The following is a 56438-nucleotide window of genomic DNA, read 5'->3' as shown; positions in this document are numbered from 1 at the left end:
TCCTTTCCGGGGATGGTTGAGCTGGTGTTTTGCTGATTCTGGTGTGGGGCAGAGCGCGTCGTCTCTACCGTGCGGGTAGAGGAGGCGGTGCCAGATGGGTTCGTTGTTCGGGGAACTCGAGGAACGGCAGTCAGCGGTGCGAGCCCGGGTGGCCGAACTCGAGGAACGGATCGCTGCGTTGACGGCTCAGCTGGAGGCAGAGCGGTTGCGGCTGGAGCGGTTGACGGTGACGCGCGAGACTCTGGACGAACTCGCGGCCGAGGGGGTGGCCGTTGACGCCGTCGTACCGAACCCGGCCGAGCGGGAGCCGGTCAACGAGGGCCAGGTCGTGGGCGTACAGACGGTGATGGCTTGGAAGAGTGCGCCTGCCGAAAACCCCATCCGTGCAGTTCAAGCGGCATGTTGGTATTCGTGGAGGATTCCGCCGAGGCGGGCTCTTCGGCGGACGTCGAGGTGGGTGATCTGTGTGCGGGTGAGTGGTTCGGGGGTGGCGCACAGGGGTGCTGCCTGATCCATCGCTTGGTGGGGCCGGTGGAGGTTGTAGTGCAGCTCGAACTGGCGGAGCGTGTGGCGCAGATGGCGCTCGTTCCAGACGAGGGTGCGGTCCAGCAGTTCGTGGCGGCAGGTCTGGACCCAACGCTCCGTGATGGCGTTCGTGCGCGGGATTCGTATGCCGGTGCGCACGACCTGGATGCCGACCTCGCTCAGGATGTCATCGAAGAGAGCGGGGTACCTCGCGTCCCGGTCCCGGACCAGGTACGCGTGGGTGGCGTTGGCCTCCGTCAGGTCCATGGCTAGATTTCGGGCGGCTTGGCTGACCCAGGCCGCGGTGGGGTGGGCGGTGGTGCCGAGGATGCGGACGCGGCGAGTGGCGTGTTCGATGACGGCGAGGATGTACTGGCGCCTTCCGGTCAGGGTGACGGTCTCAATGAAATCGCAGGCCAGGAGCGCATCAGCCTGGGAGCGCAGGAAGTCGGCCCAGGTGGTGGCGGCTCGGTCGGGCGTGGGGTCGATGCCTTCGGAGGTGAGGATTTCCCAGACGCTGGAGGCGGCGATCTGGATGCCGAGGGTGGCGAGTTCGGTGCACCCGGCGGTAGCCCCAGGCCGGGTTCTCCCGGACCAGGCGCAGGATCAGCACGCGTCGATAGCGGATAACCCTGGGCGTTAGCCGGGTGCGGAGTAGACCAGCGCGGCGGTGGGCGCCCCGCGCGAAGCGGGACGCCCACCTCTCAGTGGCTCAGGCCCTCAGGCCCTCAGGCCCGTGCGGGCTCCCCAACGAAATACAGGTAGCCGAAGGAGGCGATCGCGAACTCGGCCGCCGCGATGAGCTTCCGCACCGTGCCGTTCTTCTCCCGCTCCGGGAGTGCGTTCAACTCCGCTACGAACCGCTTGAGTTGAAGCTCGTTGAACATGGTGTCGCCGTGGCGGTTCACGGCGCGCAGGATGCTTCCCTCCGGGGCCGCCTCGCACAAGGCCAGGAACGTCTCCTTGTGGTCCTCGTAGGTCTTGGCCATCCGGCTGTGCACTTGGCTTTCCACGTAGATGACTAGGGGCATGCGGTACGTCTTCCTCCAGCGTGTCTTTCGGGGGCGGTCCGGTAGTCGGTCCGGTCAGTCCCCGGCGATGAACACGTAGCCGTGCAAGGCCGCCGCCCGCCGTGCCATGTCGGCGACCTGCCGGATCGTGTCCGTCTTCCGCTCCTCGGGGATCTGGCCCAACTCCCTGGCGAACTGCTCCAGTTGCAGTTCGTTGAACATGGTGTCGCCGACGTAGAAGACGCCGCTCATGACGCTCCCCTCCGGAGCCGCGTGGCATGCCGAGAGGAAACTCTCGTCCAGATCGTCGCTGACGTGCGCCACGCGCTCGTGCGCCCCAGTCTCCAGGTAAATGCTGACTGCCACGGGCTTTCCCCTACTCGACTGGCTTCGTGATCGGATACATGCTTCGTACGCTGCCGTACTTGTCCTGCACGAGCTTGAACCACGATGTGGGCTGGCTGCCGGTCACCTGGGAGGTGACTCCGATCAGCGTGCCCGCATTGACGTTGCGTTCATAGAACCCCTTACCGTTCGGACCGACAGCCTTGGACCGGTAGGACTTCTCAACCAGATCGTCAAGATCGGTGTCGGCGTCGAAAACGCCCTTGCTGGGCACGATGTCCGCGCCTCCCTCAACATGCCTGCCCCGTACGTAGTCCTCCCCATAGTCGTCCAGCATGGGGAAGGGCAGGCAGTCGTCGGCCGCGCTGCGCATCACGACCGCGCTGCGGGCGCGGCAGGCCTTCAGGGCCTCCTTCGCCCGCTTCCCGATACCGGAGATCACGTCGGACGAGAGACCGGATGCCTTGACGGCTTTCCAGGCGCCGGACGTCTTGCTCCCCGCCTTGAGTGCCGTGTCGAGGGAGCGGATGGCCTGGACGGCGTCTTCGATCTTCTTGCCGGGGATGAAGTTGGCGGCTGCCCAACCGCATCCGCTGACACTGCCGTGGTAGCAGTCGACGAAGTCCTGGACGAGGATGTCCCAGGCGAGCCTGGCGATCACCTTGACGATGTCCTGGGCGATCTCCAGCTTGGTGAAGTAGCGGGTGACGTCCTTCTTCAGGCCCTTGAAGGTCTGCGAGGCGAGATAGACCGTGTCGCGCTTGGGGCAGCTGGACTCGCTCGCGGCGACATCGGGGTTGGCGCACAGGTAGAAATCGACGTCGGCGTCGAAGGTGAGGGTGAAGGTCACCGTGCAGCCGGAGAGGCCGATGTCGATGACGCAGTCGTTCTTCGGCTTCGGGTCGCCGGTGAGCCTGATGCCGTCGACGACGTAGAAAGTGCCGCCGATTCCCGTGCCTGCTCCGACGGATACCTGCTTGTTGGCCTCCGCCCGCTCGGCCCGGTCCGCGGCGTCCTGCGCGTCGTCGGCGTACTTCTTCGCGTCCTTGGCGTACTGCTCGGCCTCGGTCGCGGCCTCGTCGGCGCGGTCGGCTGCGGCGCGTGCGTCCTTGGCGTCCTGTTCGGCCGCGTCCGCCGCGTCCCGGGCCGCTTGCGCGTCGAGGGCGGCTTCGTCGGCGGAGTCGCGGGCGTCCTTGGCATACCCTTCGGCCCGGCCTGCCGCCTTGTCGGCCGCCTCGGCGTCCTCGGTGGCCTGCCTGCCGTACTCGATCGTGCGGGCCAGGGACTGCGCGGCTTTCGTGGCGGCCTTGGCGGCGTCCGCCGAGTAGCCGAGGGCTTCCTTGGCGTAGCCGCGCGCGGTGGCCGCGTATCCGGCGGCGTTGGCGGCGTGCTGGTAGGCCGCCTTCGTGTCGTCCTGTGCCTTGTCGGCGATGGCCTTGGCGGCCTTGGCCTCCTCATCGGCGTTCTTGGCGTGGGCGTCGGCGACGGCCTGTTGCTGTTCGGCGATCGTCTTCGAGCCCTGCCCCGTCAGCACCACCAGGGAAGCGGCGCTGTCGGTGTCGATGTAGGGCGAGCCGATCTGGATCGCGTCGTTGGCCGGACGGGCCACCTGCAGGGCGGCGTTTCCGGCATCGATGGCGGCCCCGGCGGTGACGTGCGCGTGCCCGGCGGCCTTCACTGATGCGGCGAGGGCCTTGATGGCCTGCTTGTTCGCCTCGTCCGCGTGGGATTTGGCGGTCTTGGCGAGCTGTTCGGCCTTGTCGGCCTCCTTCACGGCCTGGTCGGCCTCGTAGGCGGCGTCCTTGGACGCCTGGATGGCGTTGGCTGCGGAGCTGGTGGCTTTCCTGACGGCGGCGTCGGCCTTGAGCTTCGCCGCCTCCGCGTCGTCCGCGTGCGCGCGGGCCCGCTTGGCCGCGGCCTCGGAGCGGGTGGCTGCGGCGTCCGCTTCGGCCGCCGCACGGGTGGCGGCATCGGCCTCGGAGCGCGCGTTCTTCGCCGCGGTCTCTGCCTCGGTGGCGTGCTTGTCCGCCTTGTCGGCCGCCGCGCGGGCGTCGTCGGCCGCCTCTCCCGCGTCCAGCGACTGGGCGTGGGCGTCCTTGGCGTCGGCCTTGGCGCGGGCGCTGTCGGCCTTCTGCTCGGCGTCCCACGCGTCATCGCGCAGGTCGCGCGCCTTGTCGCTGGACTTCTTGGCGTCGTTTCTCTTCGACTCGGCGGTGCCTTCGGCGCTTTCGGCGTCCTCCTTGGCCTTCTTCGCGGTGGCTGCGTGGCCCTGCGCCTTGGTCTTGTGCTCCTTGGCCTCGGCCTGTTTGGCGGCGGCGGTCTCCTTCTCCGCCATGGCCGTCTTCTCCTCGGCCTCGGCGGCGAGCCGCTTGGCGTGCGCGTCCGCCGCGGCGGCCTTCGCGTCCGCTTCGGCCTTCTGGGTCTCGGCGAGCTTGGCCTCGGCGGTCTCCTTGTCCTCCTTGGCGTTGTCCCGGTGGACCTTCGCCGCGTCCCGAGCGGCCTTGGCCTGCACCTCCGCGGTATGCGCGGCTTCCTTGCGGAACTCCGCCTTGGTCTGCGCCGTCTGGGCCACCGCGCGCTGGGCGATGGTCTGGCTGTCGCCGCCCGAGGCCCGGGTGGCCGCCTCGGCCGTCTCGCCGGCCTTGACCATGGCCTCGAGCGCGGCGGCTGCTCCGTGGGTGACCTGGGCCTTCTGCTGCCCGACCAGCAATCCACGGCCACGCGGAGCACCGTTGTCGTCCGCGACCTGGTAAGCGGCCTGTTCGGCGGTGTCGGAACTGGTGGCGGCCTTCTTCGCCTTGGCGGCCTGCGCCTTGAGGACGTCGAACTGCTGCTTGGCCTGGATCCGCGCCTTCGCCACACCCGCGGCGGCCTGGGTGAACTGGGCCTTCGGCGGCACGGTCCCGGTGTGACCGGAGGGCTTGATGTCGAACTGCTGCGGTCCTGAGCCATTGCACGCGTACAGCTGCGAGTTGTAGCCGTTGTCGTACTTGTGCAGGTCCAGGCACTTGCCCGTGCCGACGTTCTTCAGCGCCGTGGTGGCGCTCAGGTTGTACTCCCACGTCTGCGCCGGGCTGCTGTTGCACGTCCAGATCTGGATGATCGTGCCGTTGGCGGGATTGTTGTTCTCGACGTCGAGGCACTTGCTGGAGTTGGCGTTCTGCAGGTGCAGCCCGGCATCGTCGCCGTAGACCAGCCACTTCTGCGCCGCACTGCCGTTACAGGTGTAGGTCTGCACCGGGGTGCCGTCGGTCTTCCCGGAACTCTGTACGTCGAGGCACTTGCTGCGTGCGGCGTGCACCTCGATGACGGCCGGTTTGTCGCCGATCGTCCCCGCGCCGCCCGGCGACCAGTAGTCCTGCCAGCGGGCCAGGCGATCGGCCGTCCACGAGTAGCCGATCAGCTTGCTGAGCGTCTTGGAGCCGTCGGTCAGCGCGGTCGTGGCGTCCTTGTTCGCGTTCAGGATCTGGTTGCGCTGGACCGCCTGGGAGGCGATCTCCTGCTGCCACTCCTGCGTCGCGGTGTCCGAGACCTCGCCCAGGACCTGGTTCGGGTCGACCGCGTCGCGCCACGCGCACGCGGCGAACCGGGACTTCATGTCCTCGACCGCGATGCGGAACTCCGCCGTGTCCGGCTGCGGTGCCAGCCGGGGAAAACCACCGGAGGCCAGGAAGAGGCGGGCGTTGTCCGCGCCCATCGGCTCCAGTGCCTCGTCGGTCAGGTGCTTGAACGCCGCCTGTTCGGCGAGGGCACGCGCACGCTCGTCCGGCGGCAGGCCGGGGTCGGGGTCCTGCCGGTAGAGCGGGGTGCCGAGATCCTTGACCGCCTTGGCGGTCTTCTTGTCGGCCGAGTGGGTGCCGTCCTCGTAGAAGTCGGCGTCGTCCTTCCAGAACCGGTCACTGATCCATTTCGTCAGACCGGTCTGGGAGTCGAAGGACTCTCCGTCGTTCCCGGAGGTTCCCGGCGGCCAGTGGAAGCCGGTTTCGGTGAATCCCGCCGGTGTCGTGAGGCCGTCCAGGGGCGTCGTCCACGTCCCGCGGGCGGCGTCGAGGGCATCGCCCTCCTTGCCGTAGGCCTTCCGGTCCGTGGCGTACGCCGTCGCGAGCGGAGTGTCCTTCCAGTGTTCCCGGTCGGCCAGGGCGTGCAGCCGGTCCGGATCCTGGTTGAGGCCGTCCTGCGCGACGCCCGTCATGGAGGGGCCGCCGAGCCGCAGCACATCGGACATCAGACACTCGTCCTGCCGCAGTTGCTCGGCGGCGGTGCTCCGGGTCCAGTCGTACGCGCTGTCGTCGGCGGCCGCACGCGCTCCGGCGAGCCGGTTCAGCAGATCCGGGTGGACGGCGAGCGTGAGCAGCACCGCCACCGTGGTGAGGAGCAGGACCGTCCGGGCGAGAAGCCCGGACTTGCCCGGTCTTAAGAGCAGGAAACCTGGTGATCTGGAACGCAAGACTGCGTCCCCCCGTCATGAGGAACGCGGCAGGGAGCCACCCGTGAGGTGGTCCCGGCATCGGTGGCCGCCGGTTTCCTCCCGCAGCAGCACTGGCCCCCCGGCCGCTGAGCGAATTCGTGACGGAATAGTGAAGATCCGTCAGTACGGCGATCACCGTAGGGGTGAGCGATGAGGGGATCAAGGGGCCAGTTCCCTGCGGCTCGAAAGTACCTAACGGGGGTTGCGTGCTCAGAGGTGCGCAACTCGCTTGTGGCGAAAGAGAGTTACTTGTGCATTTCCTGTGAATGCGCGGAGTGGTCTTTGATGCAGAACGACTGAAAGCCAAGATCGCATCCGGATGGGGCGGTCCGTTGCCTTCGCCTAGATGGCTGAGCTGCTGCGCGGTCTGTCCATAAGTGCGAAAAGTGTCCAGAATCGGCGGTGTTGAAGACTGGCTTGACCCGGAGGACGCGCTGTGACCACCGATCTGGACACTTTCCTGATCGCATTGTGTGTCGAGCCGGACTGCGGCATCATCCCTTCGCCCAGGCCGCGTTCGGGGCCCGGTCATCCGATGGCGGTGACCGACGCGGAGCTGGTATGCCTGGCGGTGGCCCAGTTACTGCTGCGGTTCAACGATGAGCGGCACTGGCTGCGCGCGGCCCCGGCCAAGGTCGGGTATCTCTTCCCGCGGCTGCTGCCGCAAAGCGCGTACAACCAGCGGCTGCGGGAGGCGGGCGACCTGATGGAGGTGGCCCTGCGCGGGCTGGCGGCACGCACCCCCTCCAGCGCGGATGCCGTGCGAATCTGGGACGGCACTCCGGTGCGCTGCGGGGCCTCGCGGGAGGCCGCGAAGCGCTCCGACCTGGCCGGATAGGCCGGCTACGGGCACGACGCCTCACACCACTGTTTCTACTGGGGTGCTGAGCTGATGCTGGTCTGCGCCCCCGACGGGCTAGTCGCCGCCTCGGCCTGGTCAACCCGAAGCTGGTCAAGGAACGCGATGCGGTCCGGATGATGTTCGCTCTCGACAAGAAGCGGCCGCAACCGGGCACTACCGGGGTGTGCGACAAGGGCTTCACCGGGGCCGATTTCGAGGCTGGCATGGCCGAGCTGGGGATCGCCGTCATCCGTCCCGCCCGCAAGGACGAGGTTGATATGCCCGCTTCGTCAAGAAAACCGCAGGCGAGACGCGTCACCGGGATAGGTTCGAGTCCCACCCGCTCCACTCCATGAAGCCTCTGAGCTGCCGCGAAGTTGGTAGGTCGGGGATTGGCCGGTAGCGGGTCCAGCGGCGCTGTACTTTCGCGTATGGCGTCGTACGGCCGTCAACGGCGCTTCAGAACTCCGAACCAGAATCGTGCACTTGACTGGGGGGCAAGGGGTCGCAGGTTCAAATCCTGTCGTCCCGACGGAAACGTCGCAGGTAGGGGCCATCTTCGGATGGCCCCTACTTCGTTTTTGGGAGCAATTCGGGGAGCGGGGAGCGGCTCCCTGCGCTCCCTGGGAGCGGGAGCCTGGGAGCGACGTCAACCGACGGTCGACGGCTGGTCACCCGATCCGGTTGCTCCCAGGGAGCATTTCCGCTGACTGGTCTGGTGTGTGAGGCAAGGGTTCGCGCTGTTCGCCCCCTTGTCCGAATACTCGGCATGGGGTCGTGCTCCCACTCGACCCCTTGACGGTTTTCACCGACCCCATGACTGCGTGGACTCGATGTCTCGGCGGTATCGCGCTGGGCATGACTGTGGCTGGACGTCGCGGGACAGGAAAGATGGGGCCTGTCGCTGGTATCCGATGCTCTGTACAACCGAGATGGCTGGCCTGTGATGCGGATGGGGTCCTAAGTGGAAGTGCCGTTCGTACGGTGACTGCCTTCCACTGCAGGTTGCAAGCAGGTCGGCCGGGCCCGTCCGTGCACTACGAACTGAACGTTGCCGCCCTTGCACCCGCGGGGGCGAGCCAGGTCGGCTCCACGGATGTGGGGCCGGGCAATCCCCTCTTCCTTGTAGCGATGACAACGGCGGAGGCCCCTGGGGTTCGGAGGGCCGCCCGTCGCGCCGTCCGGTGTGCTACTTCGGGGTCTTCTTGTCGGTCGGCGGAAGCTCGAAGCCCTTTGTGAAGTCAGTCCAGTTGTGGAGCGACGCCTTGCGGACCGTCACCTTGTGGGACCAGGGGAAGAGGCTTTCGGCCAACCCGATGATGTGGTCGGACACCGTGTTCAGCGCCTTCGTGCTGCCGCATTGTCGAACATTGCGCCTGCCGAAAGCTCCGTCCATGCAGTTCAAGCGGCGTGTTGGTACTCGTGGAGGACTCCGCCGAGGCGGGCTCTTCGGCGTACGTCGAGGTGGGTGATCTGTGTGCGGGTGAGTGGTTCGGGGGTGGCGCGCAGGGGTGCTGCCTGATCAATCGCTTGGTGGGGTCGGTGAAGGTTGTAGTGCCGTTCGAACTGGCGAAGTGCGTGGCGCAGATGGCGCTTGTTCCAGATGAGGGTGCGGTCCAGCAGTTCGTGGCGGCAGATCTGGACCCAGCGTTCCATGATCGCGTTCATGCGCGGGATACGGACGCCGGTGAGGACGACCTGGATGCCGGCGTCGGCCAGAATTTCATTGAAGAGGGCGGGGTACTTCGCGTCCCGGTTCCGAATCAAGTAGGTGACGGTGGCTTGGGTGTCCGTCAGGTCCATGGCCAGGTTGCGGGCGGCCTGGGTGACCCAGGCCGCGGTGGGGTGGGCAGTGGTGCCGAGGACGCGCATGCGGCGGGTGGCGTGCTTGATGACGGCGAGGATGTACTGGCGCTGGCCGGTCAGGGTGACGGTCTCGATGAAGTCGCAGGCCAGGAGAGCGTCGGCCTGCGAGCGCAGGAAGTCGGCCCAGGCGGTGGCGGCCCGGCCGGGCGCGGGGTCGATGCCCTCGGAGGTGAGGATTTCCCAGACGGTGGAGGCGGCGATCTGGATGCCGAGGGTGGCGAGTTCGCCGTGCACCCTGCGGTAGCCCCACGACGGGTTCTCCCGCACCAGGCGCAGGGTCAGTCTGCGGATCGAGCGGAGCGTGGGTGGTCGACCGGGCCTCTTGGGCCAGCACGTGCGGGCGTGGCGCCGCTTGATCAGGTCGCGGTGCCAGCGCAGCACGGTGTCGGACCGGACCAGTAAGCGGAGCCGTCGCAGCACCTGACGGGGCAGCGGCGCCAGCAGAGCGGGCAAGCAACGCCCGGTCCTTCGGAGCGAACTTGACTCGGTTCGCCCCGAGTTGCCGCTCTAGGACGGTGAGCTGATGGCGCAGGGCGAGGATTTCCGCGTCCTTGTCGCGGTCGCTCATTGGCAGTAGCCGCAGTGCGGCGAACATGTTGGTGACGGTCAGGTAGGCGAGATGAAGCAACACGAGTGCTCATCCTGCCGCACCACCGACCAGGCTTCTGAGCTGTATGGACGACATTTTTCGGCAGGCGCACTGCCGCTCGGGCCGGGGGCGGGCATCGGTCTCAAGTGGCCGAGGCGCACCGGAGCGGGGCGGGATGTCATGTGCGCTGATCCGGCTCCCTGCTGGAGCCGGATCAGCGTCATGCCGTCAGTGCTGCAGGGTGAGCAGACCCGGGCGGTAGGGCAGAAGGCCGTAGTCACCGCCTGAGCCGGGGCTGCGCCCCTGGTAGAGGAACTGCAGCTTGCAGGGATCGACGGTCATGGTCTGATCGGGGCTGGTGCGGATCAGTTCGCCGTGGCTGATGTCGTTGGTCCAGGTGGCGCCACTGTTGGCCTTGCCGGCGAAGGGGTTGCTCTCCGTCGCTGCCTGGGGCGTCCATGAGCCGTTCAGGCTGGTCGCCGTGAACGAGCGGAAGTAGCGGCCCTGCGAGCCGATCGCCTCGACGATCATGAGGTAGCGGTTCTGGCCCTGCAGCTTATAGACCTGCGGGGCTTCGAACAGGTTGTTCGTCGTGTCGCTCATGACCACGGTCGAGGTCGTGCCGAAGCTGCCCGGGAAGTTCCCGATCGGCATGCCGGCCCGGTAGATCTTGCCGTTGTCACCGGCGAAGAACAGGTACATGTTCGTCCCGTCACCGATGAGCGTCTGGTCGATGGGTCCGGTTCCGGAGCCGGCGATGCTTCCGGAGAAGAGCACCTGCGGGGACGACCAGCCGTTCGGGTTGGTGGGGTCGCTCGACGTCCGGTACGAGAAGGCGCTCCCGCCCCACTGGTAGGTGAGCACCCAGATGTTCTTCGGCGCGAAGTAGAAGAGCGTGGGCGCGACGGTGGACGTCGACATCGTGTTCTGGCCGGCCGATGCCATCTCCGACCAGTTGGTGAACAGGTTGAAGTTCATCGAACCCCAGCTCGTCCCCGTGTCGTGCGTCGTCGCGTAGACGAGCTGCTTGCCGTTGTAGGGGACGACGGTGAAGTCCTTGAGCGACACCCACCCCGACTTGGGCTGTGCCAGCGCGCCCGTCGATGTCCAGCGGTAGGACGACGGAAGATCGCACGAGCCGGGGCTGTCGTCGCCGACCTTGACGAGTTTCCACTGCTGGTTGGCGCCGCCCCAGTCGTCGTACTGGACGATGTTCGCGCTGTCGGCGGTGGAGCCGCCCTGCACTTCGAGGGCCTTGTCGCTGTGGCGTGAGACGAGCCGCATGTAGCCGTCCGAGCTGTCGGTCAGCCGCCACTGCTGGTTGGCGGCGTTCAGGTCGGTCCACTGGACGATCGAGCCGCCGTTCGCGGTGGACCAGTTGTTGACGTCAAGGACCTTGCCCGAGAGGCGGGACTTGACGCGGTAGTAGCCGTCACCGGAGTCGACGAACTGCCACTGCTGCTGGCTCTGATCGTTTCTGGGCCACTGAGTGACGCGGGCGCCGTCGTTGGTCGCCATGTTGTAGACGTCCAGGGCTTTGCCGCTGTTGCGGTTGACCAGTACGTATGAGGCGTTGGGGTCGATGGTCGCCGCAGCGGCGGCGGGCTGGGCGCTGAGGAAGGCGGCCATGAGCAGCAGGGGTGACAGGACGGTGACCAGGCGTCTGAGACGGGGCGGGGACGAGTGGCGTAACCACATCGGAGGGCCTCCATGGGGGCAGGGGACGCGGCAGGCAGGGGCAGAGACGGTTCCGAAAATTTCCGGAAGATTCCCGGATCCATTGACGCCACAAGCTAGGAACGCGGGTCCGTCCGGTCAAGGCCTGTCTCCGATCTGGCCGCAAACCGCGCCTCTTCTCCGAGGTTGGCGATTTGCCACGTCGATCGATGGGGTTCCGGAAGTTTCGGGAGAGGAACGGAAATTTCTTCTGCGGGGAGTGTTGACGATCCACCGTCGATCGCTCGACCATTCCTGTCTGAGAAGCCGATCACGGTTCGAGATATCGACCTGTGCCGGCTCTGAACACTCTGTGCCCAACGGAGATCCACGCACCGCCGCTCGCCTCGTCCGCCTGCCGAGTGGGAGCGGGCGACGCACACCCCGCGCTTCAGTCCTTTCGCCATTTCGACTTTGGAGGCACCGTCATGGACTTGTCCGCCCTTCCCAGACCCGCTGTCCGCCGAAAGCTCCGCGGTCTGCTGTTAGCGCTGGCCGTCGCTGTCCTCGCGCTGGTCGCCGCACTGGTGGTACCGCCGACCGCACACGCGGCCGAGAGCACGCTCGGCGCCGCGGCCGCGCAGAGCGGCCGCTACTTCGGCACCGCCATCGCCTCGGGCAAGCTGGGCGAATCGGCGTACACGACGATCGCGGGCCGTGAGTTCAACTCGGTGACGGCCGAGAACGAGATGAAGATCGACGCAACCGAACCACAGCGCGGCCAGTTCAACTTCACCGCCGGCGACCGCGTCTACAACTGGGCGGTGCAGAACGGCAAGCAGGTGCGCGGCCACACCCTGGCCTGGCACTCCCAGCAGCCCGGCTGGATGCAGAGCCTCAGCGGCAGCACCCTGCGCCAGGCGATGATCGACCACATCAACGGCGTGATGGGCCACTACAAGGGCAAGATCGCCCAGTGGGACGTCGTGAACGAGGCCTTTGCCGACGGCAGTTCGGGAGCCCGGCGCGACTCCAACCTGCAGCGCACCGGCAACGACTGGATCGAGGTCGCCTTCCGTGCCGCGCGCGCCGCCGACCCGGCCGCCAAGCTCTGCTACAACGACTACAACGTCGAGAACTGGACCTGGGCCAAGACCCAGGCCATGTACGCCATGGTCAAGGACTTCAAGCAGCGCGGTGTGCCGATCGACTGCGTCGGCTTCCAGTCCCACTTCAACAGCGGCAGCCCCTACAACAGCAACTTCCGCACCACCCTGCAGAACTTCGCCGCCCTCGGCGTCGACGTGGCCGTCACCGAACTCGACATTCAGGGCGCCTCGGCCACGACCTACGCCAATGTGACCAACGACTGCCTGGCCGTTTCGCGCTGCCTCGGCATCACCGTCTGGGGCGTGCGCGACACCGACTCCTGGCGATCGCAGGACACGCCGCTGCTGTTCAACGGCGACGGCAGCAAGAAGCCCGCCTACACCGCCGTCCTCAACGCACTCAACGGCGGCTCCACCACGCCTCCTTCGGACGCCGGACAGATCAAGGGCGTCGGCTCGGGCCGCTGCCTGGACGTCCCCAACTCAAGTACCACCGACGGCACCCAGCTCCAGCTGTGGGACTGTTCAGGCAGCACCAATCAGCAGTGGACGTACACCGCCGCCGGTGAACTCAGGGTCTACGGAGACAAGTGCCTGGACGCGGGCGGCACCGGCAACGGCACCAAGGTTCAGATCCACAGCTGCTGGGGCGCCGACAACCAGAAGTGGCGCCTCAACTCCGACGGCTCCATTGCCGGCGTCCAGTCCGGCCTCTGTCTCGACGCCGTCGGGGCCGACACGGCCAACGGCACCCTGATCCAGCTCTACTCCTGCTCAAACGGCAGCAACCAGCGCTGGACCCGCACCTGATAAGGCCGGCCGCTCCCGAAATCGCGGATCGATAAGGGCCCACGGCACGGCTTCCCGCGCCCCCTCACGAACACGTGCTCGTACGCCGGGGTCGCCGCCATGGTGGCGGCGACCCTCGCGATCAGCATGTTCACCGGGGGGAAATCCGGCGCCCGCTCCCACGGGGGTGCACGCGTCCTGCCGGGTCAGCCGCGGCCGGCCCACTCCACGACGGTGTCGGCGAACTCCTTCGGCACCTGCTCCGGCGCCGCCACGTGTCCGCCGGACAGCACTCTGGTCGGACACAGCCGAGCGCCGCCGCGAACTTCGCCAGGGACGGCCGGGAGAACCTGTCGTCGGGGGCGCAGACCGCGAGCGTGCGCGCGGTGATCTTCGGCAGGCGTCCGTTCCGTCCCGAGCTGCCGTTCCAGGACGGTGAGTTGATGGCACAGGCTGAGGACCTCCGCATCCTTGCAGCGGTCGCTCATTGGTAGTAGCCGCAGTGCGGCGAACAGGTTGGTGACGGTCAGGTAGGCGAGACGAAGCAACACGAGTGCTCATCCTGCCGCACCGTTTAACAAGGCTCTGAGCTGCGTGGACGACCTTTTCGGCAGGCGCAGAGTCGGCCGCGGGCCAGGCGGAGACGGGCCATGGTGGAGCGCCGGACGCGGCGGGCGGCCAGGTCCTCGTGCGGGGGCGAGGAAGGCGTTGGCTTCGTCGAGGCGGCCGGTCATCACCAGGGCGTTGGCGTACCTGTCGGGTCAGGCCGGCGGGTCGGGGTGTATCTGGCGAGCATGGTCTGGACGGCCTGTTCGACGGCGTCGTGGATGTCGGAGGCTGCGGGGTTCCAGTCGGTCAGCAGCATGCGGGGCCACAGGACGTAGTTGGCGATCATGCCGAGGAACTGGTTCGCGGCGCTCGCCGCGTCCGGGACATCAGCGTTGCCCGCCTCGTGCTCGGATTCCAAGTAGTGCTGAACGGAGGTGAAGTAGGGCAGTTTGCCGAGCTGGAACTGCATCCGTCCCAGTTCGGGGAAACGAGGCAGTTCGGCGATGACGATCCGGAACAGGGCTGTCATGCCCGGCTGGCCGACCAGGTCGGCATAGCGGTGGCCGACGGTTGTCAGTCCGGAGCGCAGATCTCCGGTCTGTGGCCGCGCGGCAGCGTCGCCGGCGTCACGCTGCCAGGACTCGGTGACGATGGCCTCGAAGAGGGCCGCCTTAGTGGGGAACCGCTTGAACAGGGTGGACTTCGAGACCCCGGCCGCTTCGGCGATCCGGGCCAGTGAGGTGCCGTCGTAGCCACGATCCAAAAACAGTTCTGTGGCTGCGGTGGTGATCGCCTCGCGTTTCTGCTGAGCGAGTCTGCGGTGGTGTGCGGAGAGTTCTGCTGCCATGCGGACAGTATGCCGCAGACCCGAGGCGAGTCACTTGACTCGCCTCGCTAGTCCTGCTTACGGTACGGGAGCAAGGCGAGTCGAGTGACTCGCCTCCTATCTGTGGCGCCGGGCGAATTCCGGTCGCCGCGCGGTGGAGGAACAGTTCATGACGATCGATAAGATCGCTTTGGTGACCGGTGCGAATCGCGGCCTCGGACGTGGCGCGGCCATCGCTCTGGCCACACGCGGGGTGCGGGTCTTGGTCACCCACCGCGGTGATGCGGCCGGGGCCGAGAAGACGGTGGAACAGGTGCAGGCGGTGGGTGGGACTGCCGCTGCTCTCCGGCTCGACATCAGCGACGTCTCCTCTTTCGCGTCCTTCACCTCCGAACTGAGCGAGCATCTGGAGCGCTGGGGCACTTCGCGGCTCGACATCTTGGTCAACAACGCGGGAGTGGGGATCTTCGGACCGCTGGAGGACGTCACGATCGACGACTTCGACACGGTGATGGGCACCAACGTCCGGGGCACGTTCTTCCTCATCCAGTCACTTGTGCCGCTGCTGGCCCGAGGAGGCCGCGTCATCAACGTCTCGACGTCGCTGACCCGCCACACCAGCCCCGCCACCTCGGTCTACTCCGCCTCGAAGGCCGCCGTCGAAGCCTTGAGCCGCACCCTCGCCGCAGAACTCGGCCCGCGCGGAATCCGGGTCAACTCCATCGCCCCGGGACCGACCGCCACCGATTTCAACGGTGGAGCGATGCGGGACGACGCCGAGATGCGCCAGGTTCTGGCCGGACAGACCGCGCTCGGCCGCGTCGGCGAACCTGAGGAGATCGGCGACGCCATCGCCACGCTGGCCTCCGAGGGCCTGCGCTGGGTCACCGCCCAGCGCATTGAGGTCTCCGGCGGCGCCCTCCTCTGAGCGACCGGGCGACGGTGTGGGTGCCCGAAACTCGGCCGCCCTACGCGACCTGCGCGTATTCGTGAATTACCCCGCCGAGTAGATCATGACGGATGACCTTGGCGTCTGGTGTTACTGGTTCGGGAAGTGGTCACAGGGTGCTGTTCGGTGGGGGCAGTGGGTGTTGAAGTGCGTTTCGTATGTGGCCAGTACGTTGCGCGGGTGCCGTTCGTTGATGATCAGTGTGTGGTCGAGGAGTTCGCGGCGGCATCCGCCGATCCAGCGTTCGATGTACGCGTTCGCCCGCGGGGCCCGCACGGGAGTGAGCAGTACCTGGATGGTCTCGGATGCGAGGACGGCGTCGAAGGCGTCGGTGAACTTCGCGTCGCGATCACGGATGAGGCATCTGGACCGGCCGGCGTCCTCGCCGAGGATCGGCAGGAGGTTCCTGGCCTGTTGGGTGACCCAGGCATCGGTGGGGTTCGCGGTGACGCCGAGCACATGCACGGTGCGGGTGTGGACCTCCATGACGAAGAAGACCTAGACGGGTCGGAGAGTGACGGTGTCGAAGTGGAAGAAGTCACAGGCCAGCAGCCCTTCGGCCTGGTTGTGCAGGAACCGGCGCCAAGTCTGCTCATCGGCACGCCGGGGCGCGGGCCGGAGTCCGGCGGCACGCAGCAGTCGGCGGATCGTGGAGGCACCGATGCGATGACCGAGACGGCGTAGCTCGCCCTGCATTCTGGTGTAACCCCAGGAGGGGGTGTCCCTGGCCAGGCGCTGGATCAGCGCCTGCAGATCAGCGCCTGCAGATCAGCGCCTGCAGATCGGCGCCGATCGGCGGTCGGCCGGGTTTCCCGGTCGAATGGCGCCAGGTGCGTTTCACCAGGCGGCGGTGCCAGGCGAGCAGGGTCGCGGGGGTCAAGACGATGGTGGCGCAGTCGTGCCGGAAGTTGGCGGGCCAGTGCGGACAGCAGGGCACGGTCGGCCCACGACATGCGCGGCTTGGGTATACGGCGGCGTAGCACGGCGACCTCGTGGCGGAGTGCGAGGATCTCGATCTCCTTGGCCCGGCCGGAGCGGCCGAGCAGGACCAGCACGTCGAGCAGCCGGACGAAGATCAGGTAGAGCATCCGCAGTGCCATGAAACGTGATCTTGCTGGATGGCTCCGTCGGTCGGATGGTGCAGGTCATCGGATGTTCCGAGTATTGGAACCCCACAGGCAGGTCACTTGAGGATGGCGTCCCGCCTACTGCCGGGCGATGGGGGAAGCAACCCCGGCGGCTACCAAAGCGTCCAAGAGGCTGCGTGTCCGGGTCTGTTCCTGGTGCGCCGGAACGGAACAGCAACAGACCGGCAGTTGTGGACGAGCGGACATGGAGGACGTCAGACGTGCAGGTGAATGTGGAATGGGTCGATGCGCGCGAGAGGCTGCCCGAACCCGGGGAGCCGGTAGCGGCGGCCACGTACGGAATCTGGCCGCAGGACTTTCATGACCGAGATGCCGCGGGTGAGGATTACTGGCTGGTCAGGCCCATGGTTTTCCATGAGGTGTACATCCCCATGACCTTTACCGAGTCCGAGGACGACAGCGAGTACTACAACTGCTTCGTGGACTCCGACGGTATCGTTCGCTACCCTCCGGGCCGGCCGAGGCAGGAGCACGTCACTCACTGGGCCGCACTGCCCTCCCTCCCCGGCACGTCGGTGCACGAGGCAGCAGGCGACGAAGCACGGTCAGCCTTTCAACGAGTCGGCGACCACCGCTCCCCATAGGCCGGGAACTCGCCCCGCCATCCCTGGGGTGCCGTGTTGCCCCGCCCGGCCGCGATAGCAGAATCTGGAGCAGGCACGGAGTGGGACGAAGAGTGGCTTGCCGAATACGAGGTCTGGACCCAGCGTTCCATGGTGGCGTTCATGCGGGGTGTTCGGACGCCGGTTCGCACGAACTGGATGCCGGCGTTGCGCGGGATTTCGTCGCAGAGGGCGGGGTACTTCGCGTCCCGGTCCCGGATCAGATACGCCACGGTGGCTCTGGCGTCTGCCAGGTCCATGGCCAGGTTTCGGGCGGCCTGGGTCACCCAGGCTGCGGTGGGGTGGGCAGTGGTGCCGAGGATCCGGGCGCGGCGGGTGGCGTGTTCGATGACGGCGAGGATGTACTTGCGCCCTCACGTCAGGGTGACGGTTTCGATGAAGTCGCAGGCCAGGAGGGCATCGGCCTGGGAGCGCAGGAAGTTGGCCCAGGTGGTGGCGGCATGGTCGGGCGCCGGGTCGATGCCCTTGGCGGTGAGGATCTCTCAGACGGTGGAGGCGGCGATCTGGATGCCGAGGGTGGCGAGTTCGCCGTGCACCTTGCGATAGCCCCACGAGGGGTTCTCCCGGACCAGGCGCAGGACCAGTCTGCGGATCGAGTGGACTGTGGGCGGTCGACCGGGCTTCTTCGGCCGGCAGGTGCGGGCATGGCGCCGCTTCATCAAGTCGCGATGCCGGCCAGCACGGAGTCGGGCCGGATCAGTAGGCGCATCGGCGCAGGAGCTTGTGGGGTAATGGCACCAGTAGAGCGGCAAGAGACACCCGGTCTTCCGGAGCGAACTGCACCCGGTCCGCGCCGAGTTGTCGCTCAAGGACGGTGAGCTGGTGGCGCAGGGCGAGGATCTCCGCGTCCTTGTCGCGGTCGCTCATCGGCAGTAGCCGCAGTGCGGCGAGTGCTCGTCCTGCCGCACCGTCGAAGACGTTCCTGAGCTGCATGGATGGCATTCTCGGCAGGCGCAAAGCCGACCGCGACGGTGACGTGGCTGTCCTCGGCGTGGGCGTGGATGAGGAGGTGGCTGTGGCGGATGTCGTCATGGATCTTCTGGGCCCCGTTGGAGACCTCGTGAATCTCGCTGCGGGTGCACCAGGGCATCGGGTAGTTGGCCCGGGTCCAACACTCGGGACACCATCCGGAGCTTCTGGTTGTCGTGCTCGGCCAGCAAGCTCACCCGGCCGCTAATCGGCTGGTCGGTGCGCTTGGGCTGCGACCGAGCCGACGCGTCGTCGCGGACCACTCGACTGGACGCGGCACAGATGCGGAATGAAGCTCCCCGATTGACTCTGGGATAGGAACCGTGTGCATCACCGCTACCGCCGGAGCACGGGCCACGGCATCCTGCTCGCGGTTCGGGATTTGGGCTGCTGTATCGGGCTGCACCCCGATACAGCAGCCTATGCGCGGGCTTCCGCGAGCCTGGACAGATCTGGATCACGTGTCATTCCGGGCGGGCGGCCCTTCCGGCCCGGACGCCCGGGCTGAGCGGCTTGCCCGCTGGAGGAACCGGACGATGCTCGGCTGCAGGAGCATGGCGCCCACCACGCCATGCTCGCCTGGGCCACGGTGTGCTGGGGCCGACCGGGCCTGGTGTAGCCGCCGCCCCGCGCGCGAGCGCGTGCGGAGCCGTGCCCGGGCAGCAGCGCGGGCCAGGTCGCCCCTGCCCCTCCAGACTCCGAGAAGGGACACCCAATGCCTGTCCGACCGACGATTCTGCAAGATCGCTATCGCAACCGCGGCACAGCGTTCTCGCTGGAGGAGCGGGCGAAGCTCGGGATCACCGGCCGGCTGCCTGCCGCTGTGGAGACCCTGGACGAGCAGGTTGCCCGCACGTACGCGCAGCTCCAGGATCAGTCCTCGGACTTGCACAAGTACATCTACCTCGACCGGATCCACAATCAGGACCAGGTCCTGTACTACAAGCTGCTGGGCGACCACCTCGCCGAGCTGCTGCCGGTGGTGTACGACCCCACCGTGGGCGATGCCATCCAGCAGTGGTCGAGCGACTTCCGTGACTCGCGGGCGGTGTTTCTGTCGATCGACAGGCCAGGGGACGTCCGTGCCTCCTTCGAGTCGCTCGGGTTGGGCGGCGATGACGTCGACCTGGTCGTGGTGTCCGACGCGCAGGCGATTCTGGGTATCGGCGACTGGGGAGTGAACGGCACCGACATCTCCATAGGGAAGCTCGCCGTCTACACGGCCGCGGCCGGCATCGATCCCGACCGGGTCATCGCCGTCAACCTGGACGTCGGCACGGACAACGAGCAGCTGCTCAACAGCCCGCGCTACCTCGGGAACCGCCATGCGCGGGTTACCGGCAAGCGCTACGACGACTTCATCGATCTCTATCTCGGGACGGCCTCGGAGCTCTTTCCGAACGCTCTGCTGCACTTCGAGGACTTCGGGCCGTCGAACGCGCGGCGGATCCTGCTCGCGAACGCCGAGACCTACCGGATCTTCAACGACGACATGCAGGGGACCGGGGCCATTGTCATGGCCTCGGTGTTCTCAGCGTTGAAGGTGACGAAGGGGCGCTGGGCCGAGCAGCGGCTCGTGGTCTTCGGCGCCGGTACCGCTGGTACCGGGATGGCCGACCAGATCCACGCGGCGATGGAGCGTGACGGTGCGACGCCCGAGGAGGCGAAGAGCAACATCTGGCTCGTCGACGTCCACGGCCTCGTGACCGACGACATGCAGGACCTGCCGGACTACCAGCGGTCCTACGCGCGCCCGAAGGCAGACGTCAGCTCCTGGAGCGACGGCGAGGTTGACCTCCTCACCACCGTCAAGCAGGTCAAGCCCACCATTCTCATCGGGACCTCGACCATCCACAACGCGTTCACCGAGGGCGTCGTCAGAGCCCTGGCGCGAGGAGTGGAACGTCCCATCCTGCTGCCGCTGTCCAACCCCACAAGCCGTATCGAGGTTGAGCCGTCGGATGCGGTGCCCTGGTCCGAGGGGAGGGCGCTGATCGCCGTCGGCGTCCCCGTATCGCCGGTGGAGTACGACGGCGTCAGCTACACGATCGGGCAGGCGAACAACGCGCTCCTCTATCCGGGGCTCGGCCTGGGCGCGATCGTCTCCGGCGCCCGTCACGTGACCGACAACATGCTGCTCGCTGCCGCCCAGGCGGTGGCCGACCAGGTCGACGTGACGCGGCCGGGCGCCTCCCTGCTGCCGCCCGTCGAGAACCTGCGGGCGTCGTCGGCCACGGTCGCGGTCGCCGTGGCCCGGGCCGCCGCCGCAGACGGGGTCGCGACGAAGTCGCACGACAACCTCATCCAGGCCGTCCAGGACGCGATGTGGCAGCCGGTCTATCCCACGGGCGATGTGGAGGACCAGCGATGAGCCGGGACGAGCGACCGGCATCCGAGCCCGAGATGGGAGACATACCGATCGGAATCCCGGCTAGCGGAAAGCGGAAAGAATTCGACAGCATGGGTACCGTCGAGGTGCCGGCAGACCGTTATTGGGGTGCTCAGACGCAACGGTCGCTCGTGCACTTCTCCATCGGCGACGACCGGATGCCCAAGCAGGTTTACCACGCCTACGGTTACGTGAAGAAGGCGGCGGCTCTCGTCAACGCTGCCGGCGGACGGCTGCCCGAGTGGAAGAAGCAGGCAATCGTGCGGGCCGCGGAAGAGGTCATCGCGGGGGAACTCGACGAGCACTTTCCCCTCTTTGTGTGGCAGACGGGATCGGGCACCCAGAGCAACATGAACGTCAACGAGGTCGTCTCCAACCGCGCCTCGCAATTGCTCGGCGGCACGCTCGGCACCCAGAAGCCGGTTGCCCCGAACGACGACGTCAACATGGGGCAGTCCAGTAACGACAGCTTCCCGACCGCGATGCACATCGCCTCGGTGCAGGAGATCGACGATCATCTCCTTCCACAGCTCCGGGCACTCGCCGTTTCCATCGAGGCCAAGGCCGAAGAGTGGACCGACGTCGTCAAGATCGGCCGCACCCACCTTGAGGACGCGGTACCGCTGACGGTGGGACAGGAGTGGTCCGGCTATGCCGCACAGCTGCGAGCCTGCGCCGAGGAGATCGAGCACAGCCGCGCGGGGCTCCTCGCACTGGCTCTGGGAGGCACCGCCGTCGGCACGGGACTGAACGCCCCGGAGGGCTTCAGCCATGACGTCGCGGCGCGGATCGCCGAGTTGACCGGCAAGTCGTTCGTCACAGCCGAGAACAAGTTCATGGCACTGGGATCCCTCGACGCGATGGTGCGGGCGCATGCGGCACTGCGGGGGCTGGCCGTCGCCCTGATGAAGATCGCCAACGACATGCGATGGCTGGCCTCGGGTCCGCGCACCGGGTTCGCCGAGCTGGTGCTGCCGCAGAACGAGCCCGGTTCCTCGATCATGCCCGGCAAGGTCAACCCGACCCAGTGCGAGGCGATCGTCATGATTGCGATCCAGGTGCTCGGCAACGACTCCGCGGTGTCGTTCGCCGGCAGTCAGGGAAACTTCGAGCTCAACGCGATGCGCCCGGTGATCATCAACAACTTCCTGCATTCCGCGCGGATCCTCGCCGACGGGATGGAGAAATTCCGGACGTTTTCCGTCAGCGGCACCGAGCTCAACACCGACAAGATTGCGCACTACGTGAGCGAGAGCCTGATGCTGGTCACGGCACTGAGCCCCATCATCGGCTACCAGAATGCCGCACAGATCGCCGAATCCGCTCTCGCCAACGGCCAGACGCTCAAAGAGGCCGCCCTGGCAAGCGGTCACGTCGACGAGGAGACTTTCGACTCCGCTGTTGATCCGCTCGCGATGGTCGGCCACAGCGTGGCCGGTGCCTGACCCCCGGTTCCGGGGAATGAGACGGGCTTGCCTACGTTATTCTGCCGGACCCGGCGATCCCTCGGGGGCTGAAGCCGGCCAACCAGCCGGACGCTCATGCAGGAGGCCAGCCGGCGGGACCGGATCTGCTGCGCGGCGTCGGACGCCTACCGGCTGGAGCCCGTCGCCGCTTCCTGATGCCGTTGCCACGCCGTCTCGGTGTGTTCTCGACCATGATGATGTCTCCCTTGTTTCGAGCGATTCGAGCGATTCGAGCGGTTCGAGCTCAAGACACCGCCTGCACGACTCCTGTTGGCGGCATGGGGTCCAGGTCACTTCGCATGCGTGGGAGTCCGGACGGACTCCGGCCCGCCCCGGGGCGCCTAGTGGCCGGCGTGTTCCCCGGATGGTGTTCCGGCCCGGTGGCCCCTTTCCACGACGGCGAACTGCCCCATCATTCCGCCGTCTTCGTGGGCCAGCAGATGGCAGTGGTACATGTACGGGGTGTCCGGGTCGGCCGGTCCGTCGAAGCGCATCGCCAGCTTCATCGTCGTACCGCTGGGCAGGAACACGGTGTCCTTGGCTCCGCGCAGCTCGGGCGGCGGAGCGTCGCCGTTGACCTCCAGCACCCGGAACTGGACGTCGTGCACATGGAAGTTGTGCGGCATGCCGTTGTTGTTGCGCACGGTCCACGTCTCGGTGGTGCCCCGCGTGACGGTCTCGTCCACCCGGTTCATCTTCATCGCGCGCCCGTTGATCCCGGATTGCTTCAGGTCGAAGAACCGCCCGCGTACCGGGTTCTTGCCGTCCGGTACCTCCAGCTTGCCCAGCCGCTGGGGCAGGCCGTCCGAAGCGCGCAGCTGCTTGGCGGCCCGCAGCTCCAGCACGTCGAAGGAGTCGTCGCCCCCGCTGAATCGCTGCTCCCACGCACTCCCGTAGTTGTCCTGCGGGAAACTGCGCAGGACCGTCTTCTCGCCCGGCTCCATGCGCACCACGACCTCCGCCCGCTCGCCGGGCGACAGCTGTATCCGTTTCATGCGGGCCGGCTGCTCCAGGAGGCCGCCGTCCGTGCCGACCAGCGAGAAGGAGCGGTCGTCGGGGAAGCCGAAGTCGTAGGTGCGGGCCGTCGAGGCGTTGAGCAGCCGCAGCCGAACGAGCTCGTCGCCGACTTTTTGGTACGGACGGAGCGTGCCGTTGACCATGGTCCGGTCGCCCAGGAAACCGGCGTGGCGCATCATCTCGTGACCGTGGTCGAACTTGGCGCCGTCGAACTTCACGTCCTGCACGATCACCGGCAGATCGTCGACCCCGTACTTCTTGGGCAGCGGGAGCCGCGCGGACTGCTGGTCGTCAAGGAGGAACATCCCCGCGAGGCCGCGCTGTACGTGCTTCTCCGTCGCGCCGTGCGGATGCGGGTGGTACCAGAGCGTCGATGCGGGCTGGTCCACTCTCCAGTGCGGATTCCACCGGCCGCCCGGTCTGACCATCTGGTGCGGGCCGCCGTCCATCTTCGCGGGCAGGTGCATGCCGTGCCAGTGCACCGTCGATGCCTCATCCAGGCCGTTCTTTATCTGCACGCGGACCTTCTCGCCGCGTTCCGCGCGCAGTGTCGGCCCCAGATAGTCGCCGTTGAAGCCCCACGTGGGTGTCTTGCGGCCGTTCGTGAACTCCTTCTCGCCCGCCTGCATCCGCAGGTCGAAGACGCGGGTGCCGTCCCGGTCCACGCGGGACTTCGCGAGCGGAGGTATCGACAGTTCGTTGTCGAACGACTCCTTGCCTACCGTGCTGATCTCGGCGTCGTTCCACAGCCACAGGATGCCTCCGCCGATCGCCAGCGCCGCGACGGTGACGAACGAGCAGAGAACGACGAGGACGCGCTTGAGTGGGGACATGCCCCAAGCCTCGCGATGTCCCGGGCCCCAGACATCGGGGAACGCCCCCCGTCTGGCCCCCATACAGAACCCGGAGGTCCTCAGGGATGGGACCCTGCCGACCCCTACTGGTTGCGACGGGCTTACGAGGTTCGATCGGGCGTCGCGCACCGCCGGGTCACCGACTTGGGAGCGGCCGTGCTCACGGGCGTCCGGTCCGCGAGAACGGCTGGACATGACACATGCCGGACGTACAGCGGATCGAAGGGGACGATCAGGCCCCGATGCTGCTCGACGGCCGCATCGACGTCGGCTATGTGCGGCTGCCCATCGACGAGATCGGCCTGCGCGTCACTCCGCTGTACACCGAGCCGCGGGTGGCGGTGCTGCCCGCCGGTCACCGGTTGGCCGGCAAGGAAGAGGTCACCGAGGCCGACCTGGCCGGCGAACCGCTCGTCTGGCATGCCGACCCGAGCACGCAGCCCACCAGGCGCCCGCACCCCAACGCCGGGTACCTGGTGCGCGGGGTGGACGAGACACTCGAGCATGTCGCGGCCGGCCGGGGCATCTCGTTCCTGGCCCGTTCGGCGACCGTGTTCTACTCACATCCGGAAGTCGTCTATGTGCCCATCCCGGATCTGGCGCCCGACCAGGTGTGCCTCGCGGTGGCGGCATCGCGCACCTCGCCAGAGGTCGATGGCTTCCTCGCCGCGGCTCAGGCGACAGCCGAGATCACGGCAGAATGCGGGAACTATGAAATGTGGCAGCTTGGAGGCGAGGCCGTCGCAAAGCGCGGTTGAGCAGTCCGACTGACAAACCGACTGACAACAGCAGCGCCACCAGGGGGCACGCGGCCACAGCAATGGCGAAGGCGTTGAGCTCGTGGGTGAAGGCGATGTTGGCGCACAGTGGGAATCGACATCGTCGCGCGGGCCGTTTCCAGGATGATGGAAATCATGATCCCGTTGAAGCCGTCAAAGTCATAGTCGATCAATTCCGCGAGCACTTGGCGAGCTGTTCCAGCCATGCGTGCAGGTGTGTGGCGCCAGCATGACGCTCGTAGTGCTTCAAGATGCTTCAAGACTGCTTCACACCCCTTGGGCTGGGGTGTTGTCGAGTGATCGGCTTGCCCGGTGGCACTCGTCGATGAGGCTGGCGACTGTTTGGCGGCGTTGGGTCCGGGGCGTCGGTAGGGTAATGACGTCGGGATCGTCATGGGGTGCGAGTTGGTTGCGGCCTTGGTGCGGCCGATGGGCGTTGAAGTGCTTCGCGCAGTCGCGGAGGATCTTCTCGGCGTGGCTGTGGTCGTACAGCAGGATGGGCGGACACTGCAAGCACCAACACCGCACATGGCAGGGCTAGTTGGCATGACACACTACTCAACGCCAGCCACCCCGCCCGCCTCCCCGCGACGATGGAGTCCGCCCATGACGGCACCCTCCCCCCACCCCCGTATCGACACCGGTCAGGCGCACCCTGCACGGGTTTACGACTGGCTGCTCGGCGGCAAGGACAACTACCCCGTCGACGAGGCAGTGGGCGAGAAGCTGCCGCCCGAGGTGCGCATCGGCGCCCTGCAGAACCGCGCGTTCATGAACCGGGCCGCCGCCCATCTCGCGGGGCTGGGCGTCGACCAGTTCCTCGACATCGGCGCCGGTATCCCCACCGCGCCCAATCTGCACCAGATCGTGCAGCGCATTGCGCCGTCCGCGAAGGTCGTCTACACCGACAACGACCCCATCGTGCTGCGCCACGCGGAGGCCCTGCTGGTCAGCAGCCCCGAAGGGGCAACCGATTACATCCAGGCCGATGTCCGCGAGCCGGAGGCGATACTCGAACACGCCCGTACCGTCCTGGACTTCGGCCGTCCGATCGGCCTTTCGCTGATCGCTCTGATGCACTTCGTCGCGGACGAGCAGGACCCGTACGGCATCGTCGCCACGCTGGTCTCGGCCCTGCCGTCCGGCAGTCATCTAATGCTCTCGCACGCCTCCAACGACATCTTCCCTGAGGTGGCGGAGCAGGCGACCGAGCAGTACGCGAGGAGCGGTATGACGCTCGCGCTCCGCTCCCGTGAGGAGACGGTCCGCTTTATCGAGGGTCTGGAGCCCGTCGAGCCCGGCCTGGTGACGGCCCCCGAGTGGTTCCGCGAGCAACCCGCGCCGCGGCCCGAGCCGAGCGGGATGTACGCGGTGGTGGCACGGGTGCCCTGACCGTCCCGCCGTGGTGCGCAGGACAGGGACGGTCCGGCGGATCATCGCTCCACGGCTGATGAGCCTTGGGCAACGATCCGGCGGACGCGACGGGGTACGGCCCCGGTGTCCTAGCTCAGACACCAGCCGCAATGTAGCGGGTGATCATACGCTCGCCGTCGTGGCGGCCTTCTCGTCGTGCTCGCGGAGCATTCGCATGACGGTAGCGGGTGAGGGGTGCTGGCCCTTCTTCGGGCCGGTGGTGATGACGAGCCGCTTGGCGATGTCGCGCAGGCTCATCTCCTGGTCGCGCAGGTGGAGGGCCATGGACAGCATGTCCGGGTCGGTGACGCCCGCGCCGCCGATGGTCTTGCCGCGCTTTCGGGCGGACTCATGGCCTTCGAGGGTGCGGTCGCGGATGTACTCGCGCTCCATGCCCGACATGGCCGCCAGCACGGTGAAGACGATGCCGGAGGGGTCGTGCGAGCCCTTCAGTTCCCCGGTGAGGAACTCCAGTCCGACGTCACTGGCCTTCAGTTCCTCGGCGAGCATGGCGAGTTCGATGCCGCGGCCGAGCCGCTTGTGCTCGTGGACGACGAGGGTCACGGCGGCGCCGGAGGAGCGGATCTCCCTGGCGAGCTTCACGACGGTCTCCAGTTCGGGGCGCTTCGTGGCGCGGGTGGAGATCTTCTCCGAGAAGATGCGGGTCACCCCGGCCGCGGCGAGGGAGTCGAGCTGCGCGTCCAGGAACTGCCGGGCGGTCGAGGCGCGGGCGTACCCGAGGCGGACGTGTCCGACCGGTGCGGCGCCGGCGCTCACCGGTCGGGGCAGCTCCGTCCACACCGACCCCGGCTTGCGTACGGCGGGGGTCGGCACGTTGAGCGCCTTGGCGAGGTGGGGCACGAGGCGGAAGCGGGCGGTGTGGCGTACTGGATGGCCACCTTGCCCTTGCCGGTCCGGCAAGGGGAGCCCGCGGGGGCCGCGCAGGAGGACATGGGCAGTCGCGCGATTCCACGCGCTTGAAGTCGTCGCTCACACCTCGGAGCGTTTCAGGAGGCAAGTCGTTTGCAACAACTCATGAAACATGATTGCCGCAGGTGGGCCGCCGGGCGGTGTCGGGTGTTTCACGAGCGACCACCTATGAAACGCGCTGAGGCGAAGTCGCACTATCGGTGCGGGTCTCCGGGTTGTGTTGGCTGATCAGCTGTGTGCCGGGAGCGGTCTTGGCGCCGGGTGGCGTGGAGGGAGCCGAGCAGGTGGAGGGAGTGGGCGCTGGGGCTGCCCGGTTCGGCGTGGTAGATGACGAGCTGCTGGCCGGGTGCCTCGCGTACGTCGAACGCCTGGTAGGTGAGCGTGAGCGGGCCGACATCCGGGTGGAGGAAGTGTTTGGCGTCCTGCGTCTTGCCTCGCACGGTGTGGGACTGCCACAGGCGCGCGAAGTCCGCGCTGTGCTCGGTGAGGGTGCCGACGAGTTCGCGCAGCCGCGGGTTGTCCGGTTCGAAGCCGGTCGCCTCGCGGAGGTTGGCGACGGTGGCTTGTGCCGCCCGGTTCCAGTCCGTGTAGAAGGTAGGGCCGGCGGGGTCGAGGAAGGCCATGCGGGCGAGGTTGTCCGCCGGGGTGAACGCCGAGTAGAGGGCCTGGGCCAGCGCGTTGACTGCGAGGAGGTCGAGGGTTCGGTTCATGACGAACGCCGGGGTGTTGGGGTAGCCGTCCATCAGCTGTCGCAGGGCGGGGCTGACGCGCCCAGTGGAGTGAGGCGAGAGTCGGTCGCCGGGCGTGGCCCCGGCCAGCCGGTACAGGTGCGCCCTGGCGTCCTCGTCGAGGTGCAGCGCATGACTGAGAGCGTCGATCACCTGGGGTGAGGGGTTGCGTTCGCGGCCTTGTTCTAGGCGGGTGTAGTAGTCGGCGTTCACTCCGGCCAGGACGGCGACCTCCTCGCGGCGCAGTCCGGCGACTCTGCGGGTCCCGTAGCTCGGCATGCCGACGTCGTGCGGGCGCAGGGCGGCGCGGCGTGCGCGCAGGAAGTCCCCCAGATGGTTGTCGTCCATGTCATCAGGCTAGGCGGCGCGCCGGTGGGCTGCCTGGGTGTGGTGCACCCAGGGAGCATGCGTCCTGGTTGGTCGCCGCTGACCTGCGCAGACTCGGTGGAGCGGGAGGGACCGCACCGTTCGAGGAGAGGGGGCCGCCATGGCCGCGATCGAGGACGGCCACGTGGACGTGGTCGGTATGTGGGTGACCGAGGACGGGCACATCCGGCAGGAGCTGCTGCCGGACGGCCGTTACGACGAGGCTCGCGGCGAGCGGGCCAGTGCGTACACCGGCCGTTACACGGTCACCGGTAGTCACCTGGACTACGTCGACGACACCGGGTTCACCGCCACAGGGGACATCCGCGACGGAGTGCTCTACCACGAACACCTCGTGCTGTACCGAGAGTCGAGCCCGTCGTAGCGGGGCGGCGAGCGTAGCGGGACAACGGGGTTCGGGCAGCAGCTGCTCCGGTCGAGGAGACCGACTCCTCGTGGGAGCGGACCGACTGCCGAGGCAGGCAGCAGTCGCTGACAGACGTATCAAACGCAAGGGAAGGACCGTATTCATGACCGGACGACGTCTTGAGGGCAAGGTGGCCCTGATCACGGGCGCGACCGGGGGGATCGGTGCGGCGACCGCCGAACTCTTCGCCCGGGAGGGCGCCCGGCTGGTGATCACCGATGTAGCCCGGGAACCCCTCCAGAAGCTGGCGCGGCGCATCGAGGCGGGTGGCGCGGAGGTGGCGACCGCCCTCCTCGATGTCTCCTCCGCCCGGGAATGGGAGGAGGTGACGGCCCTCGTACGCGATCGTTTCGGCGTACTGGACGTGCTGGTGAACCTCGCCGGAATCCTGGACTGGCCGGGTATCGAGGACACGCGGGAGGAGGTGTGGGACCGCGTGATCGACGTGAACCAGAAAGGCACCTGGCTCGGTATGAGGGCGGCGATGCCGCTGCTGCGAGCGAGCGGCAACGCGTCGGTGATCAACACCTCGTCCGTGCTCGGCCTGGTGGGCAGCGGCGCGGCCGCGGCCTACCAGGCGTCGAAGGGCGCGGTGCGCCTGCTGAGCAAGACGGCCGCGGTCGAGTACGCACGGCAGGGCGTACGGGTCAACTCGATACATCCCGGAGTGGTCGCCACACCGATGATCCAGGACCTCCTGGAGGAGCAGGGCGACCAGCAACCGGACATCCAGCGCACCCCCATGCGCCGAGCCGGCCGCGCCGATGAGGTCGCCCCCGCGATGCTCTTCCTCGCCAGCGACGACTCCTCCTTCGTCACCGGCTCGGAACTCGTCGTCGACGGCGGCCTCACCGCACACTGAACAACCCGCCCGCCGGGCGTCCACGACGCCACCCGTGCGCACGCCCGGCAAGCGCGCTCATCTCCTGTGCCGTCTGCCTCGCGAGTGCGTGACCGTACAGCAGCCCAGACAGCCGGCACGGGAAACGGCGCGCGACCCCGATCTTTACGAGAGGACCTCATCATGACGCCCACCGCCGCGTCTGCTGAAGCATCCGAGTTCGCCGGGAAGACCGCCCTGGTCACCGGGGCCGCGCGCGGCGTGGGCAAGGAGACCGTGGCACTGCTCCATGCCCGCGGCGCCCGCGTCGTCGCCGTCGACCTGCGTCCCGACGTCACGACCCTGCAGGACGAATTCCCCGGCGTACTCGCGATGCGGGGCGACATCACGCGGGAGGAGACCGCCGTCCACGCGGTCCGCTCGGCGCTGGACGCCTTCGGAGGACTGGACATCCTGGTGAACAACGCCGGACGCACCCTGAACAAACCCGTCACCGAGACCACCGCCGAGGACTGGGACACCGTGATGGCCGTCAACGCCCGCGGATCCTTCCTCTGCGCCCGAGAAGCCTTCCGGGCCATGCGGAGCCGGGGCGGCGGGAGCATCGTCAGCACCGGGTCCTACGCCGGCACGGTCGCCCTGCCCGAAGGCGCCGCCTACAGCGCGTCCAAAGGCGCCCTGGCCCAACTGACCAAGGTGCTCGCCGTCGAAGGCGGACCATGGGGCATCCGCGCCAACCTTGTCGCCGCAGGCGTCATCGAGACCGACTTCCTCGACACGATCCGCCCCGACAGCCGCGCCTACCTCGCATCGTTCGCCGACGCCCAGCCCCTGGGCCGAGTCGCACAGCCCGAAGAGATCGCCGAGGTTCTCTGCTTCCTCGCCTCACCACGCTCCAGCTTCATCACCGGAGCCGTGGTACCCGCAGACGGCGGCTTCACCGCCGTCTGACGTGACGGGGCCGATCAGCCGTTGCTCGGACACGCCACCCTGCCGGACGGCGGGTTGCCGGAAGTTCGTCATCGCGTCTCCGCACGTGATCGACCGGCGGTGTCTGTCGCGCCACGGGCACGGGGCACCGTGAGCCCCAGGTCGAGTCGCTGGTCCATGTCCAGGCGGAAGGTGCCGTAGGGGTTGACGTCGGACCAGAACAGCGCGGTCAGGCCGCGCCGATCCTCCTCGCTCAGCCTCGATGCCCAGGCCGGTTCGGCCAGGACCTGCTGCACCAGCAGGGTGTTGACGTGCACGAGCGCGGACTGGAGCAGGTGCAGGGCGAGCATCGAGGTCTCGGCGTGCTCCTTGTCCGGGCCGGTCAGGGCGCCGTCCTTGCCGTAGTGGAGCAGGGTGTTCGCGCTGTTCCAGTTCTCCACGACCTGAAGCCCGCCGTGGATCTCCCGACGCAGGTCAGAACTGGCCAGGTAATCGCAGGCGAACACCGTACGAACTGCGCGGCCGAGTTCTTCGAGAGCCTGGCAGGTCGGGTGCTTGGGGCCGCCGCGGGTGAAGCGCCGCAGAACCTGCTCGGCCTCCGCCGTCCCGAGCCGGAGCGCGGTGGCGTACTTCACCATCTGGTCGTACTGCTGCTCGATCAGGTCCCAGCGGATCGGCCGCGTCAGGGAGGGCCCGAGTGCGGGCCAGCCGGCCAGCAGGGCGGTACCCGGCTCGTTGTCCTCGGCCACCAGGGACAACAGCCGCGCCGTGCCCACCTCGCGTAGGCGGCCGATCGTGTGGGCGCAGAACGTCTTCTCCCACTTGCCCCGCGCTGCAACCAGCGCCTTCTCAAGCCGGGTTGGGCCCGGTGGCTCGGTCTTCCGCGCCCGACACTCCACCAGCAGGGCCTCGCGCTGCCGGTCCTCCACCAGCTCGACCGGACAGGCCTCCACAGCAAGCCACTCGGCCAGCGCCTTCTCGTCTGCCACCGTCGACGGCCGGAACCCCAGGGCCTCGCGGATCTGCTTGCGGTGGTACTCGGCGGTCCGGCCCACCAGCGTGTACTTCGCGAAGTCGGTGGCCGGGACCTTCACCAGATCCGCGACATACTCCACCGCGGCCGACGGGACCTCTTCCAACACATCGGGGAACCGGCCCTCCAGCTCGAAGAACTTCAGCAACAGGCCAAAGCCAAGCCGGGTCGCCCCACTCTTGTTCGCCACCAGGTCCCAGTCGCCGTCCACCAGCGTCCAGTTCGCCAACAGCTCCTCTGGCGACCACTCTTGCCGCACGCCCCCCTTTGGCCTCGATCACTCGATCAGACCAACGACCGTGCCAAAGGGGGAAACGGGATCCGTCCAGCTACCCGCGACCTGCTTTGCGGCTGGTGTCTGAGCTAGGACTCCGGGGCCGGTACGGGGTGTCAGGCCATCGCGATGAGTGCCGTAGACCTGCTGGCGGCCCTCATCGGCCAGTGTGGCCAGCGCGCGGTCGCGCAGAAGGGCCAGCTCACGCGGGCCGGCCGAGCCTGCAGGCACTTCCTGCTCTCCAGCAGCAAGAGGGCGCGACGCCGGACGTCGAGCTGCCGGTCGGCGTGCTGAGCGATCAGTCGAGCCGCGCGTGCGGCCTCCTCACCGCCCTGTTCCGCTGTCGGCCGGCCGTAGCCATGTACGTGAGCTCCGCCTCCAGCTGCGTGAGCTCCGCCTCCAGCGCGGCAACATCGTGGTGACTCGCGATCCACGGTGGGGGCGAAGGCGCGGAACGTGCACCGACCAGGCTTCTGAGCTGCGTGGTCAGATTGTCGGTGGCTGATGTTGCAATGGGGCCACACACAGGCCGAAGTGACCCGATTGGCGACAAGTGAAAGGGAGCCGCGTGATCAGCCCACAGAACCCGGAAATCACCGCGCTGTTGCAGCGCATGGCGCACAGTATGGCCAAGGGGGCGCCCAAGGGTTGGCAGCGGGCGTCGACCTGCGCTCGTGTCGACCGGCACGGCACGAGTGGGGACGAAGCCGTCAATGTTCTCGCCGACGGCAGGCTGCGCCCCGGATCCATGCGAACGCCCAAGCAGATGCAGCAGATATTCGAGCTGGACGACACCGGGGCCGACGAGCTGGCGATCGATCTGGTGGTGTATCCCGATGGCCGGTTCGAGGCAGTGACCAGCAGGGCGGTGGTGCGCAGGTCGGGCGGTGCACTTGGAGCGACGGACCATGTCTATGTCCTGCGGCCTGACGTCCGGCCGCCCGACGCCGGTGATCTCCAGGCCGGACCTGCGAACCCCGTGCAGGCGGGGGATCCGCTGGAGGCGGTGCGCCTGCTGTGGGCGTACCTGTGCAAGCGGGCCGAGGTCTTCGGACGGGAGCCAGGACCCCTTGAGCGTTTCGGGGATGAGTTGCCCGCTCCCCGGGATGCTGAGGAGATCAAGGACCTTGAGCGGGCGCTGGGCGTGCGGCTCCCGGACGACCTGCGCGCACTGTACGCAGTGGCTGACGGTGACGGTGGGGACGGCGGTTCACGGCTCTTCGACCGCCATCCCTGGCTGCGTCTGGACCAGTTGGTCGCCCTGCACCACGCGGACCGGTGGTGGGCGGCGGGCGACACCTGGAAGGACCACACGCTCGGTTCAGTGCGCTTCGAGGGGCCCGACGGTCTGCCGCCTGCCCGGGTGCGATCCTCGGTTGATCGCCCCGGCTGGATCATCTTCGCGGAGAGTACTGGTGGCGACTTCCTGGCGGTGGACATGGACCCGGCCGAGGGTGGGCGTCCGGGGCAGGTGATCAGGATAGGACTGCATCACGACAACGGCCCTGTCTACGTGGCCGAGTCGGTGACGGAGCTGTTGCGGTTGCAGCTGGCAGCATTGGAGCGTGGCGACTACACGTGCGATCCCGACAGTGAGGAGTTGTGGATCGAGGCGGGGCTGCCGAAGCGCCGCGGCGACACCGCCGAGGGTGCGCAGAGCGGAACAGGCAGTGCAGGAGCGGCGGCAGAGGCTTCCGTGCGTCACGTGCATGTGGTCTGCGACGCTGAGCTGGCGCCGCTAGCGGAGCATCCTGCGCTGGCAGCGGTGACGGTACGGTCGGCCGAGCCGTGCTCACTGGCGCCGCTGCGGGACTGCCCCCGGCTGTACGGGCTGGATCTGTCCCGAGCCGCAGTGCGCGATCTTGAAGTGGTCACCCGGATACCGGGATTGCGGTACCTGGCGATGCGTGCGGAGCAGTGGCACGAACTCATCCAGAATGCCGGCCGCCCGCCCGGCCTGGCCGTCGCTGTGTTGGCCGACACTCCATCGCCCGGGATTCTGGCCACATGGGCGGTGAGCCTGGGCGCCGACAGCCACGACGTCCGGTGCTACACCGGCCGACTGCCGGAACACACGTAGGACAGAACCAACTTGAACGACTGAGGCGGTGGTGTCGGCGAATGCCCAGGCGGTCGGACTGTTCCGCACGGTGCGACACGCATGCCGAGGAGGGCGAGTTCGCCGTGGATGGGGCGGTAACCCCAGGCGGGGCTCGGCGGTGAGGTGGAGGACCAGGCGGCGGATCGAGGCGTGGGTGCGTGGGCGGCCGGGGCGTCGCTTGGCACTCGCACGGGCGTGGCGGTGTTTCAGCAGAAACTGACCCGCGCGGATGCGTTTTCCGGCATGCACAGGCTCGCAGAGAGCAACCGTGGGACGTGAAGATCAAGCCGATGGACGCAGGGATGAGCAAGAGCCTCCCGTCACGGTTCGGACTCCAACTGCTCCAGGTGAGCTTCCCGGCCTCCGACCTGCCGGAACTGCCCCTCCTCCCTGGACTCCGTCGCGGCCCTCGGCAAGACCCTGCTCGCCGAGGACAAGTCCATCCACCTCCTGGTCAACAACGCCGGTGTCATGACGCCGCCCGACCTGCAGACGACCGCCGACGGGTTCGAGCTCCAGTTCGGCACCAATCACCTCGGGCACTTCGCCCTCGTCGGCCACCTGCTGCCCCTGCTGCGGGCCGGGCACGCCCGGGTGACCTCGCAGCTCAGCATCGCCGCGAACCGCAACGGCATCAACTGGGACGACCTGAACTGGGAGCGGTCCTACGACGGTATGCACGCCTACAGCCAGTCCAAGATCGCCCTCGGCCTCTTCGGCCTCGAACTCCACCGGCGCAGCGAGGCCGAGGGCTGGGGCATCACGAGCAACCTGGCCCACCCGGGCATCGCGCCGACGAGCCTGCTCGCCGCCCGCCCCGAGGTCGGCCGCGCCAAGGACACCCTGGGCGTGCGCGTCATTCGTCTCCTGTCCGCCCGCGGCATCATGGTCGGCACCGTACAGAGCGCGAAGCTTCCCGCCCTGTACGCCGCCGCCTCGCCCGACTCCCGGGGTGGCGCCTTCTACGGACCCAGCGGGCCCGGGAACATGGGCGGCCCCCCTGCGGAGCAGACGCTGTACAGCCGCCTCCGCGGCACCGAGGAGGCCCAGCGGGTATGGCGGGTCTCCGAAGAGCTGACCGGCGTTCGGTTCGCGAGCTGAGAGGCGGCGCCGGGTCGTCCCGGATTGAGCGCATACCCGGCTGAACGGGCCGGCTCCTCAAGTGCCCTCAAAACTGGAAGACATCACCTTTCACGGTACGAAGCTGCCCCCCGGACTGGACGACGAACGACTCCCGTAGTCGCGTACGTAGCTGTACATCGCTTCAGTGCGTTGCAGAGAGGCAGGTGTGCGCCCGATGAAGTCCCGTGCGGTACGCGTGAGGTGGGCCTGGTCGGCGAAGCCTGCGGTTGCTGCGGCCAGGGCGGCAGTCGAATCCGGCAGGTCAGCGATTGCCGTGCGGAGCCGGCCCCATCGGCGAAGGCGGGACAGCGTGATGCCCACGTCCTGGCGGACCAGGGCGCGCAACCGCGGGGCCGACAGGCCGACCTCGATGGCGACGGAAGCGATGGGCAGGTCCGGCTCGTGCGACGTACACAGGTCGATGGCGTGGGTGACTCTCGGATCGAGTAGGGATGGTCGCCCGGCGAGTGTTCGCAACTCGGCGTATCCGGCGGTCAGGTCCACGCCGGTGCCGGGGCCGTCGGAATCTGGGGTGCCCAGCGCGGCGAGCAGGCGGCAGACCTCGCCTGCACCGAGCGCTATCGGTTCCGGGCGGGAAGGCAGCAGCCAGGGGTCGATGAACAGGGCGATGTAGGGCGAGGTCGCCGCACAGGTATGGGCCAGCTGGGGCGGAACAAGCAGTCCGGGCGCCGCCGTCACGGGCCGTCCCGGCCGGTGGAGTTGGGCGTGGCCGCCGATCGGCAGCACGGCTTTCCACGCGGGCAGCCGGTGTGGGGCGACGGCAAACGGGCGGGACTCGGCGAACATCGTCGCTTCGGGGCCGGAGGCAAAGACGATGCGGCGATCGTTTTGTTCAAGTGCCCAGGCGCGAGGTGATCGGATCATCGTGCCATGCACGCTATCGCTGCCGCCGTCTTGGCGGTGTTCCTGATCGTCACGGGGATCATGCATTTCCTGGCCCCCGGCTACTTCCGGATGCTGGTACCCCCATGGCTCCGCCGGGAGCGGCTCATCGTGGCCGTCACGGGGGTGGCGGAGGCCGTGGTGGGTGCGCTGGTGCTGGTTCCGTGCAGCAGGCCTGCTGGGGGCTGGGCCGCTGCCGCCTTGATCACCTGTTACCTGGTGTCCCACGTGGACGCGCTGCGAGGCGCGCGGCCGGACCGGCCCCGGCTCCTGGAGCGGCCGGCCGGTGCGGTGGCCCGACTGGTGGTGAACGTCCTGTACATCGCCTGGGCGGTTGCGGTGGCCAGGTCCGCGACCTGACGCCGAGCCAGCTCCGCAGTCATTGCCTCGTCGCCGTGGGCGCCGGGACGTTGGTGCCCGGACGGACGCCCTGGCGGACGGCTTGGCAGCCGAGGGGCAGGGCGACGTGATCGGGCTTCCGCCCCGCCCGGGCCCATGCATTCGTGCGGTTCAGGCCGCAGGCTTCGCCGCTTCCTCCTCTGCGGCACGGGCGAGGCGTTCGACCCAGTCCTGGTGATAGCGGTAGAGCGCACCGGGATGCTTACGGCCGATCTCCTCGAGGAAGAAGGGGCCCTGCTGTGTTTCCTCGGTCAGCACGTGACAGCCATCGTCCGTGGGCGTGATCACCCAGCCGTGGTACGCGCTCGAACCGGTTTCGTCGCCGTCGACTGTCGTCTCCCACGCGAGCCGCGTGGAGGGCTCGCACTCCGTCACGTTGAGAGTCATGGGAAATCCCACCGTCACCCGGCTGTACTTGGTGCCGAGCTCCAAAACCGACTCACCGCTCAGGATCCTGACGTGATCTTCGGGCGGGAAGTAGCTCGACCAGTTCTCGGCGTCTACGAGCAACTTCCACACCACTTCAGGTGGCGCCTTCACGTCGATATCGTTGAGCGCGTAGAGAGCCGAAATATTTGGGTCATACCGTTCGGGCCATTTCACCTTGTCATGCATCGGCTGTTTTCCTTTCTGGGCTTTGCGGAGAGTCACGTTGCGTTGTCAGCCGGAGTCGGGACCGAGTCGGGACCGAGCCGCGGTTCGTTCAGAGGTCGCCGGGAACGGCAAACCGGTAAAACACGCCGCCGACCGTCTGGATACCCATGAGCAGCCAGACCGCATTTTCGAAGTCGCGGGCGCGTGAGAGGTCTCCGACGCGCACCGGGTCGTAGCCGGCGTCGCGAATGAGGTGCTCGGTGACGTCTCGGGCTCCCTCGTCGGCGACGTACCAGTTGCTCGGCCGCACTCGCTGCTTGCGTACTTCGCCGTACAGGGCTCCGAAGTTCATGTTGAAGCCCTTGGCCACCGGAGCATGGGTGAAGGACTTCACCTCCTCGGCGTATGACGGGAAGCTGCCGTGCCGTGCAGGCATGATGTTGGTCGCATCGACCGCGATCTTCCCGTCGAGCCCTGTCACCTTGCTCAGGGCGTTCGAGATCATTGGGCCGGGTACGGCGACCAGGACGGCGTCCGCGTCCGAGGCATCCCCGCCGTCGCGGCCCAGCTCTTCGACCTCATGGCCTGCTGCCCGCCACAGGGCGGCCAGTCCTCCGCCGACCATTCCTCTTCCGATCGTGACGATCTTCATTCTGTGTCTTCCCTCAACTGGATGCTGACGTATGCCGGTTGTACGCGGATGACGGTTCACGCACGGCTGACGGCCACCGAATTTCTGACGGCGTCCAGACCGGCGGCGTGCGGAACAATGGGCTCGTATCCGAGCTCGGCCACCGCCTTGCCGGTCCGCAGGGTGCACTGCTGCCCGAGGAACCAACGAGCGGGAACGGGGACCTCGCGAGCGGCGGTCTCGGCGTCCAGATCGGGGATCGGGATATCGACGCCATAGATCTCGAACTGGGTCTCCAGGAACTCGCGCAGGGTGACGCGGTGCCGGTCAGTGACGAAGTAGGCCTGACCTGGTCGGCCACGCCGCCATCCGAGCATGAGCCCTTCGACGGCGTTCTCGACGAATGTGACGTCAGTTGTGTGCCGGCCGCCGCCGATCCAAGCGAACTGCCCTGCCTTTGCCGCCGCTACCAAGCTTTCGACGAGCAAGCTGTCGGGACCCCAGACGAACCTGGGGCGAATCGACACCGTGGCGAAGTCCGGGGTGTTCGCGTCGAGCACGATCTTCTCGGCCACGGCCTTCACCGCACAGTAGGCGGCTTCCGAGTCGGGCCGCAGCGGCGCGGTCTCGTCGACGTCCACGAGCGGGGTACCGGCGAGGAGTGCCGCTTCGCTCCCGCAGTGGACGAACCGAGGAACCTGCGCGTAGCGGGCCGCCTCGACGGCTGCCTGGGTGCCGCGAACCGACACAAGCTCATGACGCTGACGATCAGCGGTGATATCCGTCTCGGCAGCTAGGTGGAACACCACGTCACTGCCCCTCACATCGTTCCGCCACGTGGTCGCGTCGGCCAACTCGCCCCGCACGGGCTCCGCACCCAGCTCCGAGACCTTTGCGGCCGATACCTCACTTCGCACCAGAGCAGCCACCGAGTGCCCTTCGTCGAGAAGCCGACGTACCAGCACCTGGCCGATGAACCCCGAACCGCCGGTGACAAACACCTGTGCCATGAACCTCTCCTTCGCTCTGCGTGAGCCCCCTCGCCTGCTTTGAGCGAGAAGGTGTCGTAGATCAGAGCAATCAGGGATCCACAGGTCTTCCCTTCGCTCCACTCATGCTTTGAAGGGTTGCGATAAAATTTTTGGATGGCTTCTCTCCGGGCACTGGAGTGTCTTGTCGCGGTCGCGGACTCCGGATCGATCACGCAGGCCGCACTGCTGCTGCACTCCTCGCAACCCGCTGTCTCTCATCAGCTCGCTTCGTTGGAACGCGAGACCCGAACGGTCCTGCTTCGCCGCGAGCCCCGCGGCGTCAAGCTCACTCCCGCCGGGCGGGCCGCCGTCGCGGATGCCAGACGAGCGATCGAAGCGGCCGCATCTGCGGTGAGGTCGGCGCGTGCAGTGGGTCAAGCGGCCGGAGGAGCCCTGCGGTTGGCCTGTGCGCAGAGCCTCACGGTGCCGCTGCTCGCTGCGGTCATTCGCCAGTGGCATCGCCGCTACCCAGAGGTCGCGATCACGCTGCGCGAATCCACGGCGATGGACGAGGCGCTCGGCCTCGTCGACTCCGACGAAGTCGACGTGGCGGTGCTGACCGCTCCCTCGGCCGGCCGATTCACGATCACCGCCGTCGCCGAGGAGGAGATCGTGTTGGCGGCACCCACCGACCACCCGCTGGCCGCGCAGTCGGCCGTACGCCTTGAGGACCTTGACGGTGCGCCGCTCGTTCACTTCGCACCGGACAACGGCCTCAGCGCTTGGCTCGACCAGTCCTTCGCCCGCGCCGGAGTCCACCCGGAGACGGTGATGAGGACATCGGTAACCGCGGCGGCCCCCCAGCTCGCCGCTGCTGGTCTGGGAATCGCCGTGTGCCCCGTGAGTGCGGTCAGCCATGGGTTTCCGGGAGCAGTGCGATCGTTCTCTCCGCGGTGGGTCAGGCAGCTGGTGGCGGTCACGTCCGCGGAACCGGATCCGCTCGTCGCACGCTTCATCGGCGACCTGCGCACCCACGGCCTGCGTGTGCCTCGCGGTGTACGCACTCAGCTCGCACAGGACGATGCCGGTGGTCGGGTGCCTGGCCGCTAGGGGGGGAGTGACGTCGACCGGGGTCGACGGCTGGTCACGGTGTCTGGTGCAGCGGCAGACGCAGGTGGAGTTCGTAGCCGCCGTCCGAGGTCGGGGTGGCGGTGACGGTGCCGCCCAGGAGTTCGGCTCGCTGGCGCAGTCCGGCCAGACCGTGGTGGGCGCCGGGCAGGAGCAGCGCGGGCCGGGTGGGCACGCTGTTGGTGACGGCGGCGTGCAGGAGGTCGTCCTCCTGCCGGATGCGGATGACGGCCGTGGCGCCGGGCGCATGCTTGCGGACGTTGGTGAGGGCTTCTTGCACAGCGCGGTAGACGGCGCGTTGGATCGGTGGGGGCAGGGCGTCGGGCAGGTCGGTGTGCAACCGCGTCTCGATGCCGCTGGTGTCGACGAGGCGCTGCAGGTCGGCCAGGGAGGGCTGGGGGGTCAGTTCGGCGGGACGGCTGCCGGCTGCCCTGAGGACGCTGACCATGTGCCGCAGCTCCTCCAGGGTCTGCACGCTCAACTGTCTGATGGTGGTGGCGGCCTCGCGCGCCGCGGCGTCGGGAGTGGCGACCTGGAGCGCTCCGGCGCGTACCGCGATCAAGCTGACCTGGTGGGAGACCACGTCGTGCATCTCCCGGGCGAGCTGGGCACGTTCCTTGGCCAGCACGCCCTGCGCAAGCAGCTCACGCTCGTGCTCGCGGGCCCGGGAGATCTCGACGAGCCGCAGCGACAGCTCACGGCGGGCCTGGACGAGCTGGCCGAGGAAGACCGGCGCGGTGGCGGTGGCCAGGCTGTACGTGACAGTGACGAGGTCGGAGGAATCGGAGAAGTCGGTGAACTCCGGTGCGGGCCAGTTCCAGTGGGTGAGGTCGCAGGCGGCCAGAGTCAGCGCGCAGGCCGCCAGGAGCAGTCGGTGGCGGTTGAGGGAGGCCAGGGAGTACAGCGCGGCCAGCGGCGCGAAGATCGCGTCGCTGACCAGGGCGGCGGGCAGCGTGAGCAGGAAAGCAGGCAGTGGCACATGGCGGCGCAGTGCCAGAGCCGCGGTGGCGAGCAGGGCGGCGCCTCTGCGCAGCGGTTCATCCGACTGCTCGTTCACCCAGATGTCCAGCAGAGAGACGACCATGAGCAGGGCGTCCAGTACCGGCGCGGGTATCCGACGGTCCCTCACTTCTCCTCCCGTGGGTCCGGTGCCTTGAGCAGGCCGGCGCGTTCGGCAAGGAGGGCGGCCTGGACGCGGCTGACGACCTGCAGTTTGGACAGCACGGCGCTCACATGGTCCTTGACCGTGCCGGTGCTCAGGTGCATCCGCGCCCCGATGGCGGCGTTGGACAGTCCTTCGGCGATCAGGACCAGCACGGCGCGTTCCCGGTCGCTCAGCTCCCGGACGCGGTGCATCGCGGCCTGCTGGGGGCCGCTGTCGAGGTAACCGTGCACGACGGTACGGGTGACGGAGGAGGACAGTACGACGCCGCCTTCAGCCAAATTGCGTACCAGCAGGGGGAGTTGTACCGGGTCAGTGTCCTTGAGCAGGAAACCGGCCGCCCCCGAGCGCAGGGCAGCGGCCACGTATTCGTCCATGTCGAACGTGGTGAGCATGGCCACCACCGGCTTCTCGGCAAACTGCCGCAGTTGGGCAAGGACCGTCAGTCCGTCCACGTCCGGCATCCGGATGTCAAGGAGCACCACATCCGGGCGCAGCTCCTCGGCCGTCTGCACCGCTTGGCCGCCGGCGACCGCGGCCACCACTTCGATGTCGTCGGCTGCGGACAGGATGTGCTCGAAGCCTGTTCGGACCAACGCTTCGTCGTCGACCACCAGTACGCGAATCACGTGCGTCCCCCTTATCGGCTGTCGACGTGGGACTGCTTGAGGATTCGTACCACGCAGGGCGGCGCCCGGAAGTTCCTACGGCGCTTTATCCGCTGGGCGACGGAAGGCATCCAGCCGGTCGGCTGGAGGACGGTGGCCACTTGCCGGATAGGCCCGGACGCGGTGCGTCGTCAGCCTGAAAGTCATGACACACCAAGCGCCCTTGGTCCCCGCACCCGCCGTAACGCAGCCCTTACCGCAACCGGACCGGCCGCTTAGCGCCGCCCGTCCGCTCTCGGCCGGCCGCCTCATCGGCATCGACCTCGCACGCGGCCTGGCAGTCTTCGGCATGTACGCCGCCCACGTCGGCCCCGAACCGACGATCGGCGGACCGCTGGGCTTTGTCGCCGAACTGGCCCGCGGACGCTCCTCCGCACTGTTCGCGCTGCTCGCCGGGTTCTCCCTCGTCCTCATCACCGGCCGCCCGCAGCCGCACACCGGTCGGCCCGGGCGGCAGGCCGCGGGCCGCATCGTCATCCGCGCACTGATCCTGATCGCCGGGGGCTATGCGCTGACCGCCCTGGACACCGACGTCGACGTCATCCTCTCCTTCTACGGACTGCTCTTCCTGCTCCTGCTGCCGCTCCACCGGCTGCCGGCCCGCACCCTGGCACTGCTGGCCGCCGCCACCGCGTTGGTCATGCCGGTGATTCTCTACGCGATCCGGCGGGCCCTCTACGACGGTGACTGGGGCGACACGCTCATTGCCGCGGACCCCCTCGCGCGCCTGAGCGACACCGACGGCCTGCTGGAGCTGCTGTTCACCGGCGAGTACCCGGTGCTCACCTGGATGCCGTTCATGCTCACCGGGATGGCGCTCGCCCGCCTCGACCTCACCCGGGCCCGCATCCGTACCGGCCTTGCATGGACCGGCGGCGCCCTGGCCGTGCTCGGCTACGGCGGCTCCTGGCTGGCTCTGCACTTCGTCCCGCACGCCCGCGCCACCATCGCGGCTGCCACCGACGGCGACGGTGCGGCCTCCGCCTGGTGGTCGGACACCGTCGGCTACCTCAACGACGACACCCCCGCCGCCTGGCTGCTGGTGGGCGCGCCCCACAGCCAGACCACGTTCTCCATCCTCGGCAACACCGGTGTCGCCCTGCTCGTGGTGGCCGCCTGCGTCACCGCCGCCGCCCGGATGCCGCGCCTGACACGACTGGCCCGGCCGGTCGCCGCCGTCGGCATGGTCGCCCTGACCGCGTACGTCGCCCACATCGTCGCCATCCGCATGATCGGCATGGACGAAGCGACCGGCCCGGCCCTGATCGCGCTGGCCGAGTTCATCGGGGTCGCCATGCTCCTGGCGACCCTCTGGACGCGGTACGTGCGCCGCGGCCCGCTGGAGTACCTGCTGTACAGCGCCACCCGCATCACCCGCCACATCAAGTGACCTCCCCCCGGCGTGCCGCGCCCCGTGTCAGCCGCACGGGGCGCGGGAACGCCTGTCCTCCCTCAGTGAGCGGGGTTCGTGCGGAGGTGGGCGGCGCCCGAACGCACCGCCCACCCGAAGACCGCGAAAGCGGCGACGCCCACCACGACCGAGTCGTACGGCGCCGGAAGCCGTCCGGAGCCACCGAAAGTGCCGAGCCACGACAACAGGGTCAGTGCCGCCAGGTGGAACACGAGCCAGGCGCCCTGACGCAGTTCCTCCGCCGGGGGACTGCCTGCAGCCGTCCTGCGTCGTTGCAGCAGGAACAGCGGCACGCCGGCAAGGACGAGAGGCAGGGCGATCCGCAGGTCGTCCCAGCCCGACCAGTAGACGAACTCGGTCGCCACGACGAAACTGACCGGTGCGATCCAGCGCACGCCCGGCATGTGGCCGTCCGGGAGGGGCACGCCACGCTCCCTGTCGTGTGCCCGGAAGGACGCCACGGCCACCGCCGAGGCGGCGTAGATGATCAGGTACATGTCTCCCATCACGCTCACGATGTCCTGCCAGCCGCCGAACGGCAGCATGAACACGATGATGACCGCGAGGTTGAGGACCAGGGCGCGGCGTGCGATGCCGGAGCGGGGATCGATGCGCATGAAGAAGCGGGGCAGCAGACCGTTCTTCGAGAGGGCGTAGGTGTGGCGGGCGTCGATCGCGACGCCCACGTAGGCGGAGCCGCCGGGGGAGACCACCGCGTCGGCGTAGAGCAGTGTGGCGAGCCAGTGCAGGTTGAGGACGAGAGCGAGCTGACCGAACGGCGACTCGAAGTTGACCCCCTGCCAGCCGTGCGCGAGCAGCGAGTCGGGCACCGTGTAGAGGAAGGCGAGTTGGAGCCCGAGGTAGACAAGGACCGCGAGGCCGATTCCGGTGAGGACGGCGGCGGGTACGTTGCGGCGCGGATTGCGGGCTTCTCCGGAGAAGTCCAGAGGGGCCTGGAACCCGTTCACGGAGTACACGATGCCGCCGCCGGCGAGTGCGGTGAGGCAGGCCGCGTACCCGTACGGGGCGAACCCGCCGTGGTCCGTGAGGCGGCCCGAGTGGGTGCCGGAGAGGAACAGGGCGGCCACCGTGAGCACCGGGACGACGACTTTGAACACCGACACCAGATTGTTCATGCGGGCGAACAACCGCACCGCGAACCAGTTCAGCGCGGTGAGCAGCACGCTCAGTGCGGCGGCGACGCCCAGGCCCGACGCGGTGAGGCTGCCGCCGTCGTAGAGCCCGGGCACGTAGTGGGCGGCGTACTGCATGATCGCGCTGATCTCTGCCGCGGTGCCGCCCACGGAGAGCATGACGGACCAGCCGACGACCGTGCCGACAAGGCGGCCGTTCGCGTAAAGCGGCCAGCGGACCGTGCCGCCGCCTTCCGGCCTTGTGGCGCCGAGTTCGACCATGACCAGGGCCACCAGCGCGCAGAGCAGGCCGGCCGCGATCCAGGAGAGCAGCGCGGCGGGTCCTGCGGTCTGGGCGGCGTACATGGCGGCGAACAGCCAGCCCGAGCCGAGGATGTTGGAGAAGCCGATCGCGGTCAGTGCCCAGAACCCCAGGTCCTTGCGCAGACGGCTCTCCTCGGCGCGGACGTCCGGGGAACCGGCAGTCTTCGCCGGCATTTGCTGCGCCACGTGGCAAACCTCCTCGACGATCACGGACCCACGGGGGTCAGCGTGCCACGCGGCACGTCGCGTGTGCCGAAGCGCGGCCCGTCCCGCGCCGTCGGGTAGGCCGCGTACGTGGGTTGTCGGCGCGCAGGACCGCTGCGCGGAGCCACGGGCGCCCCAGGGGCGCGTCGAAGACGAAGGCCACCCGGTTACATGCTTCGACCATCGCATCGCCGCCCTCATCGCCCTCGACGGTGTCTACGACCTGGGCGACATGGCCATCGACCTCCTGTCCCTCGACCGCGCCGAGGCCGAACGGCGGCTGCGCGCCGACCGGGATCCCGAGCTCGACGCCGCCGTGGATGCGGCCGTGGCCGCCGGTCCCAAGATCCGCTGGGTCGTCGACCAGGGGATGTACGTCATGGGCGCCGACACCCCGCGCGGGCTCTTCGCCACCTTCCTCGACTATCACCTGCGCGACGGCATCGCCCAGAAGGTCACCTGCCCCACCCTGGTCTGCTCGGCCGCGGACGACGTGTTCTTCGAGGGGCAGCCCGAACTGCTCCACGAGCACCTGACCTGCCCGAAGACGCTGCTGGAGTTCACCGACGTACTGGGCGCGGACGCGCACTGCCAGGCCGGCGCCCAGCGCCTTGCCTTCGCCCGCGTGTACGACTGGCTGGACGACGTCCTGACCGAAAGCGCCTGAGAATCGATGGGGCCAGGACTCCGTCCACCAACGCCGCCCGGCCGCCGCCGTCAGTAGGGCACCGTGTCGCAGTAGGTCTCCGCCCAGGCGGAAGCGCCGTGCTTGTTCGCCGCGCGTACCGTTACGCAGATCTCGTCACCGGAGTACGGGCCCTTGATCGTGTAGCTGGTGTTGCCGGTGGAGTAGATGGTGTCGACGTTCTTCTCGGTGAAGTTGCTGCCCTTGTTGGTGTAATGGACGTCGTACTTGGTTGCCCGGGAGACCGCCGGCCAGCTCATTTTGATCGGCATGTCGCACGCGCCGACACAGGAGTTGGTGTACACCGCCTTGTAGCTCTTCATGGCAGGCGGCCGTGAGCCGGTGGACGAGCCGCCGGAGCCCGACGAATCTCCGCCGTCCGAGCCCGAGGAGCCCTCCGACCCCTTGGAGCCGGATCCGTCACTGACGTCGGTGCCGTCACTGTCGGAGCCGCTGTCGCCGACGGCTGAACTGCCTTCACTCTCCTTTGAGTTGGGCTCACCAGCCCCGTTCTTGTCGTCCTGCCCCTTCTTGTCGTCCTCGCCCTTATCGTCGTCCCCGCCCTTCCCCTTCCCTCCCTTGGAAGGTGAACTGCCGGGCAAGTGCGGCGATGTGCTGCCACCAGGAGTGGCACTTGCGCTGTTGCCCGGCGGCCGGGCGTGTGTACCGTCCCCGTCGCCACTTCCAAAGGGTTGGATCAGGGCGACCGTGCCGCCGCCGACGGTGATGACGGCGACGATGGGCAGCACGATGAGCTTGCGGCGCCGGCGAGGCCGCTGTTCGTGCTCCGGCCCCCGCAGTGTGGCGCTGTTGTCTTCCGGGACGTCTCCGGGAGGCCCGTCCTTCGGACGCAGCCCGATGGTGGCCAGGTCCACGGGCTCCTCCCGCAGCGGTTCCGCCTCGGCGTCGAGCAGGCGTGCCGACTGCTGAGCGAGGTGCGCCACGACGCCGGCAGGCAGCCAGACGCCGGGCGCGGCGCGGGGGAGTGTCCGCTCCGGATCCTCCAACAGCCCGTCGACGTCCGGCCGTTGGTCGACTCCCTTCGTCAGGCACCGGGTGATGAGCGCCCGCAGCGAGGCGTCCTCGACCCGCGTCAGATCGGGCTCGCCCTCCACGATCTGGAACATCACCGCGTGCTGATTGCTTGCCCCCTGCCCGAACGGCAGCTGCCCGGTCGCCGCGTACGTCAGCACGCACCCGAGGGTGAACACGTCACTCTTGGCCCCCGCCCGCTGCCCGCGCACCTGCTCCGGCGACATGAACCCGGGCGAGCCGATGGCCATCCCCGTACTGGTCAACAAGGACTCGACGGACGTCTCGAGCGCCCGAGCGATCCCGAAGTCGATGACCTTGGTGCCGTCCACGGTGAGCATCACATTGGACGGCTTCAGGTCGCGGTGCACGATCCCGGCGCCGTGAATGTCCTTCAGCGCCTTCAGCAGTCCGTCGGCGAGTGCGTGCAGGGACGCGGTCGGCAACGGGCCGTGCCGCCGCACGACTTGCTCGAGCGAGAGCCCGGGAACGTACCCCGTGGCGACCCACGGCGGTTCGTCGCCCGGACCCGCGTCGAGCACCGGCGCGGTGTACTGCTCCCCGACCTTCCGCGCCGCCTCGATCTCCCGCCGGAACCGTTCCCTGAAGTGCTCGTCGGACACGTGCTCTTCGTGCACCACCTTCACGGCCACGGTCCGCCCGCTGTCCGACCGCGCGAGGAACACCCGCCCCATGCCACCAGCGCCGAGCCGCCCGAGCAGCAGATACGGCCCGATGCGTGAGGGGTCGCCGACCGCGAGCGGCTTGATACCCCCGTCGGCCCTGTCGTCCCGCTCGTCGCGTACGTCCCCGTTCGTACCGCTCATGATGCTGTGGCTCCCCGACTCTTCCTGCCTGGTCAACGGCGTAACTCCGATGAGAATAGGCGTTGTTGATGTAACTGGTGCAAGTGAGGGACGCGTTGCCGGAGGGGACGGTTCTCAGCGGCATCAGCGAAGTGCGTCCAGCCGGTTCTGGGCACAGCGACGCACGCGTTCCTCTGCAGGCCTCGTCTCGGAGGCTTCGTGAGCCGGCGGTTTCAGCGGCTACTTCCAGCCACTGAGCTTCGCCAGGACGGTCCGTTTGATCGATCATTTTCACGCTCTTGACGCCCGCTTCACGTCCGGGCAACATCCATCTCACTCATCAAGCGATAAGAGTTATCAGACAATGAGAACCCTTGGTGAGTGGCAAGGAGGCCACACATGCGTGTCGCAGTGCTCGGACTGGGCGAAGCCGGAAGTCTGTATGCGAGCGGATTCCAGGGGAGCGGCTGGCGGGTGGCCGGATATGATCCCGGGGACGTTCCCACGCCGGAGGGCGTGGAACGCGCGGACAGCGTCCGTGCCGCGGTCCAGGGATGTGACCTGGTGCTGGGTCTGACGGGCGGGAAGGTCGCCTCGGCAGTCGCCCGCGAGGCGGCCCCGCAGCTGGCAGCCGGCACCGTCTTCGCCGACATGAATGCGGCGGCGCCCCAACTGAAGCGGGAGATCGCCCAAGTGGTTGAGGAGTCGCCGGGGGTCGTCTTCGCGGATGTGTCGGTGATCGGTTCGGTGCCGACCTACCGGCACCGCACCCCGCTGGTCACGAGCGGGGCGGGCGCCGCGCAGGTGGCTGCCCACTTCGGCACGCTGGGAGCGCCGGTGGAGGACCTGGGCGCGGAGCCCGGTGCGGCTTCGGCGCGCAAGCTGCTGCGCAGCGTTTTCATGAAGGGTTTGGGCGCGATCATCACGCAGACCGTGGAGGCCGGCCGCGCGGCCGGCGACGAGAAGTGGGTGCGGGAGCAGATCGCGGCCGAACTCGCGAGCGGCGAGAGCACCCTGGACCGCTTGTACCAGGGGACGGCGCGGCACGGGGAGCGGCGGGCCTTCGAGGTGGCGGCTGCCGCAGAGCTGATGGCGGACCTGCGTCTGGACGCGGAGCTGACCCGGGCGATCAGTCATGTGCACACCCTGGCCGCCAGCCCGGCCGGGCTGAGCAGCGCGCCGCTGGTGAGCGACGAGCTGCTGGCCGCACACGCGGACATCGCCACGGCGAACATCGGTGACGCCGTCGACAGGCTGTCCCTCGCCGACTCCGCGATCCGGCCGCTGTGGGCGGGCGCGCGGGTGATCGGGCGGGCATTGACGGTGTGGACGCGGGCCGGTGACAACAAGGCCATCCACGAGGCCATCAAGATCGCGCAGCCGGGCGACCTCATCGTGGTCAACGGCCAGGGCGACACCTCGCGGGCGCTGATCGGCGAGCTGATCGCCGAGCGGGCCAAGGCGAAGGGCGTGGTCGGCATGGTCCTTGACGGCGCCGCGCGGGATGTGGACGTGCTGGCTGAGATCGGCTTCCCTGTGTGGGCGCGGGCCCTGTCCCCGGCCGGGCCGTACAAGTTCGGTCCTGGGCATGTGAACGTGCCGGTGGCCGTGGGCGGCCTGGTGTGCCGCCCTGGCGACGTGGTCGTGGGCGACAGTGACGGCGTCGCTGTCGTCCCCGCCGAAGAGGCCGCGAAGGTGCTGGCCCAGGCACGGGCGGTGGAGGCCGACGAAGCCGGACGCCGCGCCGCCATCCGCGCGGGCGCCGTCCCCTCCGGAGGTGCCTCGTGACCGCGATCTGGGCTCTGGTCTGCTACATCGCGGCCATCATCGTCTGGAACTCCGCGCTGAAGCGGAACATCGGCGAGGCGATGCTCGTCGGGTTCGTCGTCACCGGCGCCTTCGCCGGCGGCGACATCGGCTCGGTGATGTGGCACAGCCTGGCCGAAGCGATGCAGGAGGAGGTGACGTTCGCGGCGCTCGCCTTCGTCTTCATGAGCTATCTGCTGGCAAGCACGCCAGTCCTCGACCACCTCCTTGACATCCTCAACTCGCTGCTCGGACGGCTGCGCGGCGGCCCGATCTACACCTCGACCGTCGCGGCAGGTGTGTTCGGCGCGATCGCGCACGTCGGCGCCGCCGTGACGGCCGCCGTCGGCTCGGTGACGATCCCGTGGATGAAACGCTCCCAGGTCAGCGGGCATCTCGCCGCCACCGTGGCGGCGGGCGGAGCAGGGATGGGGATCACCTTCCCGTTCTCCTCCACCATGTTCATCCTCATGGGCTCGGCGGGCGTCGCGTCGGTGGTCTCCACGGACGAGGTCGTCGTGCCGCTGTTCATCGGCGGGTTGTGGTGTCTGCTCGTACGGCTCATCGCCGCGTTCGTGATGATCCGCAGGCACGGTATCCAGGCGGCCGACAGCAGCGAGGTCCAGCCGCTGCGCCGCAGTCTGGGCGTGGGCTGGACCAGCCTGATGCTGTTCGGCGGGATCGTGATCCCGCTGCTGCTCACCCGCGGCCCGCTGGCCGGGGCCCTCGGTTCCTGGCTCGACGGCGTCAAGATGTCGGACGCGATCAGCCTGATCACCTGGATACCGGTGCTGATGGTGGCGATCGTGCTGGTCCTGGGCCGTCGTCACCTGCCGAAGTCCGGCAAGGGCTGGTGGGATCTCCTCGGCGGGGCCGCGCCGAAATTCGGCGTCCTCGGCGTCACCATCGTCGGCGCCTTCTCCGCGGCCAACGCGCTGGGCGAACTCGGGCTGCCCGCGCAGCTCACCGAGCTGCTCGGGAACGTGGACGCGCCGCTGTGGGTCCTTGCCCTGGTCGTCGGCGTTCTCGTGGTCGCGGTCGCGATCCCGCTGACCGGCAGCGCGACGATGGCCGCCATCGGCCCGGTCGCCGTCTCGGCACTGATCGGTGCCGGGGTCGAACCGGCCACCGCCTGCGTCGCCGCGCTCATCTTCGCCTCGACCGAGGGCGCATCGCCACCGTCCGGGGCGCCGATCTACGTGGCCAGCGGCATCGCGGGCGTCGACCCGGCACGGACCTTCGTACCGCTGCTCGGCTACTACTGCATCCCGATCCTGCTCATCGGTGTCGCTGTGGCGACCGGTGTCCTGCCCGTCTGACCCGAGGAGAGACGTGCCATGCCCACCCGACTGTTTCCCTTCCTTTTCCGGCTCAGCGTGATCGCCTTCCTCATCGGGGGAGTGGTGATCGTCCTCGGCCAGGCGGCGGGGATCGCGCTGGGTGACGCTGCCTGGGTGACCGCGGTCGAGGAGCACGCAGGACCGCCCACCTGTATCGCGGCCAGCGTCAGCGGCCTGATCGCCTTCCTGCTCTCCTACGTGAAGAAGCCGCAGCAGGCCGAGTCATCCGCGGAGCCCCAGTCGGCCGGGGCGGCCGGAAAGTAGGCGGCATCCCTGAGGCCGCCTACTCACCATCTGATAACTCTTGTCGGGCAACGGCACACCCGGTGTCGCTGCCCGAGCCCGCAGGAGTTCCGTCCATGGCCACCACCCCCGCCAGCCCGATGCGTTCGGTCGACAGGGCCTTCGACGTGCTGGGCGTCCTTGAGGACGCCCGCCACCCGCTGCGCCTGAGCGACGTCGCCCGCCGCGCAGGACTGCATGTGGCCACTGCCCAGCGCATCCTCAACGTCCTGGTCGAGCGCGGTTATGCGGCCAAGGAGGACACCGGCTATCTCGCCGGTCCCGCCGCCGTCGCCACCGCGCACGCCTTCCTCGTCAACAACCGGCTCAGCCCCGTCGCCATGCCTGTCCTGCAGGAACTCGCCGCCACCACCAGCCTCACCCCGACCCTTTTCGTCCGGGTCGGTGCCGCCCGCGTCCCTGTCGCCCGGGTCGAGGGCCGAAACCCACTGCGCTACCAGCTGCCCATCGGCGACAAGCTTCCCCTGCACCTCGGCGCCGGAAAAGCGCTGCTCGCCTGGCTCTCCGAGGACGAACAGGCCGGTCTTGTCGCCGCCGCCACCCCGTTCACCCTCGCCTCCGGCAAGCAGATCACCGCCGAAGACCTCACCACCGAACTCCGTAAGGTACGCGCCGACGGCTACGCCCTCTCGTACAGCGAGCGCGTCCTGGACGTCACCTCCGTCAGCGCCCCGATCCTGCAGGGCGACACCCTGCTCGGCGCTGTGAGCATCGTCGGCTCAAGCACCGACCTGCCCGAAGGCGAGTACCCGCGCGTCATCACCGAAGTCCGCCGCGCCGCGGAGGCCATCGCCGCCCGCTGCCCCTGACCGAAAGCCCCGCCCATGCCGCTGCCCACCTACCAGGAACTCCTGAAGCGCACCGACGCTCCGGCCGGCTCCAGCTGGCACCTCTTCACCGGCCAACCGGAGCGCGGCATGGCCGAGTTCGCCGGACCGGAGCAGGTCCGGCGGGCCGCCGCATGCGTACGCGAGGGCCGCGCGATCAGCCTCGACTACGCGCTCGACGCCTTCGACCCGCCCATGGCCAAGGCCCGGGGACTGCCCGAGCACCGCATCACGGCCAAGCACTCCGAGGCCCGCGACGACGTCCTGGACAACTTCCACCTTCAGGCCACCACCCAGGTCGACGGCCTGCGCCACCGGCGCGCCTCCGGCCACGGCTTCTACAACGGCGTCCCCGACGAGGAGATCGTCCCGCGCGGTCCGCGCCTCGGCGTCCAGCTGTGGGCCCAGACCCCTCTGGTCGGGCGTGGCCTCCTCGTCGACATCGACGGCCACCTGCGTGGCCAGGGCACCCCGCTCGACCACGCCACCGGCCCCGCCCTCACCCCGGACCACATCGAGGCCGCTCTCGCCGCCCAGAACTGCCGCGTCGAACACGGCGACCTCGTCCTCGTCCACACCGGCTGGGCCCACTGGTTTCTGACCGCGGACGCCGCCACCCGGGCCGAGGCCCGCGAGGCCCGCCGAGCCACCGGCTTCGCCCAGTCCCGCGCCTTCCCCGCCTGGTGCTGGGACCACCACATCGCCCTCATGGCTACCGACACCTTCGCCGTCGAGGTGCTGCCCACCCTCCCCACCAGCGACTTCCTCACATCGGCACCAGAGGACGACGGCATGATGCACCAGGAACTGATCGCCAAACTCGGCCTGCCCCTGGGCGAGTTGTGGGACCTCGCCGAGCTGGCGGCCGACTGCCGGGACACCGGGCGCTGGGACAGCCTCGTCACCGTCAAGCCGCTGCACCTGACGGGCGGGGTCGGCTCCCCGGCGAACGCGACGGCGTTGCGCTGACGGCGTTCACGCCAAGGCGGCAGGATCCGCCGACCCGCCGGGCAGTGTCGACCAACGGCGGAGGAGGGCGGCGGGCTCAGCTTCGTGTCGGGGGAGCCCTTCTCCGAGAAGACCGAACCTGCGTTCAAGGCAAGCGTGATGGGGTTCATCGACTCGGTCGACACGATGATTCTCGGCGCGAACATCTACGCCCAGTCCAAGGACTACTGGCCGAACGCCGAGGAGCAGGGGGAGTACGGCGAGAAGCTCAACCACCTCACCAAGTTCGTCGTCTCGTCGAAGCGGCAAGGGAACGCGTGTTTTCGAGGACGGGCAAGACCTGAAGCTGGTCGAGGCCACCTCGTTCGAGAACGGCCTGGCGCTTCTGCGCTACGAGATCAAAAAAATAATCAGCACGCTACGGAGCGGCATGGCGCTACGGGACCCGAGTGCCGCGCGGTGTTCAGGGGTAGAGCGAGGTGGACCAGCGAACCGGAGAGAGCCATCAGGCTTGTGGTGCGCAAGGAGAAGGGGCGACGACGCCATGAACAGATCCGTCTCGAAGGGCTCGGTCCGTATGGGCCTCGCGCTGGGCACAGCCCTGGTGTCGACCGTGCTCTGCGCCGCGGCGAGTGCGGCTGTGCCTGCGAACGCGAGCGGCGTCACGGGAACCGCCTCCGTCGCGCGCGCGGATGCCGAACGCGCCTGCCCCATCGTGTACTTCGACCTGGGCGAGACCCTCGTGCACACCGCTGAAGAAGGAAGCACCGGCTACCAGCCCGGCGCGGCCTCCTATCTGCGGGCCCTGCGCGAACGCCACATCAGAGTCGGCCTGATCACCAATGTTCCGTCCTCCTGGGGCGCGACCGACGCCGAGCGTGCCGCCAGGCTGAAGAAGGAGGTCGACGCCACGTGGCAGGGGCCCGCGCCCTTCGCCTGGCAGGACTTCGGCGACCGGATCCTCACTCCGCGCACCGAGGCTGAACGCAAACCGGCTCCCACCCTCTGGCAGCGTGCGAAGGCCGACTCGGGCCGCTGCCGAGTCGTCTACCAGGCGGAGACGGCCGAGGAGGTCACCGTGGCCTCCTCGTTGGGCTTCGTGCCGTACCAGGTCGGCCGGCCCCACCTGCCCGCGTTCCTCCCGGTCCAACTGGTCGAACTTCTCGGTCATCGGCCCCGCTGATCGACGTCCGCGTGCGCCGGGGTGTCAAGTGCATCCGAGGGGGACGTTTCCTGACTTTTCTTCACCAGCCCGCTGCGCAACAGGAGTTGGAAGGCCCCGAGCAGTACCGCCGCCGCGAGCGCGCTGTGCCACAGCAGGGCGTCCAGGTGCCCGGCGGAGAGATAGGCGCCCGCGGCGACCGCGGCCAGTGCGCACACCCCGCGGTCCACGATGCTCTCGACCGAAAGGAGCGTGGCGCGCGGGGCGTGCGGGGGCACCGCGTCGTTCACCAGCTTGCGCTGGATGGGGTACGCGAAGCCGGTCGCGGCGGCGAACAGGCAGAGCAGCGCGACGACGGTCCACGGCCCGCCGAGCGTCATGGCCGCCAACGTGCCAGCGAGCGCGAGGCTGAGAATCGAGACCCAGGCGACCGGTGGCAGACGACGGCTCAGCCACTGGGGGCGGGCCGATGCCACCGCCTCCGCCACCGTCATCGCGGCAAGGACCCCGCCGTGCGAGGCCTCTGCGATGCCGTGGTCGAGCAGGATCGGCTGGAAGAGGTTGACCTGGCAGATCCGGGACAGCGTGAAGACAGCCACGCCCTGCACCATCACCAGGGCCAGCCACCGCGAGGAGGCGACAAGGCGCAGTGCGGAGCCCGCGTCCCGCAGGAAAGCACCGCCCCTGCGTCCTCCGTCCGACCGCTCGGCCGCCTTGCCCGGACTGCCGCCAGGCCCCGCGAGCCGTGGCAGCGCGACGGCGCAGGCGAGGGAGCCCGCCGCGCTGGCGGCGCTGAGCACATATGGAGCCGAGTGGGCGACTGCCATCAGGGGCCCGACCAGCGGCCAGCACACGACCTTCGCCGCAAGGCCCAGGGCCCGTGCGGTGCCCTCCGCCTTCAGGTATTGCTCGTCGCACTTCTCGGCCCGTAGACCGTCGTACAGATAGGCGCTCGCCGCTCCCGAGGTGAGGGAACGGCCCGCGGCGATGGCCAGGAAGTGGATGAGGAAGCCGGTGTAGGAGGCGCTGAGCACCGGAGCCAGGTTCGCCGCCGTCATGACCACCGCCCCGGCCCGCAGGCAGTTGCGGGTGCCGATCCGGTCGGCGATCAGGCCGGTCGGGATCTCGAACAGGCAGAAGGCCACGTAGTAGATGCTCTGGATGCCGAAGATCTGCCCGTCCGAGAGCCCGGCCGCCTTCTGGTAGGCGTAGAACACCGGCATCCACCACAGCAGGTTGAACAGCAGCTGGAAGCCGTAGTTGAGGTGGATGATGCGGCGGGCGGTGGCTGTCAGACCGGTGTCCGTCCCCGGTCGGCCGGAGCGCGGCCTCACAGCGCGTACGGGCGGATCTGGACAAGGCGGAAGTCGCCCCGCTCGGTCATCAGCCACTCGATGTCCAGCGGCTTGTCCACGTCGGACGCGCTGACGTCGGACCCGCTGACGTCGGTCCCGCTGAAGTGGGACTGCAGGAGTCGCCCGGTCAGGGACAGGTCGGCGAGTCGGGCGCGGGTGGCGGCGGGAAGTCCGTCGCTCCAGGAACCCAGAGCGACGGTACGGCCGCCGCCCTCCACGGTGTTGTACAAGTACTGCTGCGGCAGGACCGAACCGTCGACCACCTGCTCCGGGGAGCCGGGGGAGCAGTTGAGGTAGACGTTGCGGAAGTCTTTGCGGCGGGTCGGGTTGCAGGTCACCAGGACGCCGCCGAGGGAGGCGGGCACGTACTCCTGGATGATCACGCCCATGTAGGTGTCGTCCAGGGAGATGCCGACCTGGTGGCGAAGGCGCACGCTGCGGGGCGAGACCAGTGATGCCCACACTTGGCGTACGGCGTCCAGGAGTTGGCCGGTGCCGTGGACGGTGGTGACGGAGTCGTAGACACCGGCGGCGGAGAACCCCGGCAGGTCCTCGGCGTTGGACGAGGAGCGCACCACCAGGCGTCCGCGCGAGTCCGCGGCGGCAGGGAAGGCCTGGTCGATCTGCCGGGTGACCGACCCGGGGACGGGCGTGTTCCTGATCAGGTGCTGGAGTTGCAGGCAGAGCGAGTCCAAGACGTCGGTGGCGTCGAGTTCGAGTGCCATCTTGAGCTTGCCGATGCCCTGCTGGAGGGCGGGCGATGAGGCGAGGAAGCGCTGCTGGAGCGCGAAGGGGAGTGCGACGCCCTCCGGGGCGCCGACCGCACCGGCCACGAATTCGGCTGCTCTGGTGCGGAGTTCACCGGCGGAGGGTGCGCTCAGGCCGAGGCGGGCCGCGAGGTGCCCGTAGAGATTGTCGCGCGGCGGGCGTGGCCGCCCGTAGAAGGCGGTCAGGTCGGCCGTACGGCTGTCGAGTACGTGGTGCAGCTCGCCGAGGTTGGCCGCCTTGGTGCCGTACCGGTCGCGGTCGGCGCTGCGCAGCCGGTGCAGGGCCAGTACGGGGGCGTCTTCGAGCAGGGGTGGTTCGAGGCGGATGCGCTGCTGGTGCCAGGCCGGAGCCTGCAGGGCCGGCTCGTGGTCAAGGCGTTCGAGGGATATCTCATCCTCGCGCACCCGGTAGCGGACCCACGCGCCGTCCAGGCCGTCCTTCGCGACGAGCTGTTCCAGGTCGCGCACGATCGCGTTGGGTATGCCCCAGCCGGAGGCGAGGACATTGGTGTGCGAAAGCGGGGTGATCGGCGCCGTGTTGAGGAATCCGGCCACCCGGGGCACGTCGTCCGGCAGGCACGGCATGGCCACGATGTCCGCCCAGCCGAGCCCGGCCTCGGCTGCCGCGTACTCCTCGTGCGTCGGGAAGAACCGCAGCCGACCGGTGGCCTCGCCGGGGTTCAGCGGCGTCCGGGCCCTGGAGCCGAAGAGCTCGTGGCTCAGGATGCGCGGCACGCGCAGTTCGCTGATGGCCGCAAGGGCCTCCTCCTGCCCGTGGTTGGCGGGCTTGAGGAGCAGCGGGAGCCTGCCGTCGACCCGTGCGCGTACGAACTCGTAGAAGAAGTCCAGGAGTTCGCCGTGCATCGTGTCGGCCTCGGTCGTCTCCAGGACGAGAAACGTGCGTTCGCGGCCATCGGCTTCCTGCTCGGTGTGCAGGGACAGCACAC

Annotated in this window: 50 protein-coding genes and 3 pseudogenes; 24 read left to right on the top strand and 29 right to left on the bottom strand. The window is 68.4% G+C overall.

The window, feature by feature from the left end:
* Nucleotides 1-390 precede the first annotated feature (390 nt).
* The 4 genes from ACFQ7F_RS17105 to ACFQ7F_RS17090 all read right to left on the bottom strand — a co-directional run bounded on the left by ACFQ7F_RS17105 (nt 391) and on the right by ACFQ7F_RS17090 (nt 6105).
* Entirely contained in the window at nt 391-792 is a 402-nt protein-coding gene (locus tag ACFQ7F_RS17105) for an integrase core domain-containing protein (RefSeq protein ID WP_383271107.1), read from the bottom strand.
* 461 nt (nt 793-1253) lie between these two features.
* Nucleotides 1254-1556 (bottom strand): hypothetical protein, encoded by a 303-nt coding sequence (locus ACFQ7F_RS17100; protein WP_383271106.1) that lies wholly within the window; start codon nt 1554-1556, stop codon nt 1254-1256.
* A 54-nt stretch (nt 1557-1610) separates the two neighbouring features.
* A complete protein-coding gene (locus ACFQ7F_RS17095) occupies nt 1611-1901 on the bottom strand; it encodes a hypothetical protein (RefSeq protein ID WP_383271105.1) in 291 nt (96 codons plus the stop codon).
* A 10-nt stretch (nt 1902-1911) separates the two neighbouring features.
* On the bottom strand, nt 1912-6105 hold the full coding sequence (locus ACFQ7F_RS17090) for a ricin-type beta-trefoil lectin domain protein (RefSeq protein WP_383271121.1): 4194 nt from the start codon (nt 6103-6105) through the stop codon (nt 1912-1914).
* 679 nt (nt 6106-6784) lie between these two features.
* Here ACFQ7F_RS17090 and ACFQ7F_RS17085 point away from each other — a divergent pair.
* Nucleotides 6785-7186 (top strand): hypothetical protein, encoded by a 402-nt coding sequence (locus ACFQ7F_RS17085; protein WP_383271104.1) that lies wholly within the window; start codon nt 6785-6787, stop codon nt 7184-7186.
* A gap of 140 nt (nt 7187-7326) precedes the next feature.
* A complete protein-coding gene (locus tag ACFQ7F_RS17080; protein WP_383271102.1) occupies nt 7327-7545 on the top strand; it encodes a hypothetical protein in 219 nt (72 codons plus the stop codon).
* Between the two features lie 833 nt (nt 7546-8378).
* Here ACFQ7F_RS17080 and ACFQ7F_RS17075 read toward each other — a convergent pair.
* From ACFQ7F_RS17075 to ACFQ7F_RS17065, 3 genes and pseudogenes are all read right to left on the bottom strand, one after another.
* Entirely contained in the window at nt 8379-8522 is a 144-nt protein-coding gene (locus ACFQ7F_RS17075; protein WP_383271100.1) for a hypothetical protein, read from the bottom strand.
* Nucleotides 8523-8590: 68 nt separating this feature from the next.
* Nucleotides 8591-9686 (bottom strand): annotated as a pseudogene (locus tag ACFQ7F_RS17070) (integrase core domain-containing protein).
* 186 nt (nt 9687-9872) lie between these two features.
* Nucleotides 9873-11342, bottom strand: a complete 1470-nt coding sequence (locus ACFQ7F_RS17065; RefSeq protein WP_383271098.1) for a non-reducing end alpha-L-arabinofuranosidase family hydrolase — start codon at nt 11340-11342, stop codon at nt 9873-9875.
* A gap of 446 nt (nt 11343-11788) precedes the next feature.
* Between ACFQ7F_RS17065 and ACFQ7F_RS17060 the strand changes: the two genes are divergently transcribed.
* On the top strand, nt 11789-13219 hold the full coding sequence (locus ACFQ7F_RS17060; protein WP_383271096.1) for an endo-1,4-beta-xylanase: 1431 nt from the start codon (nt 11789-11791) through the stop codon (nt 13217-13219).
* Between the two features lie 185 nt (nt 13220-13404).
* Here the strand turns inward: ACFQ7F_RS17060 and ACFQ7F_RS17055 are convergent, their stop codons facing one another.
* Complete coding sequence (locus tag ACFQ7F_RS17055; RefSeq protein WP_383271094.1) at nt 13405-13749, bottom strand: hypothetical protein; 345 nt, start codon at nt 13747-13749, stop codon at nt 13405-13407.
* 182 nt (nt 13750-13931) lie between these two features.
* On the bottom strand, nt 13932-14594 hold the full coding sequence (locus ACFQ7F_RS17050) for a TetR/AcrR family transcriptional regulator (RefSeq protein ID WP_383271092.1): 663 nt from the start codon (nt 14592-14594) through the stop codon (nt 13932-13934).
* Between the two features lie 148 nt (nt 14595-14742).
* Between ACFQ7F_RS17050 and ACFQ7F_RS17045 the strand changes: the two genes are divergently transcribed.
* Nucleotides 14743-15501: an SDR family NAD(P)-dependent oxidoreductase gene (locus ACFQ7F_RS17045; RefSeq protein ID WP_383271090.1), complete on the top strand. Its 759-nt coding sequence runs from the start codon at nt 14743-14745 to the stop codon at nt 15499-15501.
* 111 nt (nt 15502-15612) lie between these two features.
* Here ACFQ7F_RS17045 and ACFQ7F_RS17040 read toward each other — a convergent pair whose 3' ends face one another.
* The 3 genes from ACFQ7F_RS17040 to ACFQ7F_RS17030 are packed head-to-tail and all read right to left on the bottom strand — an operon-like array spanning nt 15613 to nt 16622.
* The gene (locus ACFQ7F_RS17040; RefSeq protein WP_383271088.1) at nt 15613-16008 is read right to left on the bottom strand and encodes an integrase core domain-containing protein; all 396 of its coding nucleotides are present in this window, start codon (nt 16006-16008) and stop codon (nt 15613-15615) included.
* A gap of 12 nt (nt 16009-16020) precedes the next feature.
* Nucleotides 16021-16218, bottom strand: a complete 198-nt coding sequence (locus ACFQ7F_RS17035) for a hypothetical protein (RefSeq protein ID WP_383271087.1) — start codon at nt 16216-16218, stop codon at nt 16021-16023.
* A gap of 44 nt (nt 16219-16262) precedes the next feature.
* Nucleotides 16263-16622: a hypothetical protein gene (locus tag ACFQ7F_RS17030; RefSeq protein WP_383271085.1), complete on the bottom strand. Its 360-nt coding sequence runs from the start codon at nt 16620-16622 to the stop codon at nt 16263-16265.
* A 248-nt stretch (nt 16623-16870) separates the two neighbouring features.
* Between ACFQ7F_RS17030 and ACFQ7F_RS17025 the strand changes: the two genes are divergently transcribed.
* Nucleotides 16871-17254, top strand: a complete 384-nt coding sequence (locus ACFQ7F_RS17025) for an AQJ64_40280 family protein (RefSeq protein WP_383271083.1) — start codon at nt 16871-16873, stop codon at nt 17252-17254.
* A 521-nt stretch (nt 17255-17775) separates the two neighbouring features.
* Here ACFQ7F_RS17025 and ACFQ7F_RS17020 read toward each other — a convergent pair.
* Together ACFQ7F_RS17020 and ACFQ7F_RS17015 are read right to left on the bottom strand one after the other, a co-directional pair.
* Nucleotides 17776-17952 carry a hypothetical protein gene (locus ACFQ7F_RS17020; RefSeq protein WP_383271081.1) on the bottom strand — a complete coding sequence of 59 codons (177 nt, stop codon included), beginning with the start codon at nt 17950-17952 and terminating at the stop codon, nt 17776-17778.
* A gap of 37 nt (nt 17953-17989) precedes the next feature.
* Entirely contained in the window at nt 17990-18226 is a 237-nt protein-coding gene (locus tag ACFQ7F_RS17015) for a hypothetical protein (protein WP_383271079.1), read from the bottom strand.
* A 751-nt stretch (nt 18227-18977) separates the two neighbouring features.
* Here ACFQ7F_RS17015 and ACFQ7F_RS17010 point away from each other — a divergent pair.
* Both ACFQ7F_RS17010 and fumC read left to right on the top strand, forming a co-directional pair.
* Nucleotides 18978-20633 carry an NAD-dependent malic enzyme gene (locus ACFQ7F_RS17010; RefSeq protein ID WP_383271077.1) on the top strand — a complete coding sequence of 552 codons (1656 nt, stop codon included), beginning with the start codon at nt 18978-18980 and terminating at the stop codon, nt 20631-20633.
* A gap of 32 nt (nt 20634-20665) precedes the next feature.
* Nucleotides 20666-22096, top strand: coding sequence for a class II fumarate hydratase (fumC, locus tag ACFQ7F_RS17005; protein WP_383271119.1), 1431 nt, complete (start codon nt 20666-20668; stop codon nt 22094-22096).
* Between the two features lie 362 nt (nt 22097-22458).
* Here the strand turns inward: fumC and ACFQ7F_RS17000 are convergent, their stop codons facing one another.
* Entirely contained in the window at nt 22459-23967 is a 1509-nt protein-coding gene (locus ACFQ7F_RS17000; protein ID WP_383271075.1) for a multicopper oxidase family protein, read from the bottom strand.
* Nucleotides 23968-24188: 221 nt separating this feature from the next.
* On the opposite strand from ACFQ7F_RS17000, the gene ACFQ7F_RS16995 reads away from it, so the two are divergent.
* Together ACFQ7F_RS16995 and ACFQ7F_RS16990 are read left to right on the top strand one after the other, a co-directional pair.
* Nucleotides 24189-24746, top strand: coding sequence for a LysR family substrate-binding domain-containing protein (locus ACFQ7F_RS16995; protein ID WP_383271074.1), 558 nt, complete (start codon nt 24189-24191; stop codon nt 24744-24746).
* Between the two features lie 627 nt (nt 24747-25373).
* Entirely contained in the window at nt 25374-26159 is a 786-nt protein-coding gene (locus ACFQ7F_RS16990; protein ID WP_383271072.1) for an SAM-dependent methyltransferase, read from the top strand.
* A gap of 144 nt (nt 26160-26303) precedes the next feature.
* Here ACFQ7F_RS16990 and ACFQ7F_RS16985 read toward each other — a convergent pair whose 3' ends face one another.
* Nucleotides 26304-27041, bottom strand: a complete 738-nt coding sequence (locus tag ACFQ7F_RS16985; RefSeq protein WP_383271070.1) for a recombinase family protein — start codon at nt 27039-27041, stop codon at nt 26304-26306.
* Between the two features lie 263 nt (nt 27042-27304).
* The gene (locus ACFQ7F_RS16980; protein WP_383271068.1) at nt 27305-28186 is read right to left on the bottom strand and encodes a helix-turn-helix transcriptional regulator; all 882 of its coding nucleotides are present in this window, start codon (nt 28184-28186) and stop codon (nt 27305-27307) included.
* 139 nt (nt 28187-28325) lie between these two features.
* Here ACFQ7F_RS16980 and ACFQ7F_RS16975 point away from each other — a divergent pair, with 139 nt between their 5' ends.
* The 3 genes from ACFQ7F_RS16975 (at nt 28326) to ACFQ7F_RS16965 (ending at nt 30423) form a co-directional block, all read left to right on the top strand.
* Nucleotides 28326-28589, top strand: a complete 264-nt coding sequence (locus tag ACFQ7F_RS16975) for an Atu4866 domain-containing protein (RefSeq protein ID WP_076972001.1) — start codon at nt 28326-28328, stop codon at nt 28587-28589.
* 145 nt (nt 28590-28734) lie between these two features.
* Entirely contained in the window at nt 28735-29493 is a 759-nt protein-coding gene (locus ACFQ7F_RS16970) for an SDR family NAD(P)-dependent oxidoreductase (RefSeq protein ID WP_383271065.1), read from the top strand.
* A gap of 162 nt (nt 29494-29655) precedes the next feature.
* The gene (locus tag ACFQ7F_RS16965; RefSeq protein ID WP_086884022.1) at nt 29656-30423 is read left to right on the top strand and encodes an SDR family NAD(P)-dependent oxidoreductase; all 768 of its coding nucleotides are present in this window, start codon (nt 29656-29658) and stop codon (nt 30421-30423) included.
* Nucleotides 30424-30491: 68 nt separating this feature from the next.
* Here the strand turns inward: ACFQ7F_RS16965 and ACFQ7F_RS16960 are convergent, their stop codons facing one another.
* Together ACFQ7F_RS16960 and ACFQ7F_RS16955 are read right to left on the bottom strand one after the other, a co-directional pair.
* Entirely contained in the window at nt 30492-31694 is a 1203-nt protein-coding gene (locus ACFQ7F_RS16960; protein ID WP_383271063.1) for a Tn3 family transposase, read from the bottom strand.
* A 132-nt stretch (nt 31695-31826) separates the two neighbouring features.
* Nucleotides 31827-32065 (bottom strand): annotated as a pseudogene (locus ACFQ7F_RS16955) (hypothetical protein); the annotation flags it as partial.
* A gap of 212 nt (nt 32066-32277) precedes the next feature.
* Between ACFQ7F_RS16955 and ACFQ7F_RS16950 the strand changes: the two are divergent.
* Nucleotides 32278-33789: an SMI1/KNR4 family protein gene (locus tag ACFQ7F_RS16950; RefSeq protein ID WP_383271061.1), complete on the top strand. Its 1512-nt coding sequence runs from the start codon at nt 32278-32280 to the stop codon at nt 33787-33789.
* Nucleotides 33790-34194: 405 nt separating this feature from the next.
* A pseudogene (locus ACFQ7F_RS16945) lies at nt 34195-34911 on the top strand (SDR family oxidoreductase); the annotation flags it as partial.
* Nucleotides 34912-35001: 90 nt separating this feature from the next.
* On the opposite strand, the gene ACFQ7F_RS16940 reads toward ACFQ7F_RS16945, so the two are convergent.
* Nucleotides 35002-35817, bottom strand: coding sequence for a helix-turn-helix domain-containing protein (locus ACFQ7F_RS16940; RefSeq protein ID WP_383271059.1), 816 nt, complete (start codon nt 35815-35817; stop codon nt 35002-35004).
* Nucleotides 35818-35823: 6 nt separating this feature from the next.
* On the opposite strand from ACFQ7F_RS16940, the gene ACFQ7F_RS16935 reads away from it, so the two are divergent.
* The gene (locus ACFQ7F_RS16935; protein ID WP_383271057.1) at nt 35824-36195 is read left to right on the top strand and encodes a hypothetical protein; all 372 of its coding nucleotides are present in this window, start codon (nt 35824-35826) and stop codon (nt 36193-36195) included.
* 150 nt (nt 36196-36345) lie between these two features.
* On the opposite strand, the gene ACFQ7F_RS16930 is transcribed toward ACFQ7F_RS16935, so the two are convergent.
* The 3 genes from ACFQ7F_RS16930 to ACFQ7F_RS16920 form a co-directional block, all read right to left on the bottom strand.
* Complete coding sequence (locus ACFQ7F_RS16930; protein ID WP_383271055.1) at nt 36346-36849, bottom strand: SRPBCC domain-containing protein; 504 nt, start codon at nt 36847-36849, stop codon at nt 36346-36348.
* An 88-nt stretch (nt 36850-36937) separates the two neighbouring features.
* A complete protein-coding gene (locus ACFQ7F_RS16925) occupies nt 36938-37480 on the bottom strand; it encodes an NADPH-dependent F420 reductase (protein ID WP_383271053.1) in 543 nt (180 codons plus the stop codon).
* Between the two features lie 56 nt (nt 37481-37536).
* On the bottom strand, nt 37537-38469 hold the full coding sequence (locus ACFQ7F_RS16920) for an NAD-dependent epimerase/dehydratase family protein (RefSeq protein WP_383271051.1): 933 nt from the start codon (nt 38467-38469) through the stop codon (nt 37537-37539).
* 135 nt (nt 38470-38604) lie between these two features.
* Between ACFQ7F_RS16920 and ACFQ7F_RS16915 the strand changes: the two genes are divergently transcribed.
* Complete coding sequence (locus ACFQ7F_RS16915) at nt 38605-39540, top strand: LysR substrate-binding domain-containing protein (RefSeq protein WP_383271049.1); 936 nt, start codon at nt 38605-38607, stop codon at nt 39538-39540.
* 34 nt (nt 39541-39574) lie between these two features.
* Here the strand turns inward: ACFQ7F_RS16915 and ACFQ7F_RS16910 are convergent, their stop codons facing one another.
* Nucleotides 39575-40687, bottom strand: a complete 1113-nt coding sequence (locus ACFQ7F_RS16910) for a sensor histidine kinase (protein ID WP_383271048.1) — start codon at nt 40685-40687, stop codon at nt 39575-39577.
* Nucleotides 40684-41349, bottom strand: a complete 666-nt coding sequence (locus ACFQ7F_RS16905) for a response regulator (RefSeq protein WP_383271046.1) — start codon at nt 41347-41349, stop codon at nt 40684-40686. The genes ACFQ7F_RS16910 and ACFQ7F_RS16905 overlap by 4 nt, the downstream gene beginning before the upstream one ends.
* Before the next feature lie 184 nt (nt 41350-41533).
* On the opposite strand from ACFQ7F_RS16905, the gene ACFQ7F_RS16900 reads away from it, so the two are divergent.
* Nucleotides 41534-42778, top strand: a complete 1245-nt coding sequence (locus ACFQ7F_RS16900) for a DUF418 domain-containing protein (RefSeq protein ID WP_383271044.1) — start codon at nt 41534-41536, stop codon at nt 42776-42778.
* A 62-nt stretch (nt 42779-42840) separates the two neighbouring features.
* On the opposite strand, the gene ACFQ7F_RS16895 is transcribed toward ACFQ7F_RS16900, so the two are convergent.
* Entirely contained in the window at nt 42841-44430 is a 1590-nt protein-coding gene (locus ACFQ7F_RS16895) for an APC family permease (RefSeq protein ID WP_383271118.1), read from the bottom strand.
* Between the two features lie 73 nt (nt 44431-44503).
* Here ACFQ7F_RS16895 and ACFQ7F_RS16890 point away from each other — a divergent pair, with 73 nt between their 5' ends.
* Nucleotides 44504-45127 (top strand): hypothetical protein, encoded by a 624-nt coding sequence (locus ACFQ7F_RS16890; protein ID WP_383271043.1) that lies wholly within the window; start codon nt 44504-44506, stop codon nt 45125-45127.
* Nucleotides 45128-45177: 50 nt separating this feature from the next.
* Here ACFQ7F_RS16890 and ACFQ7F_RS16885 read toward each other — a convergent pair whose 3' ends face one another.
* A complete protein-coding gene (locus ACFQ7F_RS16885; RefSeq protein ID WP_383271041.1) occupies nt 45178-47004 on the bottom strand; it encodes a protein kinase in 1827 nt (608 codons plus the stop codon).
* Nucleotides 47005-47382: 378 nt separating this feature from the next.
* Between ACFQ7F_RS16885 and ACFQ7F_RS16880 the strand changes: the two genes are divergently transcribed.
* From ACFQ7F_RS16880 to ACFQ7F_RS16855, 6 genes are all read left to right on the top strand, one after another.
* Nucleotides 47383-48771 (top strand): NAD(P)-binding domain-containing protein, encoded by a 1389-nt coding sequence (locus ACFQ7F_RS16880; RefSeq protein WP_383271040.1) that lies wholly within the window; start codon nt 47383-47385, stop codon nt 48769-48771.
* Nucleotides 48768-50108: a TRAP transporter large permease subunit gene (locus ACFQ7F_RS16875; RefSeq protein WP_383271039.1), complete on the top strand. Its 1341-nt coding sequence runs from the start codon at nt 48768-48770 to the stop codon at nt 50106-50108. Before ACFQ7F_RS16880 ends, ACFQ7F_RS16875 begins: the two co-directional genes overlap by 4 nt.
* 18 nt (nt 50109-50126) lie before the next feature.
* The gene (locus tag ACFQ7F_RS16870) at nt 50127-50393 is read left to right on the top strand and encodes a hypothetical protein (protein ID WP_383271037.1); all 267 of its coding nucleotides are present in this window, start codon (nt 50127-50129) and stop codon (nt 50391-50393) included.
* 95 nt (nt 50394-50488) lie between these two features.
* A complete protein-coding gene (locus ACFQ7F_RS16865) occupies nt 50489-51241 on the top strand; it encodes an IclR family transcriptional regulator (RefSeq protein ID WP_383271035.1) in 753 nt (250 codons plus the stop codon).
* Between the two features lie 15 nt (nt 51242-51256).
* Nucleotides 51257-52228, top strand: a complete 972-nt coding sequence (locus ACFQ7F_RS16860) for a cyclase family protein (protein ID WP_383271033.1) — start codon at nt 51257-51259, stop codon at nt 52226-52228.
* A 523-nt stretch (nt 52229-52751) separates the two neighbouring features.
* Nucleotides 52752-53390, top strand: a complete 639-nt coding sequence (locus tag ACFQ7F_RS16855; protein WP_383271031.1) for a hypothetical protein — start codon at nt 52752-52754, stop codon at nt 53388-53390.
* On the opposite strand, the gene ACFQ7F_RS16850 is transcribed toward ACFQ7F_RS16855, so the two are convergent.
* A complete protein-coding gene (locus tag ACFQ7F_RS16850) occupies nt 53375-54703 on the bottom strand; it encodes an MFS transporter (RefSeq protein WP_383271029.1) in 1329 nt (442 codons plus the stop codon). The two genes, ACFQ7F_RS16855 and ACFQ7F_RS16850, sit on opposite strands and share 16 nt — an antisense overlap.
* Nucleotides 54700-56438: PEP/pyruvate-binding domain-containing protein (locus ACFQ7F_RS16845; protein ID WP_383271027.1), on the bottom strand; the 1739-nt coding region annotated here is incomplete at its 5' end. The genes ACFQ7F_RS16845 and ACFQ7F_RS16850, both read right to left, overlap by 4 nt.

Source organism: Streptomyces sp. NPDC056486, from assembly GCF_042795295.1.
Classification (GTDB): domain Bacteria; phylum Actinomycetota; class Actinomycetes; order Streptomycetales; family Streptomycetaceae; genus Streptomyces.
Note: the sequence above shows the minus strand (reverse complement) of the source record. Positions and strands in the feature narration are given on the sequence as shown.

Bases quoted from the DNA above. Each gene is read 5' to 3' on its own strand.
- ACFQ7F_RS17010 (WP_383271077.1), top strand. From the start codon at position 18,978: ATGCCTGTCCGACCGACGATTCTGCAAGATCGCTATCGCAACCGCGGC.
- ACFQ7F_RS17020 (WP_383271081.1), bottom strand. From the start codon at position 17,952: ATGAAGCGGCGCCATGCCCGCACCTGCCGGCCGAAGAAGCCCGGTCGA.
- ACFQ7F_RS17060 (WP_383271096.1), top strand. From the start codon at position 11,789: ATGGACTTGTCCGCCCTTCCCAGACCCGCTGTCCGCCGAAAGCTCCGC.
- ACFQ7F_RS16925 (WP_383271053.1), bottom strand. From the start codon at position 37,480: ATGAAGATCGTCACGATCGGAAGAGGAATGGTCGGCGGAGGACTGGCC.
- ACFQ7F_RS16980 (WP_383271068.1), bottom strand. From the start codon at position 28,186: ATGGACGACAACCATCTGGGGGACTTCCTGCGCGCACGCCGCGCCGCC.
- ACFQ7F_RS17080 (WP_383271102.1), top strand. From the start codon at position 7,327: ATGTTCGCTCTCGACAAGAAGCGGCCGCAACCGGGCACTACCGGGGTG.
- ACFQ7F_RS17100 (WP_383271106.1), bottom strand. From the start codon at position 1,556: ATGCCCCTAGTCATCTACGTGGAAAGCCAAGTGCACAGCCGGATGGCC.
- ACFQ7F_RS16975 (WP_076972001.1), top strand. From the start codon at position 28,326: ATGGCCGCGATCGAGGACGGCCACGTGGACGTGGTCGGTATGTGGGTG.
- fumC (WP_383271119.1), top strand. From the start codon at position 20,666: ATGGGAGACATACCGATCGGAATCCCGGCTAGCGGAAAGCGGAAAGAA.
- ACFQ7F_RS17030 (WP_383271085.1), bottom strand. From the start codon at position 16,622: ATGGCACTGCGGATGCTCTACCTGATCTTCGTCCGGCTGCTCGACGTG.
- ACFQ7F_RS16885 (WP_383271041.1), bottom strand. From the start codon at position 47,004: ATGAGCGGTACGAACGGGGACGTACGCGACGAGCGGGACGACAGGGCC.
- ACFQ7F_RS17035 (WP_383271087.1), bottom strand. From the start codon at position 16,218: ATGCAGGGCGAGCTACGCCGTCTCGGTCATCGCATCGGTGCCTCCACG.
- ACFQ7F_RS16870 (WP_383271037.1), top strand. From the start codon at position 50,127: ATGCCCACCCGACTGTTTCCCTTCCTTTTCCGGCTCAGCGTGATCGCC.
- ACFQ7F_RS16900 (WP_383271044.1), top strand. From the start codon at position 41,534: ATGACACACCAAGCGCCCTTGGTCCCCGCACCCGCCGTAACGCAGCCC.
- ACFQ7F_RS16930 (WP_383271055.1), bottom strand. From the start codon at position 36,849: ATGCATGACAAGGTGAAATGGCCCGAACGGTATGACCCAAATATTTCG.
- ACFQ7F_RS16940 (WP_383271059.1), bottom strand. From the start codon at position 35,817: ATGATCCGATCACCTCGCGCCTGGGCACTTGAACAAAACGATCGCCGC.
- ACFQ7F_RS16965 (WP_086884022.1), top strand. From the start codon at position 29,656: ATGACGCCCACCGCCGCGTCTGCTGAAGCATCCGAGTTCGCCGGGAAG.
- ACFQ7F_RS16935 (WP_383271057.1), top strand. From the start codon at position 35,824: ATGCACGCTATCGCTGCCGCCGTCTTGGCGGTGTTCCTGATCGTCACG.
- ACFQ7F_RS17090 (WP_383271121.1), bottom strand. From the start codon at position 6,105: ATGTCCGATGTGCTGCGGCTCGGCGGCCCCTCCATGACGGGCGTCGCG.
- ACFQ7F_RS17045 (WP_383271090.1), top strand. From the start codon at position 14,743: ATGACGATCGATAAGATCGCTTTGGTGACCGGTGCGAATCGCGGCCTC.
- ACFQ7F_RS16865 (WP_383271035.1), top strand. From the start codon at position 50,489: ATGGCCACCACCCCCGCCAGCCCGATGCGTTCGGTCGACAGGGCCTTC.
- ACFQ7F_RS16880 (WP_383271040.1), top strand. From the start codon at position 47,383: ATGCGTGTCGCAGTGCTCGGACTGGGCGAAGCCGGAAGTCTGTATGCG.
- ACFQ7F_RS16855 (WP_383271031.1), top strand. From the start codon at position 52,752: ATGAACAGATCCGTCTCGAAGGGCTCGGTCCGTATGGGCCTCGCGCTG.
- ACFQ7F_RS17000 (WP_383271075.1), bottom strand. From the start codon at position 23,967: ATGTCCCCACTCAAGCGCGTCCTCGTCGTTCTCTGCTCGTTCGTCACC.
- ACFQ7F_RS16995 (WP_383271074.1), top strand. From the start codon at position 24,189: ATGCCGGACGTACAGCGGATCGAAGGGGACGATCAGGCCCCGATGCTG.
- ACFQ7F_RS16895 (WP_383271118.1), bottom strand. From the start codon at position 44,430: ATGCCGGCGAAGACTGCCGGTTCCCCGGACGTCCGCGCCGAGGAGAGC.
- ACFQ7F_RS17065 (WP_383271098.1), bottom strand. From the start codon at position 11,342: ATGTGGTTACGCCACTCGTCCCCGCCCCGTCTCAGACGCCTGGTCACC.
- ACFQ7F_RS16990 (WP_383271072.1), top strand. From the start codon at position 25,374: ATGACGGCACCCTCCCCCCACCCCCGTATCGACACCGGTCAGGCGCAC.
- ACFQ7F_RS16915 (WP_383271049.1), top strand. From the start codon at position 38,605: ATGGCTTCTCTCCGGGCACTGGAGTGTCTTGTCGCGGTCGCGGACTCC.
- ACFQ7F_RS17050 (WP_383271092.1), bottom strand. From the start codon at position 14,594: ATGGCAGCAGAACTCTCCGCACACCACCGCAGACTCGCTCAGCAGAAA.
- ACFQ7F_RS17040 (WP_383271088.1), bottom strand. From the start codon at position 16,008: ATGGAGGTCCACACCCGCACCGTGCATGTGCTCGGCGTCACCGCGAAC.
- ACFQ7F_RS17015 (WP_383271079.1), bottom strand. From the start codon at position 18,226: ATGCAGCTCAGGAACGTCTTCGACGGTGCGGCAGGACGAGCACTCGCC.
- ACFQ7F_RS16970 (WP_383271065.1), top strand. From the start codon at position 28,735: ATGACCGGACGACGTCTTGAGGGCAAGGTGGCCCTGATCACGGGCGCG.
- ACFQ7F_RS16920 (WP_383271051.1), bottom strand. From the start codon at position 38,469: ATGGCACAGGTGTTTGTCACCGGCGGTTCGGGGTTCATCGGCCAGGTG.
- ACFQ7F_RS17105 (WP_383271107.1), bottom strand. From the start codon at position 792: ATGGACCTGACGGAGGCCAACGCCACCCACGCGTACCTGGTCCGGGAC.
- ACFQ7F_RS16860 (WP_383271033.1), top strand. From the start codon at position 51,257: ATGCCGCTGCCCACCTACCAGGAACTCCTGAAGCGCACCGACGCTCCG.